Source organism: Pantoea sp. XAF26B01_ASV70, assembly GCF_054512635.1.
Genome location: NZ_CM137251.1, coordinates 1,484,577 through 1,542,247, shown reverse-complemented (window position 1 = coordinate 1,542,247; position 57,671 = coordinate 1,484,577). Strand labels below are relative to the sequence as shown.

Here is a 57,671-nt window from a genome sequence, read left to right as displayed (position 1 = left end):
GATGGAAGATCCGACGCCTGCTGAGAATCAGGAGTGCTTCCGCCTGATCCGCCAGCATACCGTTACGCCGATTGCCGTGGGTGAAGTGTTCAACAGCATCTGGGATTGTAAGCAGCTGATTGAAGAACAGCTGATCGACTACATCCGCACCACCATTACGCATGCGGGCGGCATTACCGGTATGCGGCGTATCGCTGATTTTGCCTCGCTCTATCAGGTGCGCACCGGCTCGCACGGTCCTTCTGATCTCTCCCCTGTTTGCATGGCGGCTGCACTGCACTTTGACCTCTGGGTGCCGAACTTCGGTGTGCAGGAGTACATGGGCTTCTCCGAACAGATGATGGAGCTGTTTGATGCTAACTGGACCTTTGACCAGGGCTATATGCATCCAGGCGACAAACCCGGTCTCGGCATTGAATTCAACGAGAAACTGGCGTCGAAATATCCCTATGAACCTGCCTATCTCCCGGTCGCCCGTCTTGAAGATGGCACCTTGTGGAACTGGTAAGGAGAAGCTGATGAAAAGCGTTGTTATTGAACAGCCGGGTGAACTGGTGGTGGCTGAACGTCCGCGGCCACAACCTGCGGCGGGCGAAGTCCGGGTCAAAGTGGCTTATGCCAGTATCTGCGGCTCTGATGTGCATATCTGGCACGGGCATAACCCGTTCGCGAAATATCCACGGGTAATTGGTCACGAATTTTTCGGCGTCATTGACGCGGTGGGCGACGGTGTTGATCCGGCCCGGCTGGGCGACCGCGTGGCGGTGGATCCGGTGGTGAGCTGCGGCAGCTGCTATCCCTGCTCGGTAGGCCGTCCCAATGTCTGCACCACACTGCAGGTGATTGGCGTGCACCGTGACGGCGGCTTCAGCGAGTTTGCGCTGGCTCCGGCGAAAAATGCCTTTTCCCTGCCGGAGAGCATCCCCGATCGGCTCGCCAGTCTGGTTGAGCCTTTCACTATCGCCGCCAATATCACCGCGTTTCTCAAACCGCAGCCAGATGATGTGGCACTGATTTACGGTGCCGGTCCGATGGGGCTCACTGCGATTCAGGTGCTGAAGGGCGTCTATAAGGTTAAAAAGGTGATGGTGGTGGATCGCCTGCCGGAAAGGCTGGCACTTGCAGAGCAGAGCGGTGCCGATCAACTGTTCGATAACAGCGAAATCCCGCTGGCGGCACAGCTTGAGGGCGTGCAGCCTACGCTGATTATCGACGCGGCCTGCCATCCCACCATTCTGGCTGAAGCGGCTGCCCTCGCCTCACCGGCCGCGCGCATCGGCCTGCTGGGCTTCTCCGGCGAGCCATGCAGCATTACTCAGCAGAGCCTGACCAGCAAGGAGCTGTCGCTGTTTACCTCACGTCTTAACAGCAATCGTTTCCCACAGGTGATCGAATGGATGGAAAAAGGGTTAATCCAGCCAGAGAAACTGGTCACGCACTACTTCCCGCTGCAGGAGATTGAGCGTGCGATGACCCTGTTTGAAAAAGATCCGCGCACCTGCTGCAAAGTCATACTTCAGATGGGTTAATTATCCGCTGAACACCAGGTCTCCTCAGCCGGTGCGTACCCGCCGGCATGACTATAAAGATAAAACAGATCACGGAGTTTGTATGTTCAAGAATCTGCGCTGGACCCTCGTTTTGCTGCTGTTCCTGGTTTACATGATTAACTACCTCGATCGTGTCGCCCTGTCGCTGACGGTGCCGCTGGTGGAAAAAGATCTGGCGATCAATGCTGAGCAGTTTGGCATGATCTTCGGCAGCTTTTTCTTTGGCTATGCCCTGTTTAACTTCCTTGGCGGCCTTGCCACTGACCGCTATGGCCCTAAAATCGTGCTGGCCGTGGCGGTAGGTGCCTGGTCCATTTTCTGCGGCATGACCGCACTGGCCACCGGCTTCTGGTCACTGCTGATCCTGCGTGTGCTGTTCGGCATGGCTGAAGGCCCGATCTGCTCCTCGGCCAACAAAGCGATTAACGGCTGGTTCCCGAAAAAACAGGCCGCGACGGCCATGGGCTTACTGAGTGCCGGATCACCTTTAGGTGGTGCGGTCGCTGGCCCGATCATTGGTTATCTGGCGCTCGCCTATGGCTGGCGTCCGGCGTTCGTGATTGTCTGCTGCATCGGTCTGGTGTGGATGGCGTTCTGGCTCTTCTTCGCCGCTGACAATCCGGCGAAGAGCAAGCGCGTCAGCGAAGAGGAACGTCTGCTGATTGATCGCCTGAAAGCAACGAACCCGAATGATGAAGTTGATCTGTCGGAAACGTCACATCCGTTTGGCTACTACTTGCGCCAGCCGATTATCCTGGTCACCGCTTTTGCCTTCTTCTGCTACAACTACATTCTGTTCTTCTTCCTGAGCTGGTTCCCGGCCTACCTGGTGCAGGCGCACGGCCTGGATATCAAATCGATGAGCATCACCACCATGATCCCGTGGATCGTCGGTTTCGTTGGCCTGGCGCTGGGTGGCTGGATCTCCGATAAGATCTTTAACATCACCGGCAAGCTGTTGTTGTCCCGTAAAATTGTGCTGGTGGTCTCACTGCTGGCCGCCGCAATTTGTGTGGCGCTGGCGGGTACGATAAAAGATGTGGTGCCTGCGGTAATTATGATGTCGGTGTCGATTTTCTTTCTCTATATCACCGGCGCAATCTACTGGGCGATTATTCAGGATGTGGTGCACAAGAGCCGTATCGGCAGCATCAGCGGCTTTATCCATCTGGTGGGTAGCCTCTCCGGCATCATCGGGCCCATCGTCACCGGGTTTATTGTTCATCACACCGGTAAATTCGATAGCGCCTTTATCCTGGCGGGCTGTGTCGCCGCGCTGGGTGCCTTCCTGGTGTTATTTGTGATTCGCAGTCCGAAAACCCAGGATAAACCGGTTTCGGTCTGAGTGTTGTTTCGCTAACAGATGTATGATTTCGGGGCGCTTTGCGCCCCGTTTGCCATAAGGATGGACTATGTTACAGATTGATCGCCTGCCCGCTGAGGTCAAGCGCCCCGCTTACGACCGCAGCCAGTTAAAAACCCGCATGGTACATATCGGTTTTGGTGCATTTCACCGCGCCCATCAGGCGCTCTGCAGCGATAAGCTGGCTGAACAGGGCAGCGACTGGGGTTATTGTGAAGTGAACCTCAACAGCGGTGCGTTGATTGAGGCCCTGCGAGAGCAGCAGCTGCTTTATACCCTCACCGAGATGGCCGATGATTCATTGCATACCCGGGTGATTGGCGTCATTACTCAGGCACTGCACGGCAAAAGTGATGGTATTGAGGCGGTGATCAATGCCATGAGCCAGCCTGAGGTGGCGATTATCTCCATGACCGTCACCGAGAAAGGCTATTGCCACCAGCCTGCCAGTGGCAATTTAAATCCCGATCACCCTGACATCGTGCATGACCTGCAGAATCCGCATTCGCCGCGTTCGCTGCCCGGTCTGATTCTGGCCGCGATTCGCCGCCGACGGGATCAGGGTTTACCTGCCTTTAGCGTGATGTCCTGTGACAACATGCCGGAAAATGGTCACGTGACCCGCAACGTTGTTGTGCAACTGGCACAGCATCAGGATCCGGCCCTGGCAGACTATATTCAGCAACACATTACCTTCCCCTCCACCATGGTGGATCGTATCGTTCCGGCCATGACCGATGCAGCGTTTGCGGCACTAAGCGAGCGTCTGGGTTCCGACGACCCGGTTGCGGTTGAAGCGGAGCCCTTCTTTCAGTGGGTGATTGAAGATAACTTCGTCAATGGCCGTCCGGCGTGGGAAAAAGCGGGCGCAGAACTGGTCAGTGACGTTCTGCCCTATGAAGAGATGAAACTGCGCATGCTGAATGGCAGCCACTCTTTCCTGGCCTATCTCGGCTTTCTGGCCGGTTATGAGTACATCAGTGACTGCGTGGCCGATCCCCATTTCCGCGCCGCCGCCCGTTCACTGATGATTGATGAGCAGGCGCCGACGCTGCGTACCCAGGGCGTGGATCTCAACGCCTACGCCGATTCGCTGATCGCCCGTTACGAAAACCGTGCCATTAAACATCGTACATATCAAATCGCCACTGACGGATCGCAAAAATTGCCACAACGCATGCTCGACAGCCTGCGCTGGCATCTGCAGCGCGGCAGCCGCTGCGACCTGCTGCTGCTGGGCGTGGCGGGCTGGATGCGCTATGTCGGCGGCGTCAATGAGCAGGGTCAGCCGATTGAGATCCGCGATCCGCTGAAAGCCACGCTGGCAGAGACGGTTGCCGGTAGCGAAGAAGGCGAAGCGCGTGTCCGTGCACTATTGGGTCTGCGCGACATCTTTGGCGACGATCTGGCGCAGAACGCCGATCTGGTGGCCCGACTGACGACGTATTACCAGCAACTGACGACTCAGGGCGCGCGGGCGACGGTGCAACAGTGTATGAGCCAGGCATAACAGCCTGGTGACAAAGCGCTGGCGCAGATGCAGCGCGCTGATTAGACTGACACTTTCCCATCGCGCTGGCCCCGGCCAGCCGTAATATGGATATTGCTGCATGTCGATCGCCTATACCATTACTACCAGCGAACCGGTAAATCAGCAGATTTACCGGTATCTGCGCAAAGATATCGTCACCTGCGCAATTCAGCCGGGCTCGCTGCTCTCGGAAAAAGAGGTGTCCGCGCGCTTCAACGTTTCACGCCAGCCGGTGCGTGAAGCGTTCATCAAGCTGGCCGAAGCCGGACTGGTACAGGTATTGCCGCAGCGTGGCACTTTCGTGCGCAAAATCTCCGCTAAGCGGGTGGCGGATGGCCGCTTTATCCGGGAGGCAGTCGAGGTGTCGGTGGTTCGCCGTGCGGCACTGGAGATTGATGATCCGGCTCTGATGGCACTGGAGCATAACCTGCAGCTACAGCGCATGGCCGCTGAACGGCATGACAGCCAGGCTTTTCTCACTCTGGACGATGAGTTTCATCGCCTGATTGCTGAAAGCATTGACTGTAAGCTGGCCTGGGAAACGGTGGAGAACATCAAAGCGGCCATGGACCGGGTGCGGTTTCTGACGCTGAGTGAAGTCTCTCCACCGGACAAGCTGATTGAGCAGCATGAAGAGATTTTTGCGGCGCTGAAGCGTCATGACGCCGATGCAGCCGAAGCGGCAATGCGTCGTCATCTGCAGGAGATGATCTTCTCTATCACCCCGATTGCCGAGCGTAACAGCGCCTGGTTTGAAGCACCCTGAACCTGAAACCGCCCGTACCACCTGATTACCAGGTCGATGCGGGCCTTCGTCGTTACCACCATTGATGAAAATGGTGAACCGGCCCGATACCCTTCCCGACCTCCAGCGAATCCGCCTGTAGCAACGCCTGCTGTAACCAGTTTTTGGCTTCCCCAATCGTCTCTGCCCAGTCAGCATGACGTGGTCGCAACGCGGCTAAGGCTGCCGACAGCGTACAGCCGGTGCCGTGCGTATGACGGGTATTCACCCGCGGCGTACTGAATCGCTGCTCTGCTGAGTGCGTGATCAGCCAGTCCGGGCTCTCTGCCGCCGCAAGGTGACCGCCCTTCATCAGCACGGCCTGACAGCCCAGTGCCAGCAATGCCCGTCCCTGCTCGCGCATTTCCTTTTCATCTGCCGCAATGGCGCAGTCCAGCAACGCCGCCGCTTCCGGCAGATTAGGCGTGATCAGCGAGACCTGCGGCAATAACAGCTCCCGAACACTGGCTACGGCGTCTGGCGAGAGCAGCGCATCACCACTTTTCGCAACCATGACCGTGTCCAGCACGATAAACGGGATTGCCGCATTGCTCAGCCGGGCCGCAACCTGCTCCACGATAGCTGTTTCTGACAGCATGCCAATTTTTGCGCTGTCGATGCGCACATCACTGAGCACCGAATCGAGCTGGGCAGCAACAAAGTCAGGCGTAATGCGATAAACCGACTGCACGCCGCAGGTGTTCTGTGCCACCAGCGCGGTGATGACGCTGGTGCCATAGGCTCCCAGAGCGGAGAAGGTCTTGAGATCGGCCTGAATCCCTGCGCCGCCGCTGGGATCGGTACCCGCAATCGTCAGAGCGTTAATACGCTTCATGATTACCCTCCAGCGTCCAGAGTGCATCAATAAACGCCGTGGCAAAGCTGCCGGGGCCGGCAGCCTGCGCCGCTGCCTTTTCACCCGCCAGCGCCATCACCTGACAGGCGGCCGCGACATTCATCAGCCGATCGCCAGGCAGAGAGCTGAAACCCGCCACCACTGCCGAGAGGGCGCAGCCGGTCCCGACTACCTGTGTCATTAAGGGGCTTCCACCGTGTACAGCAAGGAGTCGCTGACCATCGGTGGCGTAGTCCACTTCACCGGTGACGACCACCAGCGTGCTCCAGGTTTCCGCGAGCTGTTGGGCCGCATCGAGTGCTGCATCCGCCTGATGCAGCGTGTCGACACCGCGCCCGCCGCTGGCCTGTTGTGCCAGCGCCAGAATCTCTGACGCATTCCCCCGAATCACCGCCGGTTGCTGGTTTAACAACTGCTGGCAGAAGTCACTGCGCAGCGTCAGCGCGCCGACGGCAACCGGATCGAGTGTCCAGGGCGTGCCCGCCTGATTAGCCGCGGTGACGGCAGCCTGCATCGCCTGCTGGCGATCGCGGGTTAAGGTGCCCACGTTAATCAGCAGTGCATCGGCCATGCTACTGAACTGGGCAGCCTCAGCGGCATCGATCACCATCGCCGGTGAGGCATGGAGTGCCAGCAACACGTTGGCGGTGAAGTTCTGGACCACGTCATTGGTCATACAGTGCACCAGCGGTGACTGGCGCCGGAAAGCGTGCAGAATGGGCGCGAAGTGCGCGGCAGAAAGGTGTTGAGATTGATGTGTCATCGTAGCTCCCAACCGGCGAACAAGAAGGCGAATGCGGTCAGGCATCAGACTTCCCTACGCTGGCATTATCCAGTTCAGGTCAGCGGGTTTTTCTCAGCCCTTTCCGTGTGGAAAGCGGCACCCCGAGTCGTATTACGGCTTGCAGCATAGGCAAGCCGCGCAGCGAAAGCAAGCGACTCCCGCCTGGGAAATAATCAGAGCTGAAACAATTCACATGATCCCGATCAACGCCTGAGGGTGCAAAAAAAGGCTTAATGCTGCGGGTTAACGAGATACCTCTTTATAGGTAGCCCCGCTTATTACCCGGATAGGTAATATTTCCCGCAGTGACTCTGGTTATCCCATAATAATTAACCTGCTTGCAGCATCATCGTAAAAAACACTTTATTTCATGGGGTTAGAAAACTCCTGAAGCGGAACTTCATACTATTCAGGATGTATGATGCGATTTTTAGCGCTTATTCCACACCGCCATCGATGGCAGGATATTAATATTGAACGCAGGGGTGCCGTGGCACCCAATGGCAGACAGTACCTCTCCACCTATATCTCCGCCCGTTGCACAGGCTGTGGCGAAATTATTCACCGGGTCTATTATCGCGACATCAGCGATCGGCAGGCGCGCCGCTGGTTAGGTTAGCGTCCCGGCAACGGTCATTCCGGACACAGCTCAGGTTAACAGTTAGTTAGCAATTTGTTAGTCTGGTAACTAATCATCGTCTGACCAGACTCTCTCTATGCCACTGCTGTTTGAAAGCTTAAGCCATCAAATTTACCTGTCAGCCCCGCTGTTTATCCTGATCCTGCTGGGGTACTGCCTGACGCGCCTCGGGAAATGGCCCGCCAGCATCAGCGAAGGGATGAACCGCTTTGTGTTTAACGTTGCCCTGCCCTGCATGCTGTTTCGGGTGATGAGCACCTTCTCGCAAAGTCCGCCGGTGGATGCGCGCCTGTTGCTGGCCTTTTTCGGCAGTTGCCTGCTGGTGTTTATCGTGGGACGACTGCTGGCAACAAGGCTGTTTAATCTGGATGGCGTAGCGGCGTCGGTTTTTGCGCTGGGCGGCATCTTTTCCAATAACGTCATGCTGGGGATCCCGGTGGCCACGGTGCTGCTGGGGCCAGAAGCCCTGCCCCCGGTGGCGCTGGTGCTGGTGTTTAACAGCTTGATCCTCTGGACCTTACTGACCGTTTCGGTCGAGTGGGCAAAACAGGGCAGCTTCTCGCTGGAAGGACTCTGGCGCACCCTGCTCGGCGTGCTGAAGAATCCGCTGATCATCGGTATTCTCAGCGGTACAGCCTGGAGCTTTCTGCAACGTCCCTTGCCGCTGCTGGCCGCTGAACCGCTAAAGATGCTGGCCTCACTGGCCGCACCCTTGTCGCTGGTGACGCTGGGCATGAGCCTGGCGCACTATCGGGTGCGGGATGGCTTAAAAGAGAGCTATACCATCTGCCTGCTGAAGCTGGTGCTGCAACCGATGACGGTATGGGCTATCGCGTGGCTGACCGATCTGCCGCCGCTGGAGAGTAAAGTGGTGGTGCTGCTGGGATCGATGGCAGTCGGGGTTAACGTCTATCTGATGTCGCAGAAGTTTAATGTCATTACCGGCCCGGCGGCGGCGAGCATGCTCTTTTCTACCGTGTTTGCGGCGGTGACAACACCAATCTGGATGATGCTGATGACGCTGGCGGGCTATTAACAGGCTAAAAAAAAAGCCCCTCAGCACGCGTGCTGAGGGGCTATTGTCTGGCTAACTAAAAGTTACTCAGCCGATTTGGTACGAATCAGATAGTCAAAAGCGCTCAGTGAGGCTTTAGCACCTTCGCCGCTGGCGATGATGATCTGCTTGTACGGTACGGTGGTGCAGTCGCCCGCGGCGAACACGCCTTTCAGGCTAGTTTCGCATTTACCATCGATGATGATCTCACCCATTTTGTTGCGCTCAACCGCACCTTCCAGCCATGGGGTATTCGGCAGCAGACCGATCTGAACGAAGATACCGGAGAGCGGCAGCTCATGAGTGGTCTGCGTCGTACGGTCGATATAGTGCAGGCCGGTAACTTTGGTGCCGTCGCCTTTCACTTCGGTGGTTTGCGCGTTCAGGATCACATCCACGTTCTTCAGGCTGCGCAGCTTATCCTGCAGCACCTGATCGGCGCGCATCTCACCGGCAAACTCCAGCAGCGTAACGTGTTCGACGATACCGGCCAGATCGATGGCCGCTTCCACGCCGGAGTTACCGCCGCCGATCACCGCCGTGCGTTTGCCTTTAAACAGCGGGCCATCGCAGTGTGGGCAGTAGGTCACGCCTTTGGTGCGATACTCTTCTTCACCCGGTACACCCATGTTACGCCAGCGTGCGCCGGTCGCCAGGATGATGCTGCGTGATTTCAATACTGCGCCAGAGGCGGTTTCGATGGCGTGCATTCCGCCCTCCTTCGCTGCCGGGATCAGTTTGATCGCGCTCTGGCTTTCAATAACGTCCACGTTGTAATCATCCACATGTGCGCGCAGTGAACCGGCCAGTTTGGCCCCTTCGGTTTTCGGTACGGAGATATAGTTTTCGATATCGACCGTGTCCAGCACCTGACCGCCAAAACGCTCACCCAGCAGGCCGGTACGGATACCTTTACGTGCTGAGTAGATGGCTGCCGCTGCGCCCGCCGGGCCGCTGCCGATAATCAGGACTTCATAGGCGTCACGCTTGTTCAGCTCTTCCGCTGCACGTTTGTCGGCATTGGTATCCACTTTGCTGACGATTTCCGCCAGGCTCATGCGACCCTGACCAAACTCTTTACCATTGAGGTAAACCGCTGGCACGCCCATCACGTTACGTTCCTGAATCTCGTTCTGGAACAGGCCACCGTCGATAGCGGTGTGGCTGATGCGCGGGTTAATCACCGCCATCAGGTTCAGCGCCTGTACGACGTCAGGGCAGTTATGGCATGAGAGTGAATAGTAGGTTTCGAAATGGAAGTCGCTGTCCAGCGCGGCAATCTGATCCAGCAGGCTTTGTGCTTCTTTCGACGGATGCCCACCGGTCTGTAACAGTGCCAGCACCAGTGAGGTAAATTCGTGACCCAGAGGTGAACCGGCAAAACGCGGGCCACTGTTCGAACCTGGGTTGGTGATCAGAAATGAGGGCTTACGCACCTGACGATCGTTCTCTTCGCGGAAGCTGACTTTTTCAGACAAACCGGCGATATCAACCAACAGTTCACGGATCTCGGTTGATTTTGCACCTTCGTCCAGCGTGGCAATCAACTCAACAGGTTTGGTTAATTTCTCAAGGTAAGCCTTGAGCTGGGTTTTCAGATTTGTGTCGAGCATAGTGATATCCTGGTCAAAAAATCGGGTGCCGCAGCACCCGATTGGAGAATGGTCGAAAGGCCGAAGCGGAATTAGATTTTGCCAACCAGGTCCAGAGACGGAGCCAGTGTTGCATCACCTTCTTTCCATTTAGCCGGGCACACTTCACCTGGGTGAGAAGCCACGTACTGAGCCGCTTTCACTTTGCGCAGCAGGTCAGAGGCGTCACGGCCAATGCCTTCAGCAGTGATTTCGATTGCCTGGATAACGCCTTCCGGGTCAACGATAAAGGTACCACGGTCAGCCAGACCTTCGTCTTCGCGCATGATTTCGAAGTTACGGGTCAGCGCGCCAGTCGGGTCACCGATCATCGTGTACTGGATTTTCGCGATGGTGTCAGAAGAACCGTGCCAGGCTTTGTGGGTAAAGTGGGTATCGGTAGAAACGGAGTAGATATCTACGCCCAGTTTCTGGAACTCTTCGTAGTGATCAGCCACGTCGCCCAGCTCGGTCGGGCAGACGAAGGTGAAGTCAGCTGGATAGAAGAAGAACACACTCCATTTACCTTCAACGTCTTTCTCGGTTACGTCGATGAATTCGCCGTTTTTGAATGCTGCGTTTTTGAACGGCTTGATTTTGGTATTGATAATAGACATCTGGTGGCCTCCGTTAAAATATGTGATGCAGGTTACATAATTTCCGGGCCAACATCTAATATGCAGTCGTTATCAATTTGATTAACGAAAGCTATCAAACGCTAAGAGCCTGATGCTCTCTGGCCCGGCAGGCAGTGTACAGCGATTTACGTGACATTTAACCCGCTTTATCTTTTCCGCCCCTCTCCGCAAATCGCTGCTAGTTTTGTTAGACCGGATTAAAAGGGAGCTGACTTGTGGAGATTCGTCCGTTTACTGAAGCCGATCGTCCTTTTCTGCGTACGCTGTTTCTGGCGGCGCGTCGGCATAACTGGCGCTGGCTGGACGGCAGCGAGTGGCAGCTGGAAGATTTTGATGGGGTAATCCTGGGTGAAACCGTGCTGGTCGCGGAAGCTGATGGACAGCGGGTCGGATTTGCCGGCCTGCTGGAGAACGATAACTTCCTGCACAGCCTCTATGTCGATCCTGACTGGCAGGGGCGCGGCGTGGGCAGCGCTTTGCTTAAGGCGGCAGAGGCGCGCTTTACCTCAACCGGTGCGCTGAAGTGCCTGCAGAAGAATAAAGCGGCGCAGGCCTTTTACCTGAAACATGGCTGGAAGATGATTTCACAGGGCGAAGGCGAACATGGCGGCTACGTGCTAATGCACTACCCGCTGGCTTCGCAATATGCCAGCGGGTCGGGTCGTGCTTAGAGCGCGCGGAAGGCGATGTCGCCGGGGATGACTTCGCCCTGCCAGTAAAGCTGGGCAGCAACGCGTCCGGCCAGCTGGCGATAAAGCGCGGTAAACTCGCTATCGGGCCGGCGAATCACCGTCGGCTGTCCTTCATCGAGATCTTCGCGCAGGTCAATGTGCAGCGGCAGCTGAGCCAGCAGCTGCGTCTGGTAATCCTCTACCAGTTTCTGTGCGCCGCCGGTGCCGAAAATCGGCTCATGGAAGCCACACTGACTGCAGATATGCAGGCTCATGTTTTCCACCACACCAAGTACCGGCACATTAACCTTTTCAAACATCACCAGCCCTTTGCGGGCATCAATCAGGGCGATATCCTGCGGCGTAGTCACCACCAGCGCGCCGGTGACCGGTACGTTCTGCGCCAGCGTCAGCTGAATATCGCCGGTACCGGGTGGCATATCCAGCACCAGATAATCCAGCTCAGGCCACAGCGTCTCGTTCAGCAGCTGCATCAGCGCTTTGCTGGCCATCGGCCCGCGCCACACCATCGCATTGTCGTCCGTTACCAGATAACCAATAGAGTTGGTTGCCAGCCCGTGCGCCATGATCGGTGCCATGTGGGTGCCATCCGGCGAGGTAGGCCGCTGATCCTGGGTGCCAAGCATGTTCGGCACTGACGGGCCATAAATGTCGGCGTCAAGAATGCCGACCCGCGCCCCCTCTGCTGCCAGCGCCAGCGCCATGTTCACGGCGGTGCTGGATTTACCCACGCCGCCTTTGCCAGAGCTGACTGCAATAATATTTTTCACGCCGTTGACGCCCGGCTGGTTTTTCACCCGTTTCAGGGTGGCAATGTCATGGCTGAGTCGCCAGTCGATGGCACCCGCGCCGGTCTGACGCAGCAGTTCGGCGCTGACCTGCTCTTTCAGGACGTCGAACCCGCTGGCCCAGGCAAACGGCATCAGCAGCTCCACATGCAGCGTACCGTCAAGCTGTGCCACGTGATGTAACGCCTTCAGGGCGGTGAGATTCTGCTTAAGGGTCGGATGCTCAAAGCTTCTCAATACGCCAGCCACGATGGCGCGCAGGCCTTCTGGCGTCTGCGGTTCCCGGGATTGTGCTGTCATCCCCTACTCCTTATTTCTGCTGTGCTTACGCTGTGTTTCAGCGATGTATTGTCAATGATATCAGATGCCCGTGGATCTGCGGTGACCGCAGGGGGTGAATCCCTTGTGTTTACGCAGGAGAAGCCTTCAGTTACCATCTAAGCCCGTTTTTTCAATCAACAGAAAGCTACGCAAACTATGACTCAAGTCGCTAAAAAAATTCTGGTAACGTGCGCACTGCCTTACGCGAACGGATCAATCCATCTCGGCCACATGCTCGAGCATATCCAGGCCGACATTTGGGTGCGTTATCAGCGAATGCGTGGCAATCAGGTTTATTTCATCTGCGCCGATGATGCGCACGGTACGCCTATCATGCTGAAAGCTCAGCAGTTAGGGATTGCACCGGAGCAGATGATTGCAGAAATGAAAAGCGAGCATGAAGCCGACTTTGCCGGTTTCAACGTCAGCTATGACAACTATCACTCGACCCACGGCGACGAAAACCGTGAGCTTTCTGCGCTGATTTATGGCCGTCTGAAAGAGAACGGTTTTATTAAAAACCGCACCATCTCCCAGCTTTACGATCCGGAAAAAGGGATGTTCCTGCCGGACCGTTTTGTGAAAGGCACCTGCCCGAAATGTAAATCTGCCGATCAGTATGGCGATAACTGCGAAGTGTGTGGCGCGACCTACAGCCCGACCGAGCTGATCGAGCCAAAATCGGTGGTCTCTGGCGCGACACCGGTTCTGCGCGACTCTGAACACTTCTTCTTTGATCTGCCATCCTTCAGCGCCATGCTGCAAGCCTGGACCCGCTCGGGTGCGCTGCAGGATCAGGTGGCGAACAAAATGCAGGAGTGGTTCGAATCGGGCCTGCAGCAGTGGGATATCTCCCGCGACGCGCCCTACTTCGGCTTTGAAATTCCGGATGCGCCAGGCAAATATTTTTATGTCTGGCTGGATGCGCCTATCGGCTACATGGGCTCGTTCAAGAACCTGTGCGACAAGCGCGGCGACATCGACTTCGATGAATTCTGGCGTAAAGACTCTACTACCGAGCTCTATCACTTCATCGGTAAAGATATCGTCTACTTCCACAGCCTGTTCTGGCCAGCGATGCTGGAAGGCAGCAACTTCCGCAAGCCGAACAACCTGTTTGTGCACGGCTATGTCACCGTCAACGGTGCCAAGATGTCGAAGTCGCGCGGCACCTTTATTAAAGCCAGCACCTGGCTGCAGCATCTTGATGCGGACAGCCTGCGTTACTACTACGCGGCGAAACTCTCTTCACGTATCGACGATATCGACCTGAATCTGGAAGATTTCGTCCAGCGCGTAAACGCCGACATCGTCAACAAAGTGGTTAACCTGGCGTCACGTAACGCGGGCTTTATCACTAAACGCTTTGACGGCAAACTGGCGGCTGAGCTGGCCGATCCGGCGCTCTATCAGACCTTTGTGGACGCGTCAGAGAAGATTGGTGAAGCCTGGGCCGGTCGTGAATACAGCCGGGCTATTCGTGAGATCATGGCGCTGGCCGACCTGGCGAACCGCTATGTCGATGAGCAGGCTCCGTGGGTGGTAGCGAAGCAGGAAGGCCGTGATGCCGATCTGCAGGCGATCTGCTCAATGGGCATCAACCTGTTCCGCATTCTGATGACCTGGCTGAAGCCGGTGCTGCCGTCACTGAGCGCCCGTGCAGAAGGCTTCCTGAACTGCGAACTGAGCTGGGATGCTATCGCGCAACCGCTGCTGGACCACCAGGTTGCGCCATTCAAAGCGCTCTACAGCCGCATTGAGATGGCAAAGGTTGAAGGACTGATTGAGGCCTCGAAAGAGGATGCCGCTGCCGCCAGTGCACCGGCCGCAAGCGGCCCGCTGGCAGATTCGCCGGTAGGTGACACCATCACCATCGACGATTTCGCCAAAGTTGATATGCGCGTGGCGCTGATTGAGCAGGCGGAACTGGTTGAGGGTTCGGACAAGCTGCTGCGCCTGCAGCTCGACCTGGGCGGTGAAAAGCGTCAGATCTTCTCGGGTATCCGCGCCGCCTATCCCGATCCCTCTGTGCTGGTCGGTAAAATGACCATTATCGTGGCCAACCTCGCGCCGCGTAAAATGCGCTTTGGTATTTCTGAAGGCATGGTGCTGTCAGCGGGTCCTGGCGGCAAAGATCTGTTTGTGCTGTCCGTCGACAGCGGTGCTGTACCGGGAATGCCCGTTAAGTAACACTCTGCATTCTGCGGCTTTAACCGCTTAGCGCGGTGCCGTTCTCAAACCCTTCGTGCCTCATCACGGGCGCGAAGGGTTATTTCTCCTCGCTCTGAATGTGCACCGCTTCCATTCCACTCCCGCCCCTGAAAATCTGTATCTGCTACGGCCACACCGCTGCATAAATGTGATCGCTAGCACGCTAAGCGGTTAATGCGTATGATGAAGCTCAGTGAAAACAGGAGCCTGCCATGCTCACCGTGCTGTCTGTCTGCGGGCGCTATCTTCGCGCCTTTATCATCATTTATCTCTGCTTATACGCCGGAATCGGCATCGCCTCGCTGCTGCCCATCAAACTGCCTGGCAGCATCCTTGGGATGTTAATTCTGTTTGCCCTGCTCGCCTCGCAGATCCTGCCTGTCAGTTGGGTTAAACCGGGCTGCCATCTGCTGATTCGCTATATGGCGCTGCTGTTTGTGCCGATCAGCGTCGGAGTGATGAGCTACACCGATATTCTGACCGCGCAGTTTGGCCCTATCGTGATCTCCTGCGTCGTCAGCACCTTCCTGGTTCTCTCTATTGTCGGCGTAAGCGCCCACCAGCTTCATAGTCGCCGTCCGGCCGGGGAGTCAGGCGATGAGTGAAATATGGTGGTCACTGCCACTGACGCTGGCGGCATTTTTTCTGGCGCGCAAACTGGCGATACGGCTGAAAATCTCGCTGCTTAATCCGCTGCTGGTGGCGATGGCGATTATTATCCCGATTCTGCTGTTGTTGCAGCTGCCCTATTCGCGCTATTTCGCGGGCAGTCAGATTCTTAATCAGCTGCTGCAACCGGCTGTTGTCGCGCTGGCACTGCCGCTGTATGAGCAGATGCACCAGATCCGAGCCCGCTGGAAATCGATTATTGGCGTCTGCTTTATCGGCAGTGTGACCGCCATGACCTCTGGCACCGCTATTGCTCTGTGGATGGGTGCCACGCCTGAAATCGCCGCTACCATTGTTCCTAAATCCGTTACCACGCCCATTGCGATGGCCGTCTCCGGTTCGCTGCACGGCATTCCCGCCATCAGCGCCATCTGCGTGCTGATTGCCGGGGTACTGGGTGCGGTGTTCGGACATACCGTGCTGAATCTGCTTGGCGTGAAATCTAAAGCAGCGCGCGGACTGGCGATAGGTAACGCGTCGCACGCCCTCGGCACAGCACGCGCCGCTGAACTCGACTATCAGGAAGGGGCATTCAGTTCACTGGCGTTGGTGATCTGCGGCATCATCACCTCACTGCTGGCGCCGTTTATTTTTCCGCTGCTGCTGCACTGGTTTGGCTGAAAGTTTGCGAGAGATCTCGCAAAGTTGAAACATGCAACACAGGTTACATTGTCAGAGCGATGTGGATCACATATAAACCGGTGACTGGCACATCGCCCTGCTGAATCTAATGAGGCTCACATGCAATCCCGTTTCCTCTCTGCCTTTGAGGCATTGCCGTCAACGCTGCAAACCGCACTCGCTCCGCTGCTGGACGATCCTGGCTTTCAGGCGGTGCTGAGCGCCGACCAGGTCGCCTCACTGCAGCAACAGACACAGATGGATGCCGATGCCCTGGCGCTGGCGCTGCTGCCCCTGGCGGCGGCCTGTGCCGTTGCTACCGTGTCGCATTTTAACGTCGGGGCTATCGCCCGTGGCGTCAGCGGCAACTGGTACTTCGGGGCCAACATGGAATTTATCGGTACGCCGTTGCAGCAGACGGTTCACGCCGAGCAGAGCGCCATTACCCATGCGTGGCTGCGTGGCGAAAGTCAGCTTGAGACGATCACCGTTAACTACACACCGTGCGGTCACTGCCGTCAGTTTATGAACGAGCTGAACAGCGGTACGAACATTCGCATCAGCCTGCCACAACGCGCGGTCAGCACCCTGGCCGATTATCTGCCGGATGCCTTTGGACCGCGCGATCTGGACATCACGACCTTCCTGATGGACAGCGTGGATCACGGCTATGTAGCCGAAGGCGATGAACTGGTGCAGGCCGCAGTTGCCGCTGCCAATGCCAGCCACGCGCCTTACAGCCAGTCACACGCCGGTGTTGCGCTGCTGACCGCAAACGGCGCGATTGTCACCGGGCGCTATGCGGAAAATGCCGCCTTTAACCCGAGTTTCCCGCCCCTTCAGGCGGCGCTGGTCCTGCTGAACATGCAGGGTGGCGATGTTCGTCAGATAAAAAAAGCGGTATTAGCCGAAGTAGAAAATGCCACGCTAAGCCAGTTCGCCGCCACACAGGCGACACTTGAGACATTTGGTTGCGGTGAGCTGCTGCAGGTGACGCTGTACAAAGCATAACCCGCTGTCAGAGAGGCCACAGTTTTGTGAGCTTTTATGAACAAACGCTGTACTTCTGCGGGAAATTTCATAGGATCTGGCGCCAGAATTCACGTCATTACAAATTACTCTGAAAAATTCAGGTTGCAGGATAGCAGCACGGTCGTGAATGTTTCTGCAGCGGTTACCCTGCCGCTGCCAGGCCTGCAGTCTGAGCTATAACGGGTAAGAAAACTGGCGCTACCTTTCCGGCGTGACGCCAGACAACACTGCAACCGGAGCATTACCGCATGGAACTCGACTACGAAAGTAAACGCCCGCTGTATATCCCTTATGCTGGCCCGATTTTGCTGGAATTTCCCCTGCTGAACAAAGGCAGCGCCTTTAGTATCGAAGAACGTAACGAATTCAACCTCAACGGTCTGCTGCCAGAAGCAGTGGAATCGATTGAAGAGCAGGCGCAGCGTGCCTGGCGTCAGTTCCAGGACTTCAAAAACAATAACGATAAGCATGTCTACCTGCGTAACATCCAGGACACCAACGAAACGCTGTTCTACCGCCTGCTGGATAACCATCTCGAAGAGATGATGCCCATCATCTACACCCCGACCGTCGGCGCAGCCTGTGAACACTTCTCTGAAATCTACCGTCGTGCGCGTGGCGTGTTCATCTCCTACCCTAACCGCGACCATATCGAAGATATGCTGCAAAACGCCACCAAACAGAATGTGAAGGTGATCGTGGTGACTGATGGCGAGCGTATTCTGGGCCTCGGCGATCAGGGCATCGGTGGTATGGGTATCCCGATTGGTAAGCTTTCACTCTATACCGCCTGTGGCGGCATCAGTCCGGCTTACACCCTGCCGGTGGTGCTGGATGTGGGTACCAACAACCAGCAGTTGCTGAACGATCCGCTCTATATGGGCTGGCGTCATCCGCGCATCACTGGCGATGAGTATGATGCGTTCGTGAACGATTTTATTCAGGCCGTTAAACGCCGCTGGCCGAAAGTGCTGTTGCAGTTTGAAGATTTCGCCCAGAAGAATGCCATGCCGCTGCTGAACCGCTATCGCGATGAAGTCTGCTGCTTTAATGATGATATTCAGGGCACTGCCGCCGTGACCGTGGGCACCCTGATTGCCGCCAGCCGCGCCGCCGGCAGCCGCCTGTGCGAGCAGAAAGTGGTGTTCCTGGGCGCCGGTTCCGCAGGTTGTGGTATCGCTGAACAGATCATCGCACAGATGAAATCCGAAGGTCTGAGTGACGAGGAAGCGCGTGGCCGGGTAATGATGGTGGATCGCTTTGGTCTGCTCACTGACAAGCTGCCTAACCTGCTCGATTTCCAGAGCAAGCTGGTGCAGAAGAGCGAAAATCTGCAGCAGTGGGATGTTACCAATGATTCCATCTCGCTGCTGGACGTGGTGCGCAATGCCAGGCCCGATATTCTTATTGGTGTCTCTGGCCAGCCGGGCCTGTTCACCGAAGAGATCATCCGCGAGATGCACAAGCACTGTAAGCGCCCTATTGTGATGCCACTGTCGAACCCGACATCACGTGTGGAAGCGACGCCAGCCGATATCATCGCCTGGACTGACGGTGCCGCGCTGGTCGCAACCGGCAGTCCGTTCTCGCCGGTGAGCTGGAACGGTAAAACCTATCCGATTGCGCAGTGCAACAACTCCTACATCTTCCCGGGCATTGGTCTGGGTGTGATTGCTTCGGGTGCCAGCCGCGTTACCGATACCATGCTGATGACCGCCAGCCGCGCGCTCGCTGACTGCTCTCCGCTGGTGAATGAAGGTGAAGGCCCGGTGCTGCCAGAGATTAAAGATATCCAGGGTGTATCGAAAATCATTGCGATGGAAGTGGGTAAAGCTGCTCAGCTGGCGGGTGTCGCCGTAGTGACCTCTGAAGATGTGTTGTCACAGGCTATCGCCAACAACTTCTGGCTGCCGCAGTACCGTCATTATCGTCGTACCTCGATTTAATCTTCAGACTGCCGGATTGCATCCGATCCGGCAGTGTTCAAAAAGAGCACAGCCAGCCGGCAGTAACTTGCTTCACAGTGACAGCTCAAGTAGCCTTGTCCCATCTCACTATTCTGACATCGAGTCTCCAGGCGCATGCTGAAACGCGTTTTCATTGGTCTGCTTTTCATCATCTTACTGATGATGGCAACGGCGCTCGGCCTTGATCGCTGGATCAGCTGGAAAACTGCGCCCTTTATCTACGAAAATGTCGCCTCTTTGCCACATCGTCAGGTCGGTGTGGTACTGGGTACGGCGAAATATTATCGCACCGGCGTCATCAATCAGTATTACCTCTATCGTATGCAGGGCGCGCTGAATGCCTACAACAGCGGCAAGGTCAATTATCTGCTGTTAAGCGGTGATAACGCGCTGCAAAGCTATAACGAGCCGATGACGATGCGCCGCGATCTCATCAAAGCCGGTGTCGATCCGGCTGATATCGTGCTGGACTATGCCGGTTTCCGCACGCTGGATTCGATTGTGCGCACCCGCAAAGTGTTTGATACCAACGACTTCATTATTATCACGCAGCGTTTCCATTGTGAGCGTGCCCTGTTTATCGCCTTACAGCTGGGTATTCAGGCGCAGTGTTATGCGGTGCCCTCACCGAAGAACATGCTTAGCGTGCGCTTCCGTGAGGTAGGTGCCCGGCTGGGCGCGCTGGTGGATCTCTTCCTGCTAAAGCGCGAACCCCGCTTCCTGGGCCCACTGGTGCCGATCCCCGCCGTGCGCGATGTCCCTGAAGATGCGCAGAGTTACCCGGCAGTGACGCCGGAGCAGCTGCTGGAGCTGGAACAGAAGCTGCGGAAATAGCTCACGCGCTGCGGCTTATTTATGCTGGTTACTGCTGTGCCGAAGTCTGGCAGTGACGTGCAGGGCTCAGGGAGCTGACGGTAATATGCTGGCTCAGGGAGCATACGTTTAGTCGCCGTCTGTTACTATGCAGCGATCATTAAGCTGATTAATTACATGACTACGGTAGATAATTCAGTGCTACTTCCCCTCTGAAAGCCGACTTAGACTGCTGAGAAATCTGAAGAGGGTGAATCTTATAACAATGAATAAGCTCAACGCGCAGGGAACACGGTCAGAAGAGGAAAGCGTCCCACGCCAGGGACAAAAACGCCGGGAGCGTTTTTGAACAACGCAAAGCGTTGGCCCGGAAACGGGCGCACCTCAGGGATGAGGTGCGTAATCGCGTGGGACGAGCGTGTCATGGATGACGGCTTTTGCGACTTTCCGATCTGACCGTGTTCCCTACGCATACTCGATCTCACAGCAACGACCCCAGCACTCTCCGCTATAAAAAGCGTTCTGCGGAGGAATGACACGGGCAGATCATTTACTGGCCTTAGCGACTTTCCGATCTGACCGTGTTCCTGCGCATACTCGATCTCACAGCAACGACCCCAGCACTCTCCGCTATAAAAAGCGTTCTGCGGGGGGAATGACACGGGCAGATCATTTACTGGCCTTAGCGTCTTTCCGATCTGACCGTGTTCCCTTCGCAGCCTCGACCTCATAGCAGCTCCCCCTTGACTCCCCATAAAAAAAGCGACCCGAAGGTCGCTTTTTTAGCGTGGAGTTGGACTTACTTCTTACGAGAATATTTCAGGGAATCCAGCGCCACGGCGAAGATGATGATGCCGCCTTTAATGATGTACTGCCAGTAAGGGTTAACGCCGATATAGGTCAGACCATAGTTGATGACGGTGAAGATCAACACACCGGTCACTACGCCCGCCACGCTACCCACACCACCGGCGAAGGAGACACCGCCGACCACACAGGCCGCAATCGCATCCAGCTCATACATAAAGCCAAGGTTGTTGGTGGCCGAACCGATACGACCCGCTTCCAGCATCCCGCCGAAGGCATAGAACACACCTGACAGGGCATAAATCATGATCAGGTTCAGGTTGACGTTAACGCCTGAGACTTTCGCCGCTTCCGGGTTACCGCCGATAGCAAAAATGTTCTTGCCGAAACGGGTTTTATTCCACAGCACCCAGACGAAAATAATGGCAATCACGGCGTAGAAGGTGATGAACGAGAGCTTGAAATCACCAAAGCGTAAGAAGCCTTGGGTAAATTTCGAGAACCCTGTATCAAAACCGGCAATCGGTGATGCGCCAACAAAGTCGTAATAGAGTGAGTTGATACCGTAAACGATGATCATGGTGCCCAGCGTGGTGATAAATGGCGTTACCTTGAGGTAAGCAATAATCACACCGTTGACCAGACCAATCACGCCGCCGATGATGCACACGGTCAGAATAACCAGTGGAATCGGCACCGTATCCAGCGTCGGGAAGACCTTGTTCGCGTTATCCATCGCCTGCAGCAGCGTCGCGGCAACCACCGCCGCCAGACCGACCTGACGTCCGGCTGACAGGTCAGTACCCTGGGTCACAATCAGACCCGCCACACCCAGTGCAATAATAATGCGCACCGAAGATTGGGTCAGAATATTACTCAGGTTCATTAAACTTAAAAATGAGGGGTCCTGGAAAATAATAATAGCCAGCAATACCAGCAGCACGACATAAATGCCGCCCTCTTTTAACCAGGTTAGCGCATTCTTTTTTGTAGTCGCTTTCATGTTAACAGCCCTTGCTTCATTAAAGGTGTAATGACGCTAAACGCAATATTTCGTTCTGCGTGGTCGTTTTGGTATCAACTATGCCTGCTACCAGACCATTACTCATTACCAGAATACGATCGGTAATGCCTAACAGCTCCGGCATTTCGGATGAGATAATAATGATGCCCTTTTCTCTTTTCGCCAGCTCAGCAATTAACTGGTAAATTTCGAATTTTGCACCAACATCAATACCGCGAGTGGGTTCATCAAGCATCAGGATTTCAGGCTGGGTCAATAACCAGCGGCCAATAATCACTTTTTGCTGGTTACCGCCCGAAAGCGAACCAATCTGAGTATGGTGGCCTGGCGTTTTTACACGCATAGAATCGATCACCCATTGGGTATCACTCTTCATGCGTTTATTATCCAGCAGTCCCATACTGTTTTTATATTTTTTAATATTGGAAATAAGCGAGTTAAAACCAATGTCGAGGAAAGCATAAATACCGGTTGAGCGACGCTCTTCGGTCACCAGCGCAAAACCGTGGTTAATGGCTTCATTGGCGCTGTGATTATTAATCGGTTTACCATGCAGTTTAATGGTGCCGCCCGATTTTTCGCGAATGCCAAACAGCGTTTCGACGATATCGGTACGTTTGGCGCCCACCAGCCCGGCAATGCCGAGTATCTCCCCTTTACGCAAATCAAATGAGATGTCGCGAATCGATGGCTGACGCAGTGACGTCAGATGACGCACCTCAAGAATCGTCTCGCCTGGCACGTTAGTACGGTCAGGGAAACGCTGGTTCAGTGAACGGCCAACCATCATGGAGATGATCTTATCCATATCCAGCCCTTCCAGCGGCTGAGAGGTGATCCACTGACCATCACGCAGGATAGTGATCTCATCACACAGCTGGAAAATCTCTTCCATTTTGTGCGAAATATAAACAATGCCACAGCCGCGATCTTTCAGCTTACGAATAATCGTGAACAGGTGATTAACCTCTTTCTCGGTTAACGAGGAGGTCGGCTCATCCATAATCACAATTTTCGCGTCGTAGGAAAACGCTTTGGCAATTTCAATCATCTGCATCTGCGATACAGAAAGATTGGCAACTTTATCGCGCGGATCGATATCAATATCCAGCTCGTCAAAAATCGCTTTGGTATCCCGGTACATTTTATCCTGATCGACAAAGAAGCCTTTGCGCGGATAACGCCCAAGCCACATATTGTCCATCACGGTACGCTGCAGGACCAGGTTTAATTCCTGATGCACCATCGACACGCCATTTTCCAGCGCCTCTTTGGAACTTTTATAGTCGATCTCTTTACCCTGAAACAGGATACTGCCGGTATCTTTTTTATAAATACCAAACAGGCATTTTAATAAGGTAGATTTCCCGGCACCGTTCTCGCCCATTAATGCATGAACAGAGTGAGGCCGCACTTTTAAATTCACATTATCTAACGCTTTAACGCCGGGAAATGATTTTGAGACATCCGTCATTTCCAGCAGATATTCTCGCTGCGCGGTCGTATTATCACTGGCCATATTTTACCTGGCTAAAAAACGGTGGTGACATAAAAAAGGCGCGACAGCGGTCGCGCCCGTAATCGATCTTATTTCACGAACTGAGACAGATTTTCTTTATCAACCGGCACGTAAGGAACGCGGACGATCTTATCAACCATCTTGAAGTTTGTTCCGTCGGTGGCAGCTTTGCCGTTAGCCAGATTGTTGGCAATATCCAGCGTTGCTTTCGCCTGGTTTTCCGCATCGTTCAGCACGGTACCGGCCAGCGCACCGGATTTCACCAGCGCCAGCGCTTCTGGCAGTGCATCGACGCCGAAGACCGGGATTGAGGTCATGTTGTGCGCTTTCAGCGCTTCAACCGCACCCATCGCCATCGCATCGTTGTTGGCAATCACCACTTCGATTTTTTTGGCATTCGGGCCTGACAGCCACGCATCCATCTTATCTTTGGCCTGCGCGGTATCCCACATTGCAGTATCCATCGCTAACTGCTGGGTTTTCAGACCATCTTTGTTCAGGGTATCGATCACATATTTGGTACGGGCTTCTGCATCAGGATGGCCCGGCTCGCCTTTCAGCAGCACGAACTGAATCTGACCATCTTTGTTCAGATCCCACGCGGGTGTGGCTTTCCAGTGCTTCTCAATCAGCTGACCCTGAATGATGCCTGACTCTTTAGAGTCGGTACCGACATAGTAAGCTTTGTCATAACCGGCCAGCACTTTGGCGTTAGGTTCTTTGTTGAAGAAGACCACCGGCACGTCGTTGGCACGCGCTTTGTCTACTACCACCGCAGCCGCAGCCGGGTCAACCAGGTTAATCGCCAGCGCTTTCACGCCTTTTGCCATCAGCACGTCAATCTGATCGTTCTGTTTGGACTGGTCATTCTGTGAATCATTCATCAGCAACTGCACGCCACCGATCGCTTTCGCTTCTTTCTCGATGTCTTTGCGCACCATTGACATGAAGTTGTCATCATATTTGTAAATGGTCACGCCGATACGGGTGTCAGCTGCGTGAGCGGTTGCACCAAACATCATGCTGGCAACCAGTGCTGTAAGCGTGAAAACCTTCTTATTCATGGTATCTCCGGTTTTATTATGCAGGGTCTTTTTAGCGCTACCGCGCCATACAGGCGGGAGAGCAATCGGTAAAACAGATCGGCGCGTCGGTTAACGTAATGAGAATGTTAAGCCATTGAACACCGTCTAAAACCTGACTTCCCTGTGCCAGAATGCTTCCATGAAGAGGGTATAAACCCTTTAACCGGCTACTGAGACCACAACTGATGCCGTTACACTGGCGTTACATAATGTTTCAGTCCGGTAAGACGCTGCCATCATAGTGAGAGCAATGTTAATTAACTGTGAATGTAATCACAGATTGAAAACGGTTACATGACTGAATCGCCTGAATTAGTGACGGACTCCACATTTTGCCGCTGCGCCACCGAATGACGCCGCACCAGCGTTGGCATAAAGATGTGCGTTGCCGTGTCATCCAGCAGTCCGGCTGCGCCCTGCAGCGCCAGTTCAGTGGCGATTTTTGCCATAGATACAATGGGATAGCGCACAGTGGTTAACTGCGGATCGGTGTAACGGGAAATGGGGATGTCATCAAAGCCAATGACAGAAAAATGCTGTGGCACCTGGATGCCGTTGTCTTTCAGCGCAGTGAGTGCGCCAGCCGCCATGCCGTCGTTATAGGCAAACACCGCACTGAGATTGAGATTGCGTCCCAGCAGCTCCACCATCGCCGCTTCGCCGCCCTGCATATCGGGCTCTGCGCTGGCTATCCAGCTCTCCTGCGGCCGGATGCCCTGCTCTGCCATCGCCTGAATCCACCCTTCACGGCGCTGCGCCACATCTTCGATGGGATGGCTGGAACAGAGATAGCCAATGCGGCTATGCCCCTGCTGTAGCAGGGTTCGTGAAGCCATCAATGCACCCGTGACGTTATCCAGACTGACACTGCGGTGTTCAAATCCGGGCACGATGCGGTTAATCACCACCATGCCCGGAACGTGGCGCATAAAATCCGCCAGCTCAGCGTCAGGCAGCGTTTTCGCGTGCACCACCAGGGCGCTGCAACGCTGACGAATCAGCACTTCAATGGCATGACGCTCTTTCTCTTCCTGATGCCAGGAGTTGCTGATTAACACATGTTTGTGCACGCGCTGCGCCACGGTATCCACCGCTTTAACCAGTGCACCGAAGAAGGGATCCGATACATCCATCACCACCACACCAATGGTGTCACTGACCTGCGTCGCCAGCGCCTGCGCATTGGCGTTGGGGCGATAGCCCAGCGCTTCCACCGCCTGTAACACGGCGTCGCGGGTGTCAGAGGTGACGGCGCTGCTCTGATTGAGGACGCGCGACACGGTCGCCACCGACACGCCAGCCTGACGGGCAACATCACGAATTGTTATCATGCAGCAGTTCCACAGAGGAAAAATAAGGCATCACGCCGGGTTGAACACCGGCGCTATTTTGTCAGGGGCAGGAGGCGTACAGCGTGAATTGCGTCACATCAATGAAAACGGTTACATACAATTCTGTAACCTTTGTGATGGCGGTCATTATCTGGCGTTGTCAGTGATGCGCGATTTACCGGCTGAGATCAGCGTGAGCCGCCGCCACAGCCACTCCAGCGGACCCTGTGCGAAGAAATGTAACCAGATGAGTGAAAACAGGATATTGATAAGCCAGACCGCAGGCACCATCAGCACCAGCTCCAGCCGGGTGAAGTGCATATAGAAGCCGAAGCGATAGAACAACGTGGTGCAGATTAGCGACTGCAGCAGATAGTTGGTCAGCGCCATGCGGCCCACGCACTGAATGGCATAGCTGATGCGCCAGCGCGCTATCTGCGGCCAGTAAGCCAGACAGAGCGCGGCATAGCCCAGGCTAATCAGCGGGCTGGCGAGATCGCGCGGGGCTTGCAGATAAAAAGCGGTCCAGCGAAATTCCCAATGTAACAGCCATTGCGCTGCCACACCGGCCACCGCAATCAACAACCCCATCGTCAGCAGCAGCGCCGCCGCCTGACGGTAATGTTGCGCTGAAAACTCGCCGATCAGCCAGCCACTGCGCAGCAGTGCGCCACCGATCATCATCAGGCCCGCCAGCTGCCAGCCATACTGCGCCGCCAGCGCCATCAGTCCTGACGAGAGATGATCCAGCCGGTTCTGTATCGCTTCCCAGCCGCCGGTCAGTTTCCAGTACTGTTCATATTGCAGATCGGCAGCACCTGGCAGCCAGGATCGGGTCGGTTCAGGATCGGAGATTGACCCAAACACCAGCAGAACGCCACAGCCCACCAGGTAGAGCAGAATGCCGGTATTCATCAGGCTGCGGGTGGAAGGGACATCGCGCACTACCCGCCAGACCACCAGCCCGATAATGCCGTAGTCCAGCAGGATATCGCCCTCCCAGAGAAAAACGCCGTGCAGAAAACCGATCAGCACCAGCAGTGAGAGCCGGGCAGTCAACCAGCGACTGCCGCGTGGCAGCTGCATTTGCAGACCTGCGCCAAACAGCAGCGCAAACAGGGTGAGGAATTTGAGCTGAGCAAAGGCGTCAGAGATCGCCCATGTCCAGACATCGGACAGGCTGACGCTGCCCTGCCAGGCCGGATTAAGGTAGGCGGCAGAAGGCAGGCCGAAGCCGACAATATTGAGCAGCAGAATGCCGAGAATGGCACATCCACGAATGAAATCCAGCGCGTGATAGCGTTGCATGCGGCACCTGCACCATTGAGGCGGGCAACGTTATGCGCCCGCCGTAGACTCAACTATGGCGCACCGCGCGCAAAAATTCCTGGCGGGTATTCTGGCTGGACTTGAACAGGCCGCCCAGAGAGGTCGTCGTCGTGGCGCTGGTGGCATCTTTTACGCCACGCGCTTTCACGCAGTAATGCACCGCATCAATAGAAACAGCCACATTGTTGGTGCCCAGCAGTGTCTGCAGTGCGACCAGAACCTGCTGCGTCAGACGCTCCTGCACCTGCGGGCGCTGGGCGAAGAACTGCACGATACGGTTGATTTTCGACAGGCCAATCACCTTTTCTTTGGGAATGTAGGCGACGGTCGCTTTGCCATCGATGATCACAAAGTGGTGTTCACAGGTGCTGGTCAGCGTGATATCACGCACGGTCACCATCTCATCAACCTTCATTTTATTCTCAATGACGGTGATTTTCGGGAAGTTGGCGTAGTCGAGACCGGAAAAGACTTCATCCACATACATTTTGGCGATGCGATGCGGCGTTTCCATCAGGCTGTCATCTTCAAGATCCAGATTCAGCAGCTGCATAATCTCGGTCATGTGCCCGGCAATCAGACTTTTACGTGTGTTGTCATCTATATCGCGCGTCGGTGCACGTAACGGCGTTTCCAGTCCACGCGCCAGCAGCGCTTCGTGAACCAGGGCAGCTTCCTGACTTAGGGTGCTCATCTTACTCTTCTCCGGCTGGTGTTGCGCCCGCCAGCTTTTGCCTGCGGGCCCTGTAATCAGGCGCGTATTGTGAAACTTTCTTTGCGGGGAATCCAGCAATCAATCAGATTGGTGATGAAAGCTTTTCACCCGGTTCGCCGCCACACCAGCAGGCCGGCCCAGACCAGGCTAACCCCGGCAACCCACAGGGCAGGCTCCAGCCGATGTAACAGAGCGGTAGAGAGAAAAGAGAGCAGCGGGCCGACCAGTTGTCCGACCGCATAGCCGGTGGTCAGCAGGCCAGCCATGTAGCGCAGATGATTGGGTGCCAGCTCACGGGCGCAGAGCAGCGACAGCTGCACCACGCTGAGGAAACCGCCCCCCACCAGCAGCGCACCGGCCAGCAGGCCGCTAAAGCCTGGCAGCAGCGCCGCGGCAAATACGCCCAGCGCCTGCGCCCACAGCACCAGAGCCAGGCGGACGTGGCTGTGCCCCCAGCGCCGCGTCAGGATCCCCATCAGAATGCCGATCATCGCCGCGCCGCCAAAAATCGGCCAGACAAACTGCGCGAAGATGCCGTCCGGAAACCGCGTGGCGGCCATCTGCGACAAAAAGGTGGCGGGCAGAATGTAGCCAAAGCCCGCCAGACTGTAACTCAGTACCAGCCGTTTAAGGTTGCGATCCAGCACCAGCGGCTCGGGTGCCTGATCCGGGCGATGCAGTTCGCCCCGACGCGGCAGATTACGGGTAATCAGCGCAATCAGCAGCAGCGCCAGCGCACCGTAAGCGGCCCAGGCCAGACCGGCAGAAACCTGCAATGTGTGCAGCGCTACCCCCAGCAGACCGCTGACAAAAATGCCGCAGCCTGGCCCGGCAAAAACGGCCGCCGACAGCCCTGCCCGGCCATGGCGATGCAGCTGTTCATTGCTCCAGGCCGCCACCAGCACCATCGCCCAGCCGCTGGACCAGCCAATCAGAAAGCGGATTGCGCCGTGCAGCCACGGTCCGCTGGCGAATGCTGAGAGCAGGGTCAGGATCACCGCGCCCCATACGCCCGCCTGCAATCGCAGCTCAACCCGCCGGTGTGCGCGCATGGCATCAAATGAGCCACACAGATAGCCAAGATAATTAAGTGCCGCGACCAGGCTGGCACTGGTGAGTGTCAGCTGGTGTGCCTGAATCATCAGCGGCACCTGGGGCGTAAAGGCAAACCGGCCAATGCCCATCGCGACAAATAAGGTTAAAAACGCGCTGAGCGCGACGCGTAACGCCATTGCTGAACTCCTGTTGTTCTGCCCTGAGATCTCTTCTGACTTGCTAACAGCATGCAGGATGATTAAACTCACGGAAAGTGAATAATTTTAACCAACTTGCTTACAGGAAGAGAAGATATGGATTTAGTTCAGCTGCGTATGTTCTGTTCCGTCGCCGAAACGGGTTCACTGGCGCGCGCAGCAGAACAGCTGCATCGCGTCCCCTCTAATCTCACCACGCGGCTGCGCCAGCTGGAAGAAGAATTAGGTGTGGATCTCTTTATTCGTGAGAAACAGCGCATTCGCCTGTCACCAATGGGCCATAATTTTCTGAATTATGCGCAGCGTATCCTGGCATTAAGTGAAGAAGCGATGAGCATGACCCGCACCGGTGAACCGGCGGGCAACTTTGCGCTGGGCTCAATGGAGAGCACCGCGGCGACGCGTCTGCCCGGCCTGCTCGCCGCCTATCACCAGCGCTTCCCCAAAGTGGCGCTATCGCTGATTACCGGCACCTCGGGCGAAATCATCGATCGGGTGCGTGAAGGCACCCTGGCGGCCGCGCTGGTGGATGGCCCGGTCTCCCATGACGATCTCAATGGCTGCATCGCCTTTCGCGAAGAGATGATACTGATCACCGGCCTCGATCATGCGCCAATCGCCACCGCGCGCGACGTGCAGGACGATACCCTGTTTGCCTTTCGCAACAGCTGCTCTTACCGGGTGAAGCTGGAGAGCTGGTATCGGGACAGCCAGACCGCGCCCAACAGTGTGATGGAGATTCAGTCCTATCACGCCATGCTGGCCTGCGTGGCAGGCGGTGCGGGCGTAGCGATGATCCCGGCCTCGGTGCTGAAACAGATGGCGGATCGGTCACGGGTGCAGGCGCATACGTTACCTCCCGCTTATCGCGACACCGCCACCTGGCTGATGTGGCGACGCGACGCCTTTACGCCGAATGTTGAAGCACTGAAGTACCTGATTATTGAACAATTTGACGATCGTCCGCTCAACGATGAGCTGATTTACCCATTACAGGCGGCGGAATAAGCGTTCCACGCTATGTTTAAGAGCCTGACCCACCAGGCTTTGAATCATCACGACCACCCGGCGCCACTGCGCGTCACAATCTGACTGGAAGAGGGATTGCATGAATATGATCAAAACCCGTGCCGCTGTTGCCTGGGCTGCTGGCGAACCGCTGAAAATCGAAGAAGTTGATTTAATGCCACCGCAGAAAGGTGAAGTGCTGGTGCGTATCGTCGCGACCGGCGTCTGTCATACCGACGCCTACACCCTGTCCGGCACCGACCCGGAAGGCGTTTTCCCGGCGATTCTTGGCCATGAAGGCGGCGGCATCGTCGAAGCCGTGGGCGAAGGCGTGACCAGCGTTGAAGTGGGTGACCACGTCATTCCACTCTACACGCCGGAGTGTGGCAAATGTAAATATTGTCTTTCAGGCAAAACTAACCTCTGCCAGGCGATCCGTACCACTCAGGGTAAAGGCCTGATGCCGGATGGCACCACCCGTTTCTTTAAAGATGGCAAACCCATTTTCCACTATATGGGCACCTCAACCTTCTCTGAGTACACGGTAATCCCGGAGATCTCGCTGGCGAAAATCAGTAAAGAAGCGCCGCTGGAAGAGGTTTGTCTGCTGGGCTGTGGCGTGACCACTGGCATGGGCGCGGTGATGAACACCGCCAAAGTGAAAGAAGGCGACACCGTGGCGATTTTCGGTCTCGGCGGCATTGGCCTCTCTGCGGTCATCGGCGCGAAGATGGCGAAAGCAGGCCGCATCATTGCCATCGACCTTAACACCAGCAAATTCGATCTGGCACGTAAACTGGGTGCCACCGATCTGATCAACCCGAAAGATTACGACAAGCCGATTCAGGATGTGATTGTCGAGCTGACCGACGGCGGCGTGGATTTCTCATTTGAATGTATCGGCAACGTCAACGTGATGCGTTCCGCGCTGGAGTGCTGCCACAAAGGCTGGGGCGAGTCCGTGATTATCGGCGTCGCCGGTGCCGGTGAAGAGATCTCCACTCGTCCGTTCCAGCTGGTGACCGGCCGCGTCTGGCGCGGTTCCGCGTTTGGCGGCGTCAAAGGCCGTTCGCAGCTGCCTGGCATTGTGCAGGATTACCTCGACGGTAAATTTGCGCTGAACGACTTCATCACTCACACCATGCCGCTGGAAGAGATCAACGACGCCTTTGATTTGATGCACGAAGGAAAATCGATTCGCTCGGTCGTGCACTTTAACAAGTAATCAGGAGGCGTTATGGCATCCACTCTGGAGCTACTGGAAGAACACCGTATTTTTGGCGGCTGGCAGCAGCGCTGGCGTCATCAGTCTTTGCTGCTGAACTGCCCGATGACCTTCAGCATCTATCTGCCTGGGCCGCACGGTGATGCGCCGCCGCCGGTGGTCTGGTTTCTGGCCGGGCTGACCTGTAACGATGAGAACTTCACCAGCAAAGCCGGCGCACAGCGGGTTGCAGCGGAACTGGGTCTGGTGCTGATTATGCCGGACACCAGCCCGCGCGGCGAAGGGGTTGCGAATGATGAAGGATACGATCTGGGTCAGGGCGCGGGATTTTATCTCAATGCCACCCAACAGCCCTGGGCCAGCCATTTCCGCATGTTCGATTATCTGAGCAGCGAGTTACCCGCCCTGATTGCGGATAACTTCAAGGTCAGTGAACGTCAGTCGATTATGGGTCACTCCATGGGCGGACATGGCGCACTGATGCTGGCGCTGCGTCTGGGTAACCGCTTTGCCTCGGCTTCCGCTTTTGCACCGATTGTGAATCCGATGCAGGTACCCTGGGGCCAGAAAGCGTTTCAGGCCTATCTGGGCGACGATCGTGCAACGTGGCGGGAATATGACAGCTGCCAGCTGATGGCGGAGGTGTCGCATCGGCTGCCAATGCTGATCGATCAGGGCGACAGCGATCAGTTCCTGGCCGATCAGCTGCAACCGGAGCGGTTAGAAGACGTCGCGAATGAGGTGGGTTTCCCGCTGACGCTGCGCATTCAGCCGGGTTATGACCATAGCTACTTCTTTATAGCCAGCTTTGTGGAAGATCATCTGCGCTTCCATGCGCAGCATCTGCTGGCGTAAACAATCAGGGCCGCAATCGCGGCCCTGAACTTTTAGCTGGCTAACGCTCTGTCACAGAGCCAGCATACTGCCAGCCTGCCCTGTAAAAATTCCTTTCTCAGAACAGTGATGCTCAGCGCCCTACCGGACGCCTCCTCAATATCAGACCAGTGCCGGGCCGGTCAGTCCGTCGATCATCACCTGCGGGATACCACGCGAGCAGTGTTCGATACGACCATCGACGCCATACACCTTTGCCAGAGTGGCAGGCGTGATCACCTTATCCGGCTGCCCTTCCGCCACCAGCGCGCCCTGCTTCAGCATCAGCGCATGTTGCGCATGACGCAGTGCAATATTGATGTCATGCACCACTACCACCGTCACGATGTTACGCTGAGCGGTTTCGCGCCGCACCAGATCCATCACGTGAAACTGGTAGTTGAGATCCAGCGCGCTCAGCGGTTCATCCAGCAGCAGCAGCTTAGGGCGACGGATCAGTGACTGCGCCAGCCCGACCAGCTGTTTCTGTCCGCCGGAGAGCTGATCGAGATATCGCATCGCCAGATGGGCAATGCCCAGTTGTTCCAGCAGATGCATGATTTCCGCTTCGCTGCTGGCGCTGTGCAGACCACCGGAGGCACGCTGCGCCACGATGATCGACTCCAGCACATGCAGATGTACGCCCGCAGGCAGCGACTGCGGCAGATAAACCACGTTCTTCGCACGCCGGGCAAACGGCTGGGTCATGAGATCCTCACCGTTGAGCCACATCTCGCCCTGGCCTTTATTCAGACCGGCCAGTGCACGCAGCAGCGTCGATTTACCACAGCCATTCGGCCCCAGCAGCACGGTGATCTCGCCGCGCGGCAGCGGCGCGATATTAAGATTATCAATGACTTTATTTTTTGGGTACCCGGCACTGAAGCCGCGTAACGTCAGACCCTGTTCCATCATACCGTCCCCCGATGACGCAGAATAATACTCAGGAAGAACGGCACGCCAATCAGTGAGGTGACAATGCCAACCGGGATGATTACACCGGGGAGCAGGTTTTTCGAGGCGACCGACGCCAGCGACAGCACCAGCGCGCCGACCAGCGCACTGGCGGGCAGATAGAAACGGTGATCTTCACCAAACATCATGCGGGCGATATGGGGAGCGACCAGCCCAATGAAACCGATCGGGCCGACAAACGCGACCGCCAGGGCAGAGAGGATACTGATGCGCAGTAACGTAGTCAGGCGCAGACGACGCACATCAATGCCAAAGCTTACCGCGCGGTCTTCGCCCAGACGCAGCGCCGTCAGCTTCCAGCTGCTCATCATTGAAAACGGTACCAGAATGGCCAGCGCCACACTCAGCACGCCCAGCTTTTCCCAGGAGGCGCGCGCCAGGCTGCCCATGGTCCAGAACACCAGGCCCTGCAGGGTATCTTCGCTGGCGATGAACTGCATCATGGATACCAGGGCGTTAAAGGTGAAGACCAGCGCGATACCGAACAGCACCACGCCCGCCGAAGAGACCTGAGTCCAGCGGGTCACGGCATCCAGCATCAGCGCGGCAAACAGAGCAAAGACAAAGGCATTGGCAGAAATTAACCACTGATCGGGAATGCCGGGAATACCCACGCCGAGGATGATCGCCAGCGCGGCACCAAACGCCGCCGCCGATGAGACACCGAGGGTAAACGGACTGGCCAGCGGGTTATTCAGGATGGTCTGCATTTCCGCGCCCGCCAGACCCAGCGACAGCCCCACCACCAGCGCCATCAGCGCATAGGGCAGACGAATGTCCCAGACAATGACGCGCGTGCCGGCATCGACGCTCTCGGGGCTGAGCAGCGTATTCCACAGCGTTTCAAGTGAGAGTCCCGCCGGACCCAGCGTGAAGTCGAGGATCAGCGAGGCGAGTATCGCCAGCAACAGCACGCCAATCCAGATTAAGCGGCGGCGCAGCACCTGATGATAGTTTTGCATGGTGTGGTGAAGCGTCTCTTCCCCCGCCAGCAGCGAAGTTTCGGTAGTCATGTTTGAACCCTGTGTGGCTATCACGTCAGAAAACGCAGCCACAATAGTGCAGGTGATAATAATTATCAATTCGAGAACATAAGCGAGACGTGAAAAAACAGTAAAAAACGGTGTTGCAGGCAGGAGAAAAGCTCAGGGAGCCTGCGCCTTTCGCAAAGACGCAGAACCCGCCATCCCTGGCGGGCTCAGCGTGGGCGATGACGCAGAGTTAATCTTTGTGAACCGGAAACTCCATTTCGCTGTACTTAACGAAACGGCTGCCGCGCGTCAGCTTGTAGCCGAACCAGATAATCAGGAACAGCGGAATGCCGATATAGGTTGCCGCCACGCCATACCAGTCGATGCTGTCGTTAAGGAATGCCTGGTAGTTCTGACCCAGCGTGATGATCAGGCAGAGCACAAAGGCGAAAATCGGACCCAGCGGGAAGAAGCCGGAACGGTAAGGCAGATCGTTCAGGTCACGTCCCTGGGCCACATAGCCCCGACGGAAGCGATAGTGACTGATGGCAATACCCAGCCAGGCAATAAACCCGGTCATGCCTGAGGTATTCAGCAGCCACAGATAGACTTCCTGATTACCAAATTTTGAGGTCAGGAAGCACAGTCCGGCCACCACGGTGGTGGCCCACAGGGCATTACGCGGCACGCCGCCCTTTGAGAGTTTCGCGAAAATCCGTGGCGCTTTACCTTCGCTGGCCAGGTTATAAAGCATACGCGTTGACGCATACATCCCGGAGTTACCCGCTGACAGCACAGCCGTCAGGATCACCGCATTCATGACGGCGGCGGCAGAGAGCAGACCGGCGTTCTGGAACACCAGGGTGAACGGGCTGACGCTGATATCGTCGATATCATTGTGCAGCAACTGCGGATCGGTGTATGGCAGGATCAGGCTGATAATCAGGATAGCGAACACATAGAACAGCAGGATACGCCAGAAAATCTGCCGCACAGCGCGCGGAATATTTTTCGCCGGATCTTCAGATTCGCCCGCCGCGATACCGATCAGTTCGGTGCCCTGGAAGGAGAATCCCACAATCATCGCCACCCCAATCATCGCCGCAAAGCCGCCCGCAAACGGCGCGTCGCCCACCTGCCAGTTCTGCCAGCCCGCATGTTCAGCACCTCGCATAATGCCGGTGATCATCAGCACGCCAACGATGATAAAGATAATCACGGTGGCCACTTTAATCAGCGAGAACCAGTATTCCGCCTCGCCAAAGCCTTTGACCGAAATGTAGTTGAGCAGGAACATCAGCCCCAGGAACAGCGCGCTCCAGATCCAGCCAGGCGTGTCGGGGAACCAGTAGTTCATCACCAACTGGGACGCTACCAGGTCAACCGCGATGGTCACCGCCCAGTTGTACCAGTAGTTCCAGCCGAGTGCGAAACCAAAGCCCTCTTCGACATATTTTGCGCCGTAGGTGGCGAAGGAACCCGATACCGGCATGAACGCAGCCAGTTCGCCGAGGCTGGTCATCAGGAAGTAGACCATCAGGCCGATGAGGATATAGGAGAGCAGTGCTCCGCCGGGGCCAGCCTGAGCGATGGTGGCACCGGAGGCGACAAACAGGCCGGTACCAATGGAGCCGCCGATGGCGATCATCGTCAGGTGACGGGCTTTTAACGCACGTCGTAATGCAGGTTGTTGTGTTGTATTTGAGTCATTATGCATGTGTTAACGCTACGCTGGGTAAAAATGAGGCGCGATTGTAGCAGCCAGATCGCCTCTGTATAGCGAATGCCAACCTGTTATTAGTTAACTTCATGATCGCGCCGGAATTATTAGTAATTACTCGCGACAATAGGAAAAAAAGCGCGTCAGTGCTTTGGAAATATGCTTCTGCCGGTGGTGGATGCGATAGAGCGTGCGGATAAGACGCGGCAGCGGAATCGTCAGTTCAACCAGCGTGCCCGCCTCCAGCAAATCGGCAATCACCCGGCGCGAAAGACAGCTGATGCCCATGCCGTGCCGCACCGCATGTTTAATCGCCTCTGAATTGCCCAGTTCCATGCCCAGCTGAAAACTCGGCAGATGCGACAGCAGCAGATAATCGACAATTTCACGGGTGCCGGAGCCGCGTTCGCGCAGGATCCACGGGGCGTCAGCCAGGGTTTGCAGCGTCACCGGCTGTTGCAGAATCGCCGCATCTGGCGCGGCAAACACCACCAGTTCATCTTCGAGCCAGGGCTCGCTGACCAGCTCGGTCATATGGCACGGCCCTTCAATCAATCCGACATCGACGCGGAAATCGGAAACCGCCTGAATCACATCCTGACTGTTGCCGACACTCAGCTCCAGCGGCAGGCGGGGAAAATCGCGACGATAAGCGGCCATCATGCCTGGCAGCAGATAGTTGCCGATGGTGCTGCTGGCAAAGATGCGGATCGCGCCGTTATCCTCTTTAAACAGCTGCTCAATTTCGCCCGCCTGCTCCAGCAGCCCTACTGCACGGGGATAGAGCAGCCGTCCATGCTCATTGAGCACCAGCCGTTTGCCAACCCGGTCAAACAGTTGCACGCCGAGCTGACTCTCCAGATCGGCCAGCGCTGCACTCACTGCGGACTGCGACAGCGCCAGCAGTTGCGAAGCCTGAGTGGTGGAGCCGCTCTTAAGCACTTCGGTGAAAACTTCAATTTGCCGCAGCGTAATGTGCATCGTTGCCTCTTAACTCAGTGACTGCCTGACCAGGTAAATGATTAATGCCAGCCAGATCAGCCCTATCGCCACCAGCCAGCCTGCAATCTTTTTGCCACGCGAACGTTGAGACTGCGCCCGCTCGCTGCTGCTGATGCGCACCTCTCGCGGCAGTAAACGCAGCAGCACCATGACGCCCGTCGGAATAATCACCGCGTCATCCAGCAGACCGACAAAGGGGATGACATCAGGAATGATATCGATCGGGCTGATGCCATAGGCGACCAGCCCCAGCATCCCCAGCTTGTTCCACCAGGGTGTGCGGGGATCGCGGAAGGCAAACCCCAGCACAAACACATCTCTTTTGATCAGCGTCGCCCAGCGGCGCAGACGCGAAACTATCATGATTGCTGCCTTATCGTTTATTCTGGTTAATTATAAATATATTATCAATTTCACTTTTAAGCCAGTCGCCGTCATGATCGGGTCTCAACCAGGAGGAGTGACCACCATGACTGAACTGAGCATCGCTAAACCGCATCATCCCGTTCCGCTCTGGATCCCGGGTCTGCTGCTGACCGCCGTGATTGCCGGGGCAGCCAGCTGGCTGGCGCAGCAACCGATGATTGCCGCGCTGGGGCTGGGTTCACTGACTCTGGCGATTATGCTGGGCATCCTGGTCGGTAACAGCATCTATTCGCCGCTGGCGTCACGCTGCGACAACGGCGTGCTGCTGGCTAAGCAGAAACTGCTGCGGCTGGGGATCATCCTGTTTGGCTTTCGCATCACTTTACAACAAATTGCTGACGTCGGTTTCAGCGGCATCCTGATTGATGCGCTGACCCTGACCAGTACCTTCCTGATAACCTGCCTGCTGGGCATGCGGCTGCTGAAGCTGGATCGCGATACCGTCTGCCTGATTGGTGCGGGCAGCAGTATCTGCGGTGCTGCGGCTGTACTGGCGACCGAGCCGGTAGTGAAAGCCGCGCCGTCGAAAGTTGCGGTGGCTATCGCGACCGTGGTGCTGTTCGGCACGCTGGCGATCTTTATCTATCCGCTGCTGTGGCCGCTGGCGCATGAGCTGTTCCCGGGACTGAGTGCGGCGCAGTTCGGGGTTTTTACCGGCTCAACCATCCATGAAGTGGCGCAGGTGGTGGCCGCCGGACACAGCATCAGCCCGGAAGCCGAGAACAGCGCGGTCATTGCCAAAATGCTGCGGGTAATGATGCTGGCTCCCTTTCTGCTCTGCCTGAGCGCCGTGATACGCGGTAAACGTCAAGGGAGCAACGCGCGCCAGGCTGTGACGTTTCCCTGGTTCGCCCTGCTGTTTATCGGTGTTGCACTGTTTAACTCGCTGCAGCTGCTGCCTGCCGCGGTGGTGACCACGCTGAATCAGCTGGCGGGTCTGCTGCTGGCGATGGCGATGGCGGCGCTGGGATTGACCACCCGTTTCGGGGCATTGCGTGAGGCAGGCGTTAAACCGCTGCTGCTGGGTGCGATGGTGTTTGTCTGGTTAATCGCGGGCGGCGGTGCAATCAATCTGCTGGTGCAACATTTCATGGGCTAGCGGCATCGGGTATCATGCCGTCTCATCCGTGCACAGCCCCAGGAGAAAGGCATGAAATATATTGGCGCACACGTGAGTGCGGCAGGTGGCGTGGATCAGGCAGTGATCCGCGCCCATGAAATAGAAGCCACCGCCTTCGCGCTCTTTACTAAAAATCAACGTCAGTGGAAGGCCGCCCCGCTCTCGACTGAGGTGATTGATGCTTTTCGCGCCGCCTGCGAGACGTACAAATTCGGTCCGCAGCAAATCCTGCCGCACGACAGTTTCCTGATAAACCTGGGTCATCCGGTTGAAGAGGCGCTGGAGAAATCCCGCGCCGCTTTTATTGATGAGCTGCGACGTGCCGACCAGCTCGGCCTGACTTTGCTGAACTTCCATCCGGGCAGCCATCTGCATCAGATTGATGAGGAGGCCTGTCTGAAGCGGATTGCGGAGTCGATCAACATCGCTCTCGACCAGAGCCAGAATGTCACCGCCGTCATTGAGAATACCGCCGGTCAGGGCAGTAATCTGGGTTTCCGCTTCGAGCATCTCGCCACCATTATTGAGCATGTTGAAGATAAATCGCGTGTCGGCGTCTGTATTGATACCTGCCATGCGTTTGCCGGTGGTTATGACCTGCGTACCGAAGCGGATTGCGAAGCGACCTTCGCCGAGTTTGAGCGCATTGTCGGCTTTAACTATCTGCGCGGCATGCACCTTAACGATGCCAAAAGCGCCTTCGACAGTCGCGTTGACCGCCATCACAGCCTGGGTGAAGGCAATATCGGCAAAACAGCGTTTAGCTGGCTGATGAAAGATCCGCGGTTTGATGGCATCCCGTTGATTCTGGAAACCATTAATCCCGATATCTGGAAAGATGAGATTGCCTGGCTGAAAGCCGAACAGCAGGGATAGTAAAAGGGAGCCAACTGGCTTAATGCTGGTCAGTTAAGATTAGATTTGTAAAGGCTGTCACGGTCAAACGTGGCCGCTTTTTTGTCAGTGCGAGCGAGCCGCAGTGCGGGCCTGAGCACCTCTGCTGCTGCCGGGCCGTCCTCGCGCCGCTCACGCGGTACCTTCGGCTTTGACGTCGTGCCGACGAACCGTTCGGGGATCGGCCCTCCCTGGCCGGCCCCGAACTGTCCACGCTTCCCGGCGTGGACTTCTGGCCCACCGTCACGCCTCAGCGCTGCGGATAGCCCTTTCAGCAGCAGAGGCGCTCAGGCCTCCACTCTCGTGCCCTTTTTAACAGTACGCACCAGAAGCTTCAGAGCAGGACGGTGGCGATCAGGAGCAGGCAATCCGCAGCGCTGAACAGAATGAGTCTGCCAGGAGAGCCCGCAGGACGCGGGCGAAAGGCGGGGCGGCACAGGATGTGCCATCCCCGGCGGTCCGTCAGGCAGAGGAATGACGTGAAGGAACCGCGCAGCGGCGCGAGGACCGCCAGCCCCTGATCGGCACCAGACTGCGTTATCACCTGTCGCTTAACTGGCTGGCATGCTCCCTTTTCGTTTAGAGAGAACGCTGGCTCAGGGAGCATACGCCTTCCGTAAAGACGCAAAAAAACGCCATCCCTGGCAGGCGCAGCGCGGGCGATTACGCACCTCATCCCTGAGGTGCGCCCGCAGCCGGGCCAACGCTTTGCGTTGTTCAAAAACGCTCCCGGCTTTTTGTCCATGGCCCGCGATGCTTTACTCCAGTCGTATGCTCCCGTCGCTTTGACTTCGGGAACCGTCTGTAAAAGCAAACAGGGAGCCATTCGGCTCCCTGTTATTTTCACTTCAGCAGATTATGCACTTCTGCAAATCAGGCTTTCGCCAGCTGCTCTTCCGGACGTTTCAGTACCGCATAGCTCAGACCCGCAATCGCGGTGCCGATGATAATCGCCATCAGATAGCCGATAACCGGGGTAATCGCGCCAGGGATCAGCAGCACGAACAGTCCACCGTGCGGAGCCATCAGTTTTGCGCCAATCGCCATGGAGATCGCGCCGGTGGTTGCACCGCCAACGATACAGCAAGGCAGAACGCGCATCGGGTCACGGGCAGCGAACGGAATCGCGCCTTCAGAGATAAAGCAGAGACCCAGAACCAGTGCCGCTTTACCGCCTTCCTGCTGACCTTTATTGAATTTACGACGGGCAATCAGCGTCGCCAGCCCCATCGCCAGCGGTGGCACCATACCGGCTGCCATAATGGCAGCCATTGGCGCATAGGTCTGCGAACTCAGTAAGCCGACGCCAAACGCGTAAGCCACTTTGTTTACCGGACCGCCCATATCGGTACACATCATGCCGCCCAGAATGGCACCCAGCAGGACCGCATTCGCCGTTCCCATGTTGGCCAGCCAGTGCGTCAGGCCGTTCATGATGCCAGCAACCGGTTTACCCACTACGTAGATCATCAGCAGACCGGTGATCAGACTGGCGAACAGGGGAATAATCAGTATCGGTTTCAGCGCTTCCATACTCTGCGGCAGTTTAACTTTGCCGCTGATCAGCTTCGCCGCATAACCGGCAATAAAGCCCGCGATAATACCGCCTAAGAAACCTGCGTTGATGCTGGTGGCGATCATACCGCCAATCAGACCCGGCGTCAGACCCGGACGATCAGCGATGGAGAAGGCGATAAAGCCCGCCAGCACCGGCACCATCAGGGCAAAGGCGCTGCCACCACCAATTTGCATCAGCGCCGCAGCCAGCGTGCCCTGCTCTTTAAACGCCGTGATACCAAAGGCAAACGACAGCGCGATGCTCAGACCACCTGCGACCACCATCGGCAGCATGTAAGAAACACCGGTCAGCAGATGACGATAAGCCCCTGCTCCGCCTTTCTTCTCTTCTTCACTGCTATTGTTCTGTCCGCCAGCCGCCGCTTTATACGGCTTCGCTTCTGCTACCGCTTTATCCAGCTCCTGCGCGGTTTTCTTCAGCGCCAGACCGGTTGAGGTACGGTACATCGGCTTACCGGCAAATTTCGCCAGATCGACTTCGATATCAGCTGCGACGATCACCAGATCGGCGGCAGCGACTTCTTCCGGAGTGATCGCGTTACCGGCGCCCACTGAACCACGGGTTTCAACTTTCACCCACCAGCCGCGACGGGTCGCTTCAGCCTGAATGGCCTCGGCAGCCATAAAGGTATGCGCCACGCCGGTCGGACAGGCGGTCACCGCGACGACGCGTTTCTGCGCGCCAGCCTGAGCCGGTGCAGCAGGTGCGCCTGCTGCAGGCGTTGCTACCGCAGCCGTTGCCTGCCAGGTTTTCGCTTCTGCTTTCGCGCGGTTCAGGAAGGTTTCTGGCTCACGTACTGCCAGCTGGATATCGCCCAGCCAGACCGCTTTGCCGTTCAGCGCCGCATCGTCCGGCACGTTTTTGCCCAGCACAATCGCCAGCTCAGCGTCGGCAGGATTATCAGTCAGGGTCAGGCCCGCCGCAGCGGCGGCGGCCGCCAGACGTTGTTGCGCCATATATGCGGAAGCCAGTCCCAGCGTAGGGTCTTTAATCAGCAGCGTTTTCATTATCGCTCTCCTGCTGTCAGTTAACGGGTTGTAAGTCGACGCGCGCCATCATTGCGGCCAACTGAGTACGATCGGAAACGCCAACATTGCTCTGGCTGACGGCCATCGCCGCCACAGCAGTCGCAAGACGCAGCGTGTGTTCGCTGGATTCGCGCATCAGCAGGCCATAAATCAGGCCGCCAACCATTGAGTCGCCTGCACCCACGGTGCTGACCACTTCGCACACCGGCGGTTTAGCGATCCATTCGCCAGAAGCGTTGACCCACAGAGCACCTTCTGCGCCCAGCGAAATCACCACATGGGCGATACCCTGCTCGCGCAGTTCGTGCGCAGCGCCAATCACATCCTGCAGGGTTGGCAGTTTGCGACCGGCCCAGATTTCCAGCTCACGTCGGTTAGGTTTAACCAGCCACGGTGCCGCCTTCAGTCCTGCCACCAGCGCCTCGCGGCTGCTGTCAAAGATGATGCATGGGCAGTGGGTGCGAAGTTCGGTCATCCAGCGGGTAAAGGCATCGTGGTCGACGCCCTCAGGCAGGCTACCGCTAACGCAGACCATATCGAACTGGCCCAGCCAGGTCAGAGAATCGGTAGTAAAACGATCCCAGTCCTGCGCCGTCACCTGAAAACCGGAGAAATTCAGATCGGTGACGTCACCGGTCTGTTCAGTGAGTTTAACGTTGATACGGGTACGGCCAGGCACGACATGGAAACGGTTGGCTATGCCCAGCTCACTGAACAACTGCTGGAAACCGTCCTGATTCTCTTTCCCCATGAAGCCACCGACGGTGACATCGATACCCAGATCTTTAAGTACTTTGGCTACGTTGATGCCCTTGCCCGCAGCATGCAGCCCGGTGGTTTTCACCAGGTTAACTTCGCCACGTTCAATTTCAGGGGTATATCCCACCAGGTCATACGCCGGGTTCAGCGTAATGGTGGCGACGCGTCTGCTCATGATGCCCCCTCACCCAGACCACTGGTGATCGCTTCTTCAATCGCGTTCAGTGCCTGCTGTGCATCTTCACCGCTGGCGGTGAAGCGCAGGCGATGACCTTTCTTCACGCCCAGCGCAACCACTTTCATCAGGCTGCGGCCATTAGCGGGTTTGCCGCTGCCGTCGAGATTGGTCACGGTAATGTCGCTGTTGAACTGCTTGATCACGCTGACCAGCGCCGTGCCCGGACGGGCATGCAGGCCGTGTTCGTTGCGAATGGTAAATTCAGCCGTCAGCACGTCAGCCTGCTCATCGACTTCGCTGGTGAGCAGTGCGTAAACGCCTGCAGCATCCGCTTTCAACAGACGATCCGCTTTGCCCTGCTGCAGCAATGCGCTGAGGTAACCCAGCACTTCCAGCGGACGTTCATCGGTCGCCGAAACGCTGATTAACATCGCAGCCGATTCGCCCTGATGGTCGAAGGCATGTTCAGCGCGGCTGATAGCCACGCCGCTGCGCAGGTTGCCGAGGCTGCTGTCGCTGAGCCAGATGCCCTGACCCAGATTCAGCGGAGGCGTTGAAACCACGTCTGCGACGTAGCTGGCATCCACCACACCAGCGGACTGCAGCCGACCGGCGTTCATCGCCTGTAAGGTGATCAGATCGCTGGCAGCCACGTTGAGCGTGATTAATGAGGTGTCGAAGCTGAATTCAGCGGCTTGTTTCTCGCCCATCAGCAACGCACGAAGATCTTCAGCAGAGGCGGTTTTTAGCTGTTCTGCAATGGTGTCATCGCTCAGCACATGGGTCAGCTGACGCAGCAGCGCCAGATGTTCATCCGACTTAGCGGCAATCCCGATGGCAACATAGGCTGTCTGATCGTCACCCCAGGCAATGCCCTGCGGAAACTGGAAAACCTGAACGCCGGTTTTCAGCACCAGATCGCGGGTATCGGTGGTGCCATGAGGGATTGCGATGCCGTTGCCAAGAAAGGTTGAGGTCTGCTGTTCGCGCGCCAGCATGCCGTTGACGTACCCTTCGGTCACATTGCCCGCCGCGGTTAACGCGGCAGCAACCTGACGAATGGCCTCTTCTTTATTCTGGGCGCTGGCTCCGGTATGGATGGCCTGCAATTCGAGCTGGAACATAATTCTCCTCGCTTGCTGAGATTGAATCGTTTCAGCTAGTGGGAAAGTTTTTACGCCATGCTGAGAAAAACAGATGGCGCAGTCACCGCTGAAACGTTTCAGGGATTGTGGTACAGCCGCTTTCGCCAGGCAAGAAAATGCGCAAACGGCGTAGCAGATTTTTGACGTTACGCACATTTCGGGCAGGTTTAGGTGATTAGCGGGCGAACAGGCTGACGCTGCTGCTGTAAAGTGATAATGGATGGACCGAAAAACTTCAGCAGCGTCAGCGCCTCAGGGCGCGGTATCCGCTTCGGTTTACAGCAGATACGTTTGCAATTGGTAGATGCATTCTGCGCACGTCTTGATGCTGTGCTTTCATGGGATCGCGCAGCGGCAGATGCAACCACTGAAATCAAAGCGGCGCTGGCTGCTGCCGGAACGCCCATTGGTCCCAACGACACCGCGATTGCCGGGCATGCCATTGCGGCCAGGGCTATTCTGGTGACCAATAACACACGCGAGTTAGAACGGGTACCCGGATTGCAGCTGGAAGAGTGGGTCAGCTAACCGCTGACGCGGGATTAAATCTAAGCGGTGGGAGGGTTCTCAGGCACGAGTGCTGGCTTCAAGCTCAATCAGGTAGGTCATGGCTGATGTACGGTCTGTAAGACACATATCAACTGAAGGTTGCAGACTTCCGCATACTTTCGGCCTTAAATCTGAACCGAAAATCATGCACAAATTTTCATCCGATAACTGAATGCATCGGACATTCGCGGGTTTACCCTGCGGCATTCCGGGGATGGGGCTGGAGATTGACGGCGCGATGCAGCAGGCACCACAATCAATACGACACTGCATTAACACCTCTTACGCGACCTTCAGGATACAACAGACAGTAACAGAACCTCAGAGGGAGCGACACCACACCCTTCAGCTCTTAACTTCCTGCTTAAATCGTTCACTGTCACCCATGCCAGAAATCGGTGAAAAGATAGAGGGCGCTGTACAACAGGCACCGCCCTGGCTACGGCATTGCATGCTGTGCTCAGGCAGAGAAAGTCGCGGCGACAATAGCAGTCCGGGGCGGCAATTGCCATGAAAGCCGCGGCCTGAGACAAAATTTCACGCCGGTGATATTGCCAGTTTTCATCGGCGCGAGTAACGTTGCGCGCACTTCACTTTCAAGATAGCGAGAACAGCAATGCCAAAAGCCAATGAAATCAAAAAAGGGATGGCCGTCACGCACAACGGTAAACTGCTGCTGGTTAAAGATATTGATGTCCAGAGCCCCAGCGCACGCGGTGCCGCCACCCTGTATAAAATGCGCTTTACCGATGTTCGCACCGGTTTAAAAGTGGAAGAGCGCTTCAAAGGCGACGAGATTATTGATGCGATTTCGCTCAGCCGTCGCAGCGTAACCTTCTCTTATATAGATGGTGACGAATATATTTTTATGGATGATGAGGATTACACCCCCTACTCCTTTAAACAGGAGCAGATTGAAGAGGAGCTGCTGTTTATCCCTGAAGGCGGTATCCCTGGCATTCACGTGCTGACGATGGAAGGTCAGGTGCTGGCGCTGGAACTGCCACAAACCGTGGATATGGAGATTGTTGATACCTCACCAGGCATTAAAGGTGCTTCCGCCAGCGCCCGTACCAAACCCGCCGGTATGAGTACAGGCCTCTCGATCCAGGTACCGGAATACCTCAGCAACGGTGACCGCATCCGCATCCACATTGCTGAACGCCGCTATATGGGCCGCGCAGACTAAATCAGAAGCCTGCTGCCGATCGTGATAGTGTTATATTATTACATTATCACGTTATTCCCCGGCAGGAGTCACCCCCATGACACGCGTTAATCTGATTACCGGTTTTTTGGGCAGCGGCAAAACCACGCTGCTCTGCCATCTGCTGGCTGCCAGGCCGTCCGGGGAAAACTGGGCGGTGCTGGTAAATGAATTTGGCGAGATCGGGATCGACGGCACCCTGCTGGCCGATCGCGGTGCCACGCTGAAAGAGATCCCCGGCGGCTGCCTGTGCTGTGTGAATGGCCTGCCGATGCAGGTCGGGCTGAATATGCTGCTGAAGAGTAAACCCGATCGGCTGCTGATCGAGCCAACCGGCCTGGGCCATCCTCGTCAGGTGCTGGAGATGTTGAGTGCGCCCGTCTATCAGTCGTGGCTGCAACTGAATGCCACACTAACGCTGCTGGATGCGCGTCAGCTGGCCAATCCTCGTATCGTTGCCAATGAAAACTTCCGCGATCAGCTGGCTGCCGCCGACCTTGTCATCGCTAATAAGCGCGACTGCTGGGATCAGGCGGATCGTCAGCGCCTGGCTGACTGGCAGCAGCAGATGCAGCCTGCGCGCCCTCTGATAGAGACAGAATTTGGTCAGATCCCCCTTTCCCTGCTGGATACACCCCGGCAGCCGCGCGAGCTTCCCGTGCCGCAGCACCATCATTCGTCGGGTCCCACCAGCGGTCTGGCGGCGTTGCGACTGAATGGCGAGGCGCGCTGGCGTCGGGCGCTGAACCACGGACAGGGCTATAGCGCCTGCGGCTGGCTGTTTGATGGTGATACGCTGTTCGACAGCGGCACGCTGCTGGAATGGGTTCGGCAGGCGCCGGTAGATCGCGTTAAAGGAGTGATGCGCACGAAAGAAGGCGCTCTGCGTATCAATCGCCAGGCAAATGAGCTGCAGAGTGAAACACTCCCCTCACCGCCATCCGATAGCCGCATTGAGATCATTCATTCTCAACAGGCTGACTGGAATCGTCTACAATCGGCATTGTTGAAGTGCCGTTTACGCTGACAGAGGTATTGTCGGCGGTTATTTTTAATAATAATGAGTTTAACTATGCGCGTAACTCGCCTTATTACTATCCTGCTGCTTAATGCACTGGGCGTGGTGCTATTTCTGTCATGGTATCTGCCCCCGGAACATGGCTTCTGGTTCGGCGTCGATAAATCTATTTTCTTTGGCTTCAATAGCCAGATGGTGACCCATCCGCTGTTCGCGCTGATCGTCGCTATCACGAATTACCGTGGTTTTGATGCGGTGTCATTGCTGGCGATGGGTCTGCTTTACCTGTCGATCTGGCGGCGCGAAACGCCACAGGCGCAGCGCCGGATGCTGGCAATCGGCATCACCATGCTGCTGACCGCCGTCGTTCTCAATCAGCTGGGCCATTTATTGCCGGTTAAACACTCCAGTCCGACACTGTTCTTCGAAAACGTGCATCGCGTCAGTGAACTGACCGGTATTCCCGCAAAAGATGCTTCAAAAGATAGCTTCCCCGGCGACCACGGTATGATGCTGATCATTTTCGCCTGCTTTATCTGGCGTTATTTTGGTTTCAGCCGCTTTTTAATTGCCACGGCTATTGTGGTGATATTTTCACTGCCACGCATCATGGCCGGTGCGCACTGGTTTACCGATGTTGCTGTCGGTTCAATGTCGGTGGTATTAGTGGGTCTGAGCTGGTGGCTATTAACGCCAGCCAGTGACGTATTGGTTAACTGGTTTTATCGCAAATTGCCGGGTAAATATAAGCCCGTGACGTAAATGTTAAGCGCGGGCGATTTAAACCCCTGGTTTGAACCGCCCGCGCTTATAAAAAACACCCCATCACTATTAGCCTGCTAATTAAACTCACGAAAAGAAAAGGTTATGACCCTGCTGGCAGGTTAAATAGTCGCCAATATCCTCTGTCAATAAAGAAAACTCTAAAAATAGCGGCTATGCCCCGAATTAGCCCCCCTTTAACTCCCTGTTCTCACCATCATTTGACCACAATTGTAGCTAAAGTAGTCAGTGTGTTACGGTTTGATTTCACATCAAAAAAACCTATATGAAATTGATTAAAAGCACTCGCCACGGCGTCTGTAATCAGTTAACCTCAGTCGCAGTGAGGCAAAAGCGGCAGAAAATTCGGATTTTTTACCGTTAAAATGTGTCCATTAACACATTTTAGTAATTAAGGATTTGTCTTAGTCTGTTTCGCTTATTAATCTCCCTGTTTTGTCATCTGGCTGGCGACAATCTTGTCGTAAGGAAATCGAAGGAAAACCCGAATAATGGTCAAGTCTCAACCAATACTGAGATATATCTTGCGGATCGTGCCCGCAGTGGCGCTGGCAACACTCCTCTCAGCTTGTAGCAGTACCCATAGCAGTCAAAACGCGAATAACGAGAATCATGAAGTTAACAACCACAATGGTTTTTTACTTCAGGCGTCTCAGGATGAGTTTGAAGAAATGGTGCGTAATGTCGACGTTAAGTCGCGCATCATGGAACAATACGCCGTCTGGAAAGGTGTGCGCTATCGCCTCGGTGGCGATACTAAACGCGGGATCGATTGTTCCGCCTTTGTACAACGCACCTTCCGCGATCAGTTTGGCTTAGAATTACCGCGTTCTACCTCTCAGCAGCAGGACACCGGTAAAGAGATTACCCGCAGTAAACTGCGTCCCGGCGATCTGGTGATGTTCCGTGCAGGCTCTACGGGCCGTCACGTTGGCATCTATCTTGGCAACGATAACTTCGTTCATGCCTCGACCAGCAGTGGCGTGATGATCTCCAGTCTGAATGATGATTACTGGAAAAAGCGCTACCGTGAAGGACGCCGTGTATTAAGTCGTAACCCGACCTGATAACCACTTTCGATCTTCTCTCAGCCAGAGAACATGAAACGCTGCTTATGCAGCGTTTTTTTTCGCCTTTAATCATTTTTACCAGCAGTTATATAAGATAAAAGCATTCTGACTCAGATTAATAGCAAGACATTTCCCGCCGTCTCGTTATATTCTCGGTCGCTTAAACCGAAGCCGTCGTGCGCAATAACATAATAATAATTTGATTAGGGGAAGCTCCTCATGCCACTGTCGGGGGCGCTACGGCGCCATGCCACCTATCCTCGCCGTATCGCATGGAGTAGTGCGATGGCTGGCGGCTTATTCTTTCTGTTATTTGCTGCACTCTCGCTTCACCAGACCTGGCAGAAGCGCGAACGACAGCATCAGCAACTGCTGGAGAACAGCCGCACGGCATTGCAGCAAACGCTCTCCAGCCTGATTAACAGTACTCTCAGTCCCCTGCTTCCGTTTACCCACACTGCCTGCAATACCATCAATCGTGAACTCACCTCACGCGCCGCCTTTGCCGGAAATCTTCGTGCCATCCTGCTGGTTAAAGAAGGTAATGCCTTTTGCTCCTCGGCCACCGGCAGTTTTAATCTGCCGCTCAATGTAATTGCGCCCCTGAGTGATATTTCGCGTGATATCGATCTGCAGCTGATGCCGGGCACGCCGTTGCAGCCCAATAAACCGGCGCTGGCGTTGTGGATCAAAAATCCCGGCAGCCTGCAGTCAGGCGTTTTCGCGACGCTGAATATTACCCTGGCACCCTATCAGCTGCTGGCGTCCGGGCATCCGGAAATCACCGGTATGGCACTGGTGGCACAACGCAGTGCCTTAACCAGCTGGCAATCCGTCGTCATGCAGAATAAAAAACTGCCGACGCCGCTGCACCGGCAGGCGCTGACAGGCTATCCGCTGCAGTTTGTGTTGTACGGTTCCACTCTGGCGTTCAGCGATTATCAGAATATCCTGCTGAGCGGCCTGCTACTGTCGCTGCTGGTTTCAGGCGCTTGCTGGCTGCTGTTGTCGGTTTATCAGCGCCCTGGTAAAGAGCTGATTCGGGGCATGAAGCGCGGTGAATTTCACGTCGAATATCAGCCGCTGGTCACCTCCCATGATGGTCAGCCGTATGGGATGGAAGCGTTACTGCGCTGGACCCACCCGACGAAAGGCCCGATTCCGCCCGATGTGTTTATTCACTATGCCGAGGCGCAGAACCTGATTATTCCCCTGACCCGACATCTGTTTCAGCTGGTTTCCCGTGATGCCCACCTGCTGTGTCATACCATTCCCCGTCATGCCTGCCTCAGCCTCAACATTTCGCCCCTGCATCTGGCTGACAGCGGTTTCCGTCAGGATGTGCTGCGCTGGCTTGATACTATGCCTGCGGACCACTTTACTTACGTGTTTGAGATCACCGAGCGAGCCATGGTGCGCGACGAAAACGTTGGAGAACTGTTTGACTGGCTGCATCAGCAGCAGATCCATATCGCCATTGATGATTTCGGTACCGGTCACAGCGCGCTGATCTATCTGGAACGTTATGACTTTGATTATCTGAAAATCGATCGCGGTTTTGTTCAGAGTATCGGTACGGATAGCCTGACCTCGCCGGTGCTCGATACCGTGCTGCAGCTGGCGAAGAAGCTGAACCTGAAAAGTGTGGCCGAAGGGGTAGAAACCGGCGAGCAGGCTGCCTGGCTGATTAACCGCGGTGTGACCCATCTGCAGGGTTACATCTTTAGCCGTCCGCTGCGGCCGGAAACGCTGATAGACTATTTCCGGCGTCATAACGCCTGACACTACCTGGCCCGAATCGCGCCAGACATCTGACAGGAGAGTGCATGCTGTTTCGTTCCGGACTTCTGCTGCTGTGCAGCCTGCTCAGCGCCCCGCTACTGGCGGCCTCTGTCCAGCAAAGCTACGCGTTCACCCAGGCCGGTGAAGCGAAATATCCGCCCGGCTTCAGCCATTACGACTACGCCGATCCCCGCGCACCCAAAGGCGGCAGCATCACCATGGCGGTAGTGGGCACTTACGACAACTTCAACCGCTACGCTTCTCGCGGTAATCCGGGCATTAACACCGGCACGCTTTATGATGGGCTTTACACCAGCTCAGACGATGAACCTGGCAGTTATTATCCGCTGATTGCCGAGTCAGCGCGCTACGCCAGCGATTTTACATGGATTGAGATCCGCCTTAATCCCCGCGCCCGTTTTCAGAATGGCACACCCATCACCGCCCGCGACGTGGCGTTCACCTATCAGAAATTCATGACCGAGGGCGTGCCTCAATTTCGCGTCGCCTACCGTGGCGTGACCGTTAAAGCGCTGAACGATCTCACTGTACGCATCGAGGCACAGAAGCCGGATAAAGATCTGCTGCTTGGCTTACTGACGCTGCCGGTTATCGCAGAGTCGTTCTGGCGCGATAAGAAGTTTAATGAGCCGTTAAGCGAGCCACCCTTGTCGAGCGGACCCTATCGCATCACTCGCTGGAAGCTGGGACAGTTTATTGAGTTCAGCCGGGTAAAAGATTACTGGGCCGCTGATCTGCCGGTCAATCGCGGACGCTTTAATTTTGATCGAATGCGTTATGACTACTATCTGGATGACAATGTGGCATTTGAAGCCTTCAAGGCGGGTGCTTACGATCTGCGTGAAGAGACATCGGCAAAGAAATGGGCCACTCAGTATCGTGGCCGCAATTTTGACGATGGCAGCATCGTTAAAGAGACCACGCCTAACGATGCCGCTATCGATACCCGCTGGCTTGCATTCAACAATGAAAAAACGCTGTTCCGGGATCGCCGCGTGCGTCAGGCGCTGTCACTGATGTTCGATTTCGAGTGGATGAACAAGGCGCTCTATTACGGTGCCTGGCAGCGCGCCAGCAGCTATTTCCAGAACACGGCGTATGCGGCCAGCGGCGTGCCGGATGCACAGCAGCAGGCCCTGCTTGAACCCTGGCGCGCGCAACTGCCACCCGAGCTGTTCAGCCAGCCTTATCAGCCACACAAAACCGACGGCAGCGGCTATGACCGCGCCAGCCTGTTAAAAGCGTCTGACCTGCTGAAACAGGCGGGCTGGCAGATAAAAAATCGCCGTCTGGTCAATGATAAAACCGGTCAGCCGTTTACCATAGAACTCCTGCTACGCGGTGGCACTAATACCGACTGGGCGTTACCGTTCCAGCACAATCTTTCCCGGCTTGGCATTACGCTGAACCTGCGGCAGATCGATAACTCACAGTATCTGCGGCGCTGGCGTGAAGGCGACTATGACATGATTGCCACGGTCTATGGGGCGATGCCGATCCCGACGTCCAGTCTGCAGATCCTCTGGCAGTCTGACTTTATCGCCTCGTCGTGGAATACCGCGCGGGTCAAAGAGCCTGTAGTCGATCACTTCGTGAAACAGATTGTGGCGCATCAGGGCGATCCCAACGCGCTGCGGCCGCTGGCCCAGGCGCTGGACCGGGTGCTGCTGTGGAATGCGTATATGATTCCGATGTGGTACAACGCAGAGCAGCGGCTGGCGTACTGGGATAAGTTTTCTCACCCTGCCCGCAAGCCAGCCTACAGCGTCGGACTGGATAACTGGTGGTACGACACAAACAAAGCCGGACGCCTGCCGGCCAGCAAACGCTAAGGAGATCACCGTTGGCCGCTTACTTTCTGCGCAGATTGCTGCTGATCATCCCGACGTTATGGGCGATCATCACGCTTAATTTTTTTATCGTGCAAATCGCGCCCGGCGGACCGGTCGATCAGGCGCTGGCTAACATTCAGTTTGGTCAGACAACCGGTCTGCCCGGCAGTGGCGCAGACAGCGCCGGTTCACGCGCCAGCGTCAGTCATCTCAATCCTGCCGATAATCAGTATCGTGGCGCACGCGGGCTGGATCCCGAAGTGATTGCTGAGATTAAACAGCGTTATGGTTTCGATAAACCTCTCTGGCAGCGTTACGGCGAGATGCTGTGGAATTATCTGCGTCTGGATTTTGGCGACAGCCTGTTTCGCAGTGCCTCGGTGATCGGGCTGATCAAAGAGAGCCTGCCGGTTTCGATCAGTCTGGGATTATGGAGCACACTGATTATCTACCTTGTGTCGATCCCGCTGGGGATCCGCAAAGCGGTGCGCAATGGCAGCGCTTTCGATGTCTGGAGCAGCGCTTTTATTATCATTGGCTACTCCATCCCGGCTTTTCTGTTTGGCATTATGTTAATCGTGCTGTTTGCGGGTGGCAGCTATCTGGACTGGTTTCCGCTGCGCGGGCTCACCTCTGCGCAGCACGACATACTGCCCTGGTATGGCAAAGTGCTGGACTACTTCTGGCATATTGCCCTGCCGGTGCTGGCGACAGTGATCGGCGGCTTCGCCACGCTGACCATGCTGACGAAAAACGCGTTTCTGGATGAGATCCGCAAGCTCTATGTGGTGACTGCGCGCGCCAAAGGGGTGCCGGAGCGCCGTATTCTCTATCACCATGTGTTTCGCAATGCGATGCTGCTGGTAATCGCCAGCTTCCCCGCCACCTTTATCAGCATGTTCTTTACCAGTTCAGTGCTGATCGAGGTTATGTTCTCGCTCAACGGACTCGGACTACTCGGCTATGATGCGACTCTGCAACGCGACTATCCGGTGATGTTTGGCACGCTCTATATTTTTACGCTGATAGGTTTGCTGATGAATATTCTCAGTGATCTCACCTATACGCTGGTCGATCCGCGCATCGATTTCGGGAGCCGCTCATGACGCTCTCTCCGCTGAATCAACAGCGCTGGCAGCGCTTTCGTCATAACCGGCGCGGCTACTGGTCGCTGTGGATCTTTCTGATCATCTTTCTGCTGTCGATGGGTGCCGAACTGATTGCCAATGACAAGCCACTGCTGGTGCATTACCAGCAGCGCTGGACAGTGCCGCTGCTGTTTGACTACAGCGAAACCGACTATGGCGGCGCACTGGCGACAGCGGCGGATTATCAGGATCCCTGGCTGCGGCAGCGCATTGAGCAGAATGGCTGGGCCATATGGGCACCGATTCGTTTCAGCGACAGCACCATCAATTTTGCTACCGAGGTGCCCTTCCCCTCTCCGCCCTCTGCGCAGAACTGGCTCGGCACGGATGCCAACGGCGGCGATGTGATGGCACGCCTGCTCTATGGCACGCGCATTTCTCTGCTGTTCGGACTGATGCTGACGCTCTTCTCCAGCGTCATCGGGATTGTAGTCGGCGCGGTGCAGGGCTATTTCGGCGGCAGGATTGACCTGATTGGGCAGCGGCTGATTGAAGTCTGGTCCGGCATGCCTGCGCTGTTTCTGCTGATTCTCCTCTCCAGCGTAATCCAGCCGGGTTTCTGGTGGCTGCTGCTGGTCACCGTGGCTTTCGGCTGGATGAGCCTGGTCAGCGTGGTCCGGGCAGAGTTTCTGCGTACCCGAAACTTTGATTACATCCGTGCGGCGCAGGCGCTGGGGGTCAGCGACGGCCGGATTATGCTGCGCCACATGCTGCCAAATGCCATGGTCGCCACCCTGACCTTTCTGCCGTTTATTCTGTGCGGATCGATTACCACGCTGACCTCACTCGACTTTCTCGGCTTTGGCCTGCCGCTGGGTTCGCCCTCGCTGGGCGAGTTACTGCTGCAGGGCAAAAATAACCTGCAGGCACCCTGGTTAGGCCTGGCGGGCTTTTTCACCCTGGCGATCCTGCTTTCGCTGCTGATTTTTATTGGCGAAGCGGTACGCGACGCTTTTGATCCCGGCAAAGGAGCCTGAATGAACACGCCATTGCTTGCCATCAATCATCTCTCGGTCGCCTTTCGTCAGGGCGAGACGCTTCGCCAGGTGGTGAATGACGTTTCACTGCGTATCGACGCGGGCGAAACGCTGGCGCTGGTGGGCGAGTCGGGTTCCGGCAAGAGCGTCACGGCACTGTCGGTGATGCGACTGCTGCATAAGGCTGCGGTGGCTTATCCCAGCGGGGAGATTCTGTTTAACGGTGAAGATCTGCTGCGCGCGCGCGAGCAGCGCCTGCGCGGGATTCGCGGCAACCAGATCGCGATGATTTTTCAGGAGCCGATGGTATCGCTTAATCCGCTGCACACCGTGGAGAAGCAGCTGTATGAAGTGCTGTCGCTGCATCGCGGCCTGCGTCGTCCGGCGGCACGCGGTGAAATTCTCAGCGTGCTTGATCGGGTCGGGATACGGCAGCCCGCCACCCGGCTCAATGATTTCCCCCACCAGCTCTCGGGTGGGGAACGTCAGCGGGTGATGATCGCTATGGCATTGCTGACCGAGCCTCAGCTGCTGATTGCCGATGAGCCAACCACCGCGCTGGATGTGACGGTGCAGGCGCAAATCCTGACGCTGCTTCGTGAACTGCAGCATGAGCTGAATATGGGCATGCTGTTTATCACCCATAACCTGAATATCGTGCGTCAGCTGGCGGATAACGTTAGCGTGATGCGCAATGGTCACATCGTCGAACAGAACCGCTGCCAGGTCCTGCTGAATCAGCCGCAACACCCTTACAGCCAGCAGTTGCTGGCTGCCGAACCGGAAGGAAAAGCGCTGCCGCTGCCCGCAGACGCGCCGGTCATTCTTCAGGTCGATAATCTTCAGGTCAGCTTTCCGCTGCGGCGCGGGCTGTTCCGCCGGCAGAGTGGTGAGAAACAGGTGCTCTCCGGGCTGAGCTTCAGCCTGCGGCGCGGCGAAAGTCTGGGGCTGGTGGGCGAGTCCGGATCAGGTAAAAGCACTACCGGGCTGGCACTGCTGCGGCTGATTGCCTCGCGCGGCGAAGTCTGGTTTGACGGCCAGCCGCTGCATCAGCTGTCACGTCGTCAGTTATTGCCGCTGCGTCAGCGCATTCAGGTGGTGTTTCAGGATCCTAACTCTTCACTGAATCCGCGTATGACAGTGCAGCAGATCATTGCGGAAGGGCTTGCGGTACATCAGCCCGAACTTAGCCGTGCGCAACAGGAGCAGCGGGTCATCGAGGTAATGGCGGAGGTGGGGCTTGAAGCGGAAAGTCGCCATCGTTATCCGGCCGAATTTTCGGGCGGTCAGCGACAGCGTATTGCCATTGCGCGTGCACTGATTCTGGAGCCGGAGTTGCTGGTGCTGGATGAACCGACCTCATCGCTGGATCGCACGGTGCAGAAGCAGATTCTGACGCTGTTACGCCGCTTACAGCAGCAGCGGCAGCTCAGCTATCTGTTTATCAGTCACGATCTGGATGTGGTGCGCGCCCTGTGCCATCAGCTTATTGTGCTGCGTCAGGGAGAAGTGGTGGAACAGGGAGAGTGTGAAAGGTTGTTTGCTTCACCCGCGGCCGGGTATACCCGCGAGCTGCTGCAGTCGGCACAACTCAACCTGCGATAAAGGTTTCGGCAATCGCTACGCCCTGATTTTTCAGGCAGCAGTTGGTGGCGCTTTCGTCACGACGCTGAATGAACAGGCAGGGCTGTCCTTCGCACTCGGCCACTTTACAATCGACCTGAATATCCGCCAGAACCTCTTTTAGCTGCTGAAGGATCTCCCACGCCGGAATGCCGTCATGGCTGATCAATCGCAGCGCAACGAAATCCTGCTCGTCCAGCGTGGTGTCATCGGATTCGATAGCACTGTGGTGATCGCTGGCCCAGCGAAAATGCTGTGGCAGACGATGCACAATCGAAAGTTGCAGCATAGTTTACTCTCCCCGGATGAGTTTATGTCGCAACACAAAGCAGCCCAGCTGGAAGCGGCCTGATAACCGCTGAGTCCGGACAGGGTTTAATGGCCCGTCCGTGTGGATTGCAGAAGCGCATTTTTTGCGACTCACATCGCACTTCAGCCTATATGTACCGCGTTCACACGCCGTTAACAATCATTTTAGCTGCATTGTGATTACTTTTTTAACTAAATATTTTCACAATATCGAAACAAAGTCAGGAGGCGTGCAAGTCGGCAGGTCATTGCAGAGGGAAACCACTGCGCCCGATTACCGGGACGCAGTGCGGGGACGTGAAGCGTAGAAAAAGAGCAGCAGAGAGATTGTCGCGCACAGTGCAATCGTGCCGACCATTGGCCAGGCGCTGTTGAAACTCACCAGCGACAGCAGCGCGCCGACAAATGCCCCGACGCCAAAACGCAGGGTGCCCGCCAGGGACGATGCCGTACCCGCCATATGCGGAAACTCATCCAGAATCACCGCCATCGCATTCGATGAGACCATCGACACGCAACCGATAAACATCGCGATCCCCATCACCAGCGGCAAAAAGCCGAGGCTGAAGGCGCTGACCAGCAGCAGCCAGATCCCCATACAGAACTGTATCAGCAGTCCCATCCGGAACATCGCCACCGGGCCAAAGCGGCGCACGGCGCGGCTGTTAATCAGCGTCAGGACAAACAGAAACACCACATTGAGGCCAAAGTAGTAGCCAAAGTTTTGCGGTGAAACGTGATTCAGTTCGATGTAAACAAAGGGACCGGCATTGAGAAAGGTAAACAGCCCGGCAAAGGAGAAACCGCTCGACAGCATGTAACTGAACGCGCGCTTGTGGCGAAACAGCGTTACGAAATTGCCCAGCGTAGTACGCAGATGAAACCGCTGTCGCTGCTCCGGCTTCAGGGTTTCACGGATCTGCGTGGTCACCAGCACGGTCGTCACTAACGCCGCGCCCGCGAGCGCCCAGAAGATGGCGTGCCAGCTCCAGAGCACCAGCAGCCAGCCGCCGATGATCGGCGCCAGCAGCGGCGCAATGGTGGTAATCAGCATCACAAAGGACATCATGCGGGAGAAGTCCTCTTTCGAGTAACTGTCACGCATTAACGCATTGATCACCACACTGGCTGCGGCAGCCGACAGTCCATGCAGAAAGCGCATCGTAATCAGCTGATCGATGGTTTGCGACAGCGCACAGGCCGCGGCGGCGCAGGCAAAGATCAGGGTGCCGAGCGCAATCACCGGCTTACGCCCATAGCTGTCTGCCAGCGGCCCATAGATCAGCTGCCCAATCGCGAAGCCAAGAATGTAGAGGTTGAGCGACATCTGCACGCTACCGGCTGAAACGCCGAACTCACGTGCAATCTGCGGCATGGCGGGCAGATACATGTCGATCGACAACGGCATCAGCATGGCTAACAGACCGAGGATGACCACCAG

The 57,671-nt window shown here is 56.1% G+C and carries 51 protein-coding genes, 1 pseudogene and 1 riboswitch (2 of these 53 cut by a window edge); of the genes and pseudogenes, 29 read left to right on the top strand and 23 right to left on the bottom strand.

What is annotated here, in order from left to right; genetic code table 11:
• The 5 genes from manD to ACX8ZY_RS07250 all read left to right on the top strand — a co-directional run.
• A protein-coding gene (gene manD / locus ACX8ZY_RS07270; protein ID WP_010670990.1) for a D-mannonate dehydratase ManD crosses the window boundary here: on the top strand, positions 1–508 show its 3' end. The gene continues 707 nt to the left of window position 1, outside the view; only the last 508 of its 1,215 coding nucleotides appear in the window; its start codon lies beyond the left edge, outside the window; it ends in the stop codon at positions 506–508.
• Between the two features lie 10 nt (positions 509–518).
• Entirely contained in the window at positions 519–1,529 is a 1,011-nt protein-coding gene (locus ACX8ZY_RS07265; protein ID WP_158131552.1) for a Zn-dependent oxidoreductase, read from the top strand.
• A gap of 82 nt (positions 1,530–1,611) precedes the next feature.
• The gene (locus ACX8ZY_RS07260; protein WP_010248200.1) at positions 1,612–2,895 is read left to right on the top strand and encodes an MFS transporter; all 1,284 of its coding nucleotides are present in this window, start codon (positions 1,612–1,614) and stop codon (positions 2,893–2,895) included.
• A 67-nt stretch (positions 2,896–2,962) separates the two neighbouring features.
• The gene (locus ACX8ZY_RS07255; protein ID WP_022625032.1) at positions 2,963–4,423 is read left to right on the top strand and encodes a mannitol dehydrogenase family protein; all 1,461 of its coding nucleotides are present in this window, start codon (positions 2,963–2,965) and stop codon (positions 4,421–4,423) included.
• 100 nt (positions 4,424–4,523) lie between these two features.
• Positions 4,524–5,210, top strand: coding sequence for a GntR family transcriptional regulator (locus ACX8ZY_RS07250; protein ID WP_010248206.1), 687 nt, complete (start codon positions 4,524–4,526; stop codon positions 5,208–5,210).
• Between the two features lie 52 nt (positions 5,211–5,262).
• Here the strand turns inward: ACX8ZY_RS07250 and thiD are convergent, their stop codons facing one another.
• Both thiD and thiM read right to left on the bottom strand, forming a co-directional pair.
• Complete coding sequence (thiD, locus tag ACX8ZY_RS07245; protein WP_010670993.1) at positions 5,263–6,063, bottom strand: bifunctional hydroxymethylpyrimidine kinase/phosphomethylpyrimidine kinase; 801 nt, start codon at positions 6,061–6,063, stop codon at positions 5,263–5,265.
• Positions 6,050–6,847 (bottom strand): hydroxyethylthiazole kinase, encoded by a 798-nt coding sequence (gene thiM / locus ACX8ZY_RS07240; protein WP_158131551.1) that lies wholly within the window; start codon positions 6,845–6,847, stop codon positions 6,050–6,052. The genes thiD and thiM overlap by 14 nt, the downstream gene beginning before the upstream one ends.
• Before the next feature lie 34 nt (positions 6,848–6,881).
• Positions 6,882–6,982, bottom strand: a riboswitch (TPP riboswitch).
• Positions 6,983–7,289: 307 nt separating this feature from the next.
• On the opposite strand from thiM, the gene ACX8ZY_RS07235 reads away from it, so the two are divergent.
• The gene (locus tag ACX8ZY_RS07235; RefSeq protein WP_010670995.1) at positions 7,290–7,487 is read left to right on the top strand and encodes a hypothetical protein; all 198 of its coding nucleotides are present in this window, start codon (positions 7,290–7,292) and stop codon (positions 7,485–7,487) included.
• 97 nt (positions 7,488–7,584) lie between these two features.
• Entirely contained in the window at positions 7,585–8,544 is a 960-nt protein-coding gene (locus ACX8ZY_RS07230) for an AEC family transporter (RefSeq protein WP_022625034.1), read from the top strand.
• Positions 8,545–8,606: 62 nt separating this feature from the next.
• Here the strand turns inward: ACX8ZY_RS07230 and ahpF are convergent, their stop codons facing one another.
• Positions 8,607–10,175 (bottom strand): alkyl hydroperoxide reductase subunit F, encoded by a 1,569-nt coding sequence (gene ahpF, locus ACX8ZY_RS07225; protein WP_158131550.1) that lies wholly within the window; start codon positions 10,173–10,175, stop codon positions 8,607–8,609.
• A 71-nt stretch (positions 10,176–10,246) separates the two neighbouring features.
• A complete protein-coding gene (gene ahpC, locus ACX8ZY_RS07220; protein ID WP_010248225.1) occupies positions 10,247–10,810 on the bottom strand; it encodes an alkyl hydroperoxide reductase subunit C in 564 nt (187 codons plus the stop codon).
• A 236-nt stretch (positions 10,811–11,046) separates the two neighbouring features.
• Between ahpC and ACX8ZY_RS07215 the strand changes: the two genes are divergently transcribed.
• Positions 11,047–11,502: a GNAT family N-acetyltransferase gene (locus tag ACX8ZY_RS07215; RefSeq protein WP_010670997.1), complete on the top strand. Its 456-nt coding sequence runs from the start codon at positions 11,047–11,049 to the stop codon at positions 11,500–11,502.
• On the opposite strand, the gene apbC is transcribed toward ACX8ZY_RS07215, so the two are convergent.
• Positions 11,499–12,611, bottom strand: coding sequence for an iron-sulfur cluster carrier protein ApbC (apbC, locus tag ACX8ZY_RS07210; RefSeq protein ID WP_033772237.1), 1,113 nt, complete (start codon positions 12,609–12,611; stop codon positions 11,499–11,501). The genes ACX8ZY_RS07215 and apbC overlap by 4 nt on opposite strands.
• A gap of 177 nt (positions 12,612–12,788) precedes the next feature.
• Here apbC and metG point away from each other — a divergent pair, with 177 nt between their 5' ends.
• The 6 genes from metG (at position 12,789) to sanA (ending at position 19,966) form a co-directional block, all read left to right on the top strand.
• Entirely contained in the window at positions 12,789–14,822 is a 2,034-nt protein-coding gene (gene metG / locus ACX8ZY_RS07205) for a methionine--tRNA ligase (RefSeq protein ID WP_033767846.1), read from the top strand.
• Between the two features lie 233 nt (positions 14,823–15,055).
• Complete coding sequence (locus ACX8ZY_RS07200; RefSeq protein ID WP_010248237.1) at positions 15,056–15,448, top strand: CidA/LrgA family protein; 393 nt, start codon at positions 15,056–15,058, stop codon at positions 15,446–15,448.
• The gene (locus ACX8ZY_RS07195) at positions 15,441–16,133 is read left to right on the top strand and encodes a CidB/LrgB family autolysis modulator (RefSeq protein WP_010248240.1); all 693 of its coding nucleotides are present in this window, start codon (positions 15,441–15,443) and stop codon (positions 16,131–16,133) included. The genes ACX8ZY_RS07200 and ACX8ZY_RS07195 overlap by 8 nt, the downstream gene beginning before the upstream one ends.
• Before the next feature lie 120 nt (positions 16,134–16,253).
• Complete coding sequence (gene cdd / locus ACX8ZY_RS07190) at positions 16,254–17,144, top strand: cytidine deaminase (protein ID WP_158131549.1); 891 nt, start codon at positions 16,254–16,256, stop codon at positions 17,142–17,144.
• Between the two features lie 269 nt (positions 17,145–17,413).
• Positions 17,414–19,111, top strand: coding sequence for an NAD-dependent malic enzyme (locus ACX8ZY_RS07185; RefSeq protein ID WP_158131548.1), 1,698 nt, complete (start codon positions 17,414–17,416; stop codon positions 19,109–19,111).
• 135 nt (positions 19,112–19,246) lie between these two features.
• Positions 19,247–19,966 carry an outer membrane permeability protein SanA gene (gene sanA / locus ACX8ZY_RS07180; protein WP_010248246.1) on the top strand — a complete coding sequence of 240 codons (720 nt, stop codon included), beginning with the start codon at positions 19,247–19,249 and terminating at the stop codon, positions 19,964–19,966.
• 778 nt (positions 19,967–20,744) lie between these two features.
• Here sanA and mglC read toward each other — a convergent pair.
• The 7 genes from mglC to ACX8ZY_RS07145 all read right to left on the bottom strand — a co-directional run bounded on the left by mglC (position 20,745) and on the right by ACX8ZY_RS07145 (position 28,987).
• Positions 20,745–21,755, bottom strand: coding sequence for a galactose/methyl galactoside ABC transporter permease MglC (gene mglC / locus ACX8ZY_RS07175; RefSeq protein ID WP_010248248.1), 1,011 nt, complete (start codon positions 21,753–21,755; stop codon positions 20,745–20,747).
• A 19-nt stretch (positions 21,756–21,774) separates the two neighbouring features.
• Positions 21,775–23,295 carry a galactose/methyl galactoside ABC transporter ATP-binding protein MglA gene (gene mglA, locus ACX8ZY_RS07170; RefSeq protein ID WP_010248250.1) on the bottom strand — a complete coding sequence of 507 codons (1,521 nt, stop codon included), beginning with the start codon at positions 23,293–23,295 and terminating at the stop codon, positions 21,775–21,777.
• A gap of 68 nt (positions 23,296–23,363) precedes the next feature.
• Positions 23,364–24,359: a galactose/glucose ABC transporter substrate-binding protein MglB gene (gene mglB / locus ACX8ZY_RS07165; RefSeq protein WP_010248252.1), complete on the bottom strand. Its 996-nt coding sequence runs from the start codon at positions 24,357–24,359 to the stop codon at positions 23,364–23,366.
• A gap of 311 nt (positions 24,360–24,670) precedes the next feature.
• The gene (gene galS / locus ACX8ZY_RS07160; RefSeq protein WP_010248254.1) at positions 24,671–25,711 is read right to left on the bottom strand and encodes an HTH-type transcriptional regulator GalS; all 1,041 of its coding nucleotides are present in this window, start codon (positions 25,709–25,711) and stop codon (positions 24,671–24,673) included.
• Between the two features lie 147 nt (positions 25,712–25,858).
• The gene (gene yeiB, locus ACX8ZY_RS07155; protein ID WP_010248256.1) at positions 25,859–27,019 is read right to left on the bottom strand and encodes a DUF418 domain-containing protein YeiB; all 1,161 of its coding nucleotides are present in this window, start codon (positions 27,017–27,019) and stop codon (positions 25,859–25,861) included.
• Positions 27,020–27,068: 49 nt separating this feature from the next.
• Positions 27,069–27,734 (bottom strand): GTP cyclohydrolase I FolE, encoded by a 666-nt coding sequence (folE, locus tag ACX8ZY_RS07150; protein WP_010248259.1) that lies wholly within the window; start codon positions 27,732–27,734, stop codon positions 27,069–27,071.
• Between the two features lie 125 nt (positions 27,735–27,859).
• On the bottom strand, positions 27,860–28,987 hold the full coding sequence (locus ACX8ZY_RS07145; RefSeq protein WP_158149169.1) for a YbfB/YjiJ family MFS transporter: 1,128 nt from the start codon (positions 28,985–28,987) through the stop codon (positions 27,860–27,862).
• A 117-nt stretch (positions 28,988–29,104) separates the two neighbouring features.
• Between ACX8ZY_RS07145 and ptrR the strand changes: the two genes are divergently transcribed.
• From ptrR to fghA, 3 genes are all read left to right on the top strand, one after another.
• Positions 29,105–30,016 (top strand): putrescine utilization regulator PtrR, encoded by a 912-nt coding sequence (gene ptrR / locus ACX8ZY_RS07140; protein WP_010248266.1) that lies wholly within the window; start codon positions 29,105–29,107, stop codon positions 30,014–30,016.
• A gap of 100 nt (positions 30,017–30,116) precedes the next feature.
• The gene (locus ACX8ZY_RS07135; protein ID WP_010248270.1) at positions 30,117–31,241 is read left to right on the top strand and encodes an S-(hydroxymethyl)glutathione dehydrogenase/class III alcohol dehydrogenase; all 1,125 of its coding nucleotides are present in this window, start codon (positions 30,117–30,119) and stop codon (positions 31,239–31,241) included.
• 12 nt (positions 31,242–31,253) lie between these two features.
• Positions 31,254–32,096, top strand: coding sequence for an S-formylglutathione hydrolase (fghA, locus tag ACX8ZY_RS07130; RefSeq protein WP_033758435.1), 843 nt, complete (start codon positions 31,254–31,256; stop codon positions 32,094–32,096).
• 141 nt (positions 32,097–32,237) lie between these two features.
• On the opposite strand, the gene ACX8ZY_RS07125 is transcribed toward fghA, so the two are convergent.
• The 5 genes from ACX8ZY_RS07125 to ACX8ZY_RS07105 all read right to left on the bottom strand — a co-directional run bounded on the left by ACX8ZY_RS07125 (position 32,238) and on the right by ACX8ZY_RS07105 (position 37,145).
• Positions 32,238–33,026, bottom strand: coding sequence for an ABC transporter ATP-binding protein (locus tag ACX8ZY_RS07125; RefSeq protein ID WP_010248276.1), 789 nt, complete (start codon positions 33,024–33,026; stop codon positions 32,238–32,240).
• Positions 33,026–34,102 carry a FecCD family ABC transporter permease gene (locus ACX8ZY_RS07120; protein WP_010248280.1) on the bottom strand — a complete coding sequence of 359 codons (1,077 nt, stop codon included), beginning with the start codon at positions 34,100–34,102 and terminating at the stop codon, positions 33,026–33,028. Before ACX8ZY_RS07120 ends, ACX8ZY_RS07125 begins: the two co-directional genes overlap by 1 nt.
• Positions 34,103–34,310: 208 nt before the next feature.
• Complete coding sequence (locus ACX8ZY_RS07115; RefSeq protein WP_022625044.1) at positions 34,311–35,777, bottom strand: amino acid permease; 1,467 nt, start codon at positions 35,775–35,777, stop codon at positions 34,311–34,313.
• A 117-nt stretch (positions 35,778–35,894) separates the two neighbouring features.
• The gene (yieE, locus tag ACX8ZY_RS07110; RefSeq protein WP_010248285.1) at positions 35,895–36,761 is read right to left on the bottom strand and encodes a DNA-binding transcriptional regulator YeiE; all 867 of its coding nucleotides are present in this window, start codon (positions 36,759–36,761) and stop codon (positions 35,895–35,897) included.
• Between the two features lie 9 nt (positions 36,762–36,770).
• Positions 36,771–37,145: a YkvA family protein gene (locus ACX8ZY_RS07105; RefSeq protein ID WP_010248287.1), complete on the bottom strand. Its 375-nt coding sequence runs from the start codon at positions 37,143–37,145 to the stop codon at positions 36,771–36,773.
• A gap of 106 nt (positions 37,146–37,251) precedes the next feature.
• Here ACX8ZY_RS07105 and ACX8ZY_RS07100 point away from each other — a divergent pair, with 106 nt between their 5' ends.
• Positions 37,252–38,307: a YeiH family protein gene (locus ACX8ZY_RS07100; protein WP_158131546.1), complete on the top strand. Its 1,056-nt coding sequence runs from the start codon at positions 37,252–37,254 to the stop codon at positions 38,305–38,307.
• Between the two features lie 51 nt (positions 38,308–38,358).
• Complete coding sequence (nfo, locus tag ACX8ZY_RS07095) at positions 38,359–39,204, top strand: deoxyribonuclease IV (RefSeq protein WP_010671008.1); 846 nt, start codon at positions 38,359–38,361, stop codon at positions 39,202–39,204.
• Between the two features lie 891 nt (positions 39,205–40,095).
• On the opposite strand, the gene fruA is transcribed toward nfo, so the two are convergent.
• Genes fruA through fruB form a run of 3 tightly spaced genes read right to left on the bottom strand, consistent with a single transcriptional unit; the run spans position 40,096 to position 43,890 of the window.
• Positions 40,096–41,808 carry a PTS fructose transporter subunit IIBC gene (fruA, locus tag ACX8ZY_RS07090; protein WP_421665312.1) on the bottom strand — a complete coding sequence of 571 codons (1,713 nt, stop codon included), beginning with the start codon at positions 41,806–41,808 and terminating at the stop codon, positions 40,096–40,098.
• 16 nt (positions 41,809–41,824) lie between these two features.
• Entirely contained in the window at positions 41,825–42,763 is a 939-nt protein-coding gene (gene fruK, locus ACX8ZY_RS07085; protein WP_010248301.1) for a 1-phosphofructokinase, read from the bottom strand.
• On the bottom strand, positions 42,760–43,890 hold the full coding sequence (gene fruB / locus ACX8ZY_RS07080; RefSeq protein WP_010248303.1) for a fused PTS fructose transporter subunit IIA/HPr protein: 1,131 nt from the start codon (positions 43,888–43,890) through the stop codon (positions 42,760–42,762). The genes fruK and fruB overlap by 4 nt, the downstream gene beginning before the upstream one ends.
• A 312-nt stretch (positions 43,891–44,202) precedes the next feature.
• Here fruB and ACX8ZY_RS07075 point away from each other — a divergent pair.
• Positions 44,203–44,439: pseudogene (locus ACX8ZY_RS07075) on the top strand (type II toxin-antitoxin system VapC family toxin); the annotation flags it as partial.
• A gap of 39 nt (positions 44,440–44,478) precedes the next feature.
• Here the strand turns inward: ACX8ZY_RS07075 and ACX8ZY_RS07070 are convergent.
• Positions 44,479–44,733, bottom strand: a complete 255-nt coding sequence (locus tag ACX8ZY_RS07070) for a YkgJ family cysteine cluster protein (RefSeq protein ID WP_031292689.1) — start codon at positions 44,731–44,733, stop codon at positions 44,479–44,481.
• Positions 44,734–45,076: 343 nt separating this feature from the next.
• On the opposite strand from ACX8ZY_RS07070, the gene yeiP reads away from it, so the two are divergent.
• The 9 genes from yeiP (at position 45,077) to yejF (ending at position 55,903) form a co-directional block, all read left to right on the top strand.
• The gene (yeiP, locus tag ACX8ZY_RS07065) at positions 45,077–45,649 is read left to right on the top strand and encodes an elongation factor P-like protein YeiP (protein WP_003854146.1); all 573 of its coding nucleotides are present in this window, start codon (positions 45,077–45,079) and stop codon (positions 45,647–45,649) included.
• 76 nt (positions 45,650–45,725) lie between these two features.
• Entirely contained in the window at positions 45,726–46,694 is a 969-nt protein-coding gene (locus ACX8ZY_RS07060; RefSeq protein WP_022625049.1) for a CobW family GTP-binding protein, read from the top strand.
• Positions 46,695–46,739: 45 nt separating this feature from the next.
• Positions 46,740–47,447 carry a phosphatase PAP2 family protein gene (locus tag ACX8ZY_RS07055; protein WP_010671014.1) on the top strand — a complete coding sequence of 236 codons (708 nt, stop codon included), beginning with the start codon at positions 46,740–46,742 and terminating at the stop codon, positions 47,445–47,447.
• Between the two features lie 512 nt (positions 47,448–47,959).
• A complete protein-coding gene (mepS, locus tag ACX8ZY_RS07050; protein ID WP_010248316.1) occupies positions 47,960–48,535 on the top strand; it encodes a bifunctional murein DD-endopeptidase/murein LD-carboxypeptidase in 576 nt (191 codons plus the stop codon).
• Positions 48,536–48,757: 222 nt separating this feature from the next.
• On the top strand, positions 48,758–50,320 hold the full coding sequence (locus tag ACX8ZY_RS07045; protein WP_187505565.1) for a cyclic di-GMP phosphodiesterase: 1,563 nt from the start codon (positions 48,758–48,760) through the stop codon (positions 50,318–50,320).
• A gap of 44 nt (positions 50,321–50,364) precedes the next feature.
• Positions 50,365–52,173, top strand: coding sequence for an extracellular solute-binding protein (locus ACX8ZY_RS07040; RefSeq protein ID WP_421665311.1), 1,809 nt, complete (start codon positions 50,365–50,367; stop codon positions 52,171–52,173).
• An 11-nt stretch (positions 52,174–52,184) separates the two neighbouring features.
• Positions 52,185–53,279 carry a microcin C ABC transporter permease YejB gene (locus ACX8ZY_RS07035; RefSeq protein ID WP_421665310.1) on the top strand — a complete coding sequence of 365 codons (1,095 nt, stop codon included), beginning with the start codon at positions 52,185–52,187 and terminating at the stop codon, positions 53,277–53,279.
• Positions 53,276–54,298 carry an ABC transporter permease gene (locus tag ACX8ZY_RS07030; protein ID WP_033772273.1) on the top strand — a complete coding sequence of 341 codons (1,023 nt, stop codon included), beginning with the start codon at positions 53,276–53,278 and terminating at the stop codon, positions 54,296–54,298. The genes ACX8ZY_RS07035 and ACX8ZY_RS07030 overlap by 4 nt, the downstream gene beginning before the upstream one ends.
• Positions 54,299–55,903: a microcin C ABC transporter ATP-binding protein YejF gene (gene yejF, locus ACX8ZY_RS07025; RefSeq protein ID WP_421665309.1), complete on the top strand. Its 1,605-nt coding sequence runs from the start codon at positions 54,299–54,301 to the stop codon at positions 55,901–55,903. It abuts the gene before it with no gap.
• On the opposite strand, the gene ACX8ZY_RS07020 is transcribed toward yejF, so the two are convergent.
• A complete protein-coding gene (locus tag ACX8ZY_RS07020; RefSeq protein WP_010248336.1) occupies positions 55,890–56,210 on the bottom strand; it encodes a YejG family protein in 321 nt (106 codons plus the stop codon). The two genes, yejF and ACX8ZY_RS07020, sit on opposite strands and share 14 nt — an antisense overlap.
• A gap of 294 nt (positions 56,211–56,504) precedes the next feature.
• Positions 56,505–57,671, bottom strand: partial view of a Bcr/CflA family multidrug efflux MFS transporter gene (locus ACX8ZY_RS07015; protein WP_010248339.1) — the 3' portion only. Its footprint extends 30 nt past the window's final position; 1,167 of the gene's 1,197 nt are visible here — the last part of the coding sequence; its start codon lies beyond the right edge, outside the window — the gene reads right to left on this strand; the stop codon is at positions 56,505–56,507.

Bases quoted from the DNA above. Each gene is read 5' to 3' on its own strand.
- ACX8ZY_RS07265 (WP_158131552.1), top strand. From the start codon at position 519: ATGAAAAGCGTTGTTATTGAACAGCCGGGTGAACTGGTGGTGGCTGAA.
- ACX8ZY_RS07260 (WP_010248200.1), top strand. From the start codon at position 1,612: ATGTTCAAGAATCTGCGCTGGACCCTCGTTTTGCTGCTGTTCCTGGTT.
- ACX8ZY_RS07255 (WP_022625032.1), top strand. From the start codon at position 2,963: ATGTTACAGATTGATCGCCTGCCCGCTGAGGTCAAGCGCCCCGCTTAC.
- ACX8ZY_RS07250 (WP_010248206.1), top strand. From the start codon at position 4,524: ATGTCGATCGCCTATACCATTACTACCAGCGAACCGGTAAATCAGCAG.
- thiD (WP_010670993.1), bottom strand. From the start codon at position 6,063: ATGAAGCGTATTAACGCTCTGACGATTGCGGGTACCGATCCCAGCGGC.
- thiM (WP_158131551.1), bottom strand. From the start codon at position 6,847: ATGACACATCAATCTCAACACCTTTCTGCCGCGCACTTCGCGCCCATT.
- ACX8ZY_RS07235 (WP_010670995.1), top strand. From the start codon at position 7,290: ATGCGATTTTTAGCGCTTATTCCACACCGCCATCGATGGCAGGATATT.
- ACX8ZY_RS07230 (WP_022625034.1), top strand. From the start codon at position 7,585: ATGCCACTGCTGTTTGAAAGCTTAAGCCATCAAATTTACCTGTCAGCC.
- ahpF (WP_158131550.1), bottom strand. From the start codon at position 10,175: ATGCTCGACACAAATCTGAAAACCCAGCTCAAGGCTTACCTTGAGAAA.
- ahpC (WP_010248225.1), bottom strand. From the start codon at position 10,810: ATGTCTATTATCAATACCAAAATCAAGCCGTTCAAAAACGCAGCATTC.
- apbC (WP_033772237.1), bottom strand. From the start codon at position 12,611: ATGACAGCACAATCCCGGGAACCGCAGACGCCAGAAGGCCTGCGCGCC.
- metG (WP_033767846.1), top strand. From the start codon at position 12,789: ATGACTCAAGTCGCTAAAAAAATTCTGGTAACGTGCGCACTGCCTTAC.
- ACX8ZY_RS07200 (WP_010248237.1), top strand. From the start codon at position 15,056: ATGCTCACCGTGCTGTCTGTCTGCGGGCGCTATCTTCGCGCCTTTATC.
- ACX8ZY_RS07195 (WP_010248240.1), top strand. From the start codon at position 15,441: ATGAGTGAAATATGGTGGTCACTGCCACTGACGCTGGCGGCATTTTTT.
- cdd (WP_158131549.1), top strand. From the start codon at position 16,254: ATGCAATCCCGTTTCCTCTCTGCCTTTGAGGCATTGCCGTCAACGCTG.
- ACX8ZY_RS07185 (WP_158131548.1), top strand. From the start codon at position 17,414: ATGGAACTCGACTACGAAAGTAAACGCCCGCTGTATATCCCTTATGCT.
- sanA (WP_010248246.1), top strand. From the start codon at position 19,247: ATGCTGAAACGCGTTTTCATTGGTCTGCTTTTCATCATCTTACTGATG.
- mglC (WP_010248248.1), bottom strand. From the start codon at position 21,755: ATGAAAGCGACTACAAAAAAGAATGCGCTAACCTGGTTAAAAGAGGGC.
- mglA (WP_010248250.1), bottom strand. From the start codon at position 23,295: ATGGCCAGTGATAATACGACCGCGCAGCGAGAATATCTGCTGGAAATG.
- mglB (WP_010248252.1), bottom strand. From the start codon at position 24,359: ATGAATAAGAAGGTTTTCACGCTTACAGCACTGGTTGCCAGCATGATG.
- galS (WP_010248254.1), bottom strand. From the start codon at position 25,711: ATGATAACAATTCGTGATGTTGCCCGTCAGGCTGGCGTGTCGGTGGCG.
- yeiB (WP_010248256.1), bottom strand. From the start codon at position 27,019: ATGCAACGCTATCACGCGCTGGATTTCATTCGTGGATGTGCCATTCTC.
- folE (WP_010248259.1), bottom strand. From the start codon at position 27,734: ATGAGCACCCTAAGTCAGGAAGCTGCCCTGGTTCACGAAGCGCTGCTG.
- ACX8ZY_RS07145 (WP_158149169.1), bottom strand. From the start codon at position 28,987: ATGGCGTTACGCGTCGCGCTCAGCGCGTTTTTAACCTTATTTGTCGCG.
- ptrR (WP_010248266.1), top strand. From the start codon at position 29,105: ATGGATTTAGTTCAGCTGCGTATGTTCTGTTCCGTCGCCGAAACGGGT.
- ACX8ZY_RS07135 (WP_010248270.1), top strand. From the start codon at position 30,117: ATGAATATGATCAAAACCCGTGCCGCTGTTGCCTGGGCTGCTGGCGAA.
- fghA (WP_033758435.1), top strand. From the start codon at position 31,254: ATGGCATCCACTCTGGAGCTACTGGAAGAACACCGTATTTTTGGCGGC.
- ACX8ZY_RS07125 (WP_010248276.1), bottom strand. From the start codon at position 33,026: ATGGAACAGGGTCTGACGTTACGCGGCTTCAGTGCCGGGTACCCAAAA.
- ACX8ZY_RS07120 (WP_010248280.1), bottom strand. From the start codon at position 34,102: ATGACTACCGAAACTTCGCTGCTGGCGGGGGAAGAGACGCTTCACCAC.
- ACX8ZY_RS07115 (WP_022625044.1), bottom strand. From the start codon at position 35,777: ATGCATAATGACTCAAATACAACACAACAACCTGCATTACGACGTGCG.
- yieE (WP_010248285.1), bottom strand. From the start codon at position 36,761: ATGCACATTACGCTGCGGCAAATTGAAGTTTTCACCGAAGTGCTTAAG.
- ACX8ZY_RS07105 (WP_010248287.1), bottom strand. From the start codon at position 37,145: ATGATAGTTTCGCGTCTGCGCCGCTGGGCGACGCTGATCAAAAGAGAT.
- ACX8ZY_RS07100 (WP_158131546.1), top strand. From the start codon at position 37,252: ATGACTGAACTGAGCATCGCTAAACCGCATCATCCCGTTCCGCTCTGG.
- nfo (WP_010671008.1), top strand. From the start codon at position 38,359: ATGAAATATATTGGCGCACACGTGAGTGCGGCAGGTGGCGTGGATCAG.
- fruA (WP_421665312.1), bottom strand. From the start codon at position 41,808: ATGAAAACGCTGCTGATTAAAGACCCTACGCTGGGACTGGCTTCCGCA.
- fruK (WP_010248301.1), bottom strand. From the start codon at position 42,763: ATGAGCAGACGCGTCGCCACCATTACGCTGAACCCGGCGTATGACCTG.
- fruB (WP_010248303.1), bottom strand. From the start codon at position 43,890: ATGTTCCAGCTCGAATTGCAGGCCATCCATACCGGAGCCAGCGCCCAG.
- ACX8ZY_RS07070 (WP_031292689.1), bottom strand. From the start codon at position 44,733: ATGCAGTGTCGTATTGATTGTGGTGCCTGCTGCATCGCGCCGTCAATC.
- yeiP (WP_003854146.1), top strand. From the start codon at position 45,077: ATGCCAAAAGCCAATGAAATCAAAAAAGGGATGGCCGTCACGCACAAC.
- ACX8ZY_RS07060 (WP_022625049.1), top strand. From the start codon at position 45,726: ATGACACGCGTTAATCTGATTACCGGTTTTTTGGGCAGCGGCAAAACC.
- ACX8ZY_RS07055 (WP_010671014.1), top strand. From the start codon at position 46,740: ATGCGCGTAACTCGCCTTATTACTATCCTGCTGCTTAATGCACTGGGC.
- mepS (WP_010248316.1), top strand. From the start codon at position 47,960: ATGGTCAAGTCTCAACCAATACTGAGATATATCTTGCGGATCGTGCCC.
- ACX8ZY_RS07045 (WP_187505565.1), top strand. From the start codon at position 48,758: ATGCCACTGTCGGGGGCGCTACGGCGCCATGCCACCTATCCTCGCCGT.
- ACX8ZY_RS07040 (WP_421665311.1), top strand. From the start codon at position 50,365: ATGCTGTTTCGTTCCGGACTTCTGCTGCTGTGCAGCCTGCTCAGCGCC.
- ACX8ZY_RS07030 (WP_033772273.1), top strand. From the start codon at position 53,276: ATGACGCTCTCTCCGCTGAATCAACAGCGCTGGCAGCGCTTTCGTCAT.
- yejF (WP_421665309.1), top strand. From the start codon at position 54,299: ATGAACACGCCATTGCTTGCCATCAATCATCTCTCGGTCGCCTTTCGT.
- ACX8ZY_RS07020 (WP_010248336.1), bottom strand. From the start codon at position 56,210: ATGCTGCAACTTTCGATTGTGCATCGTCTGCCACAGCATTTTCGCTGG.